The following is a 56768-nucleotide window of genomic DNA, read 5'->3' on the forward strand; positions in this document are numbered from 1 at the left end:
TCTTCACCGTCGTGCCCCAGCTCACCGACGAGGTCAACGCCCGCAAGGCCTGACCACCCCCCGCACAACACCCCCACTCCGGGCCGCACGGTGAACCCACCACGCGGCCCGGAGCCGTATCACCGCCGCTCTTCCGCTATCCGCCCCGGCATCATCTCGATCCGGTCCTCCACCGCGCCAAGTCCGAACGTGGTGAAGGCGGTCCGGTCGGGGAGCGGGTAAGTCTCCTTGCCCGTCAGCGCGTTGATGATGACGGCGGAACGCCAGGCCGCCAGTCCCAGGTCCGGCGCGCCGACCCCGTGCGTGTGCCGCTCCGCGTTCTGCACGAAGACCGAGCCGTCGATCTCCGGTGCGAGGACGAGCCGTTGGGCCTCGTCGACCTGCGGCCGTCCGGCACCGTCGCGGACGATGTACGGATCCAGAGCGGCGAGCAGCGTGTCGACCGGGCGCTCCCGGTAGCCGGTGGCGAGGACCACCGCGTCCGTGGTGAGCCGGCCCCGGCTCTCCTGCTGGCCGTGTTCCACGGCCAGTTCGATGCGGCCGCCGCCCGTGACGCAGGCGCCGGTGACCTCGATGCCGGGGGTGAGGGTCACATCGGGCCAGTCGCCGCCGAGGCTGCGCCGGTACAGCTCGTCGTGGATGTCCCCGAGCGTGTCTCCGCTGACGCCCTTGTACAGCTGCCACTGGCTGGGCAGCAGCCGGTCCCGGGCGGCCTGCGGGAGCCCGTGGAAGTAGCGGGTGTAGTCCGGGGTGAACTGCTCCAGCCCGATCTTGCTGTACTCCATGGGTGCGAAGGCCGGGGTGCGGGCGAGCCAGGTCAGCCCTTCCGTCCCTTCCGGCCTCAACCTCAGCAGATCCAGCAGGACTTCGGCGCCCGACTGCCCAGAGCCGACGACCGTGACATGCCGGGCCGCGAGCAGCCGGTCCCGCTGGGCGAGGTAGTCGGCGGAGTGCAGGACGAGAGGTACGGGGTCGGCGGCCAGGGCCCTCAGCGGCTCGGGGACGTACGGCGCGGTGCCGACACCGAGCGCGAGGTTGCGGGCGTGGCTGAGCCCGCTCCCGAGGCTCTCGCCGTCCGGGCCGAGCCGGGTGAAGTCGACGGCGTACGCGCTCTCGCCCGCGTCCCAGGCGATGGCGTCGACGCGGTGGCCGAAGTGGGTGGAAGGCAGTTCGGTGCTCACCCAGCGCAGGTAGTTGTCGAACTCGGAGCGGTGGATGTGGAAGCGCTCGGCGAAGTAGAACGGGAAGAGCCTGCGCCGCGTCTTGAGGTAATTGAGGTAGCACCAAGGGCTGGTCGGCTCCACCAGGCTCACCAGGTCTGCCAGGAAAGGGACTTGGAGCGTCGCTCCCTCGATGAGCAGTCCCGGGTGCCAGTGGAAGGCGGTGCGCTGCTCGTGGAAGGCGGTGCGCAGGCCGGGTACGCCGTCGGCGAGGGCGGCGAGCGAGAGGTTGAAGGGCCCTGCGCCCACCCCCAGCAGATCGAGGGGCGGGGTTCGCGGTCCGGGCGTCATCGGGTTCCTCCCACGTGGTTCGTGCGCGTCGGCAACGTCATGGCGACAGCCTTTCCGCCGCCGGGGCCTCGGTACCGCCGCAGCCGCTCTCTCCGGCCGCCGCCCGCCGAGCCGCCACCTCCACCAGGTCGAGCAGCGGCAGCAGGTCGGCCGTCGCGGCGGCCGGGTGCAGCAGCGTGGCCTTCAGCCAGAGTCGGCGCCGCCCGTCGCCGTCCTCGGCCACCGCTCGTCCGAGGACGGCCCGGCCGTCCATGAGCAGCGTGCGGCGGACCTCGGCGACGACGGCGTCCCCGGCCTCCGCTCCCCTCTCGTCGGCGACCACCGGCCGGAACAGCACGGTGCTGATCCCGATCGCGCCGGGCCGGCGGCGCAGTGCGGGCCGGGCGTCGACGGCCCGGCCGAACTCCTCCGCCGTGGTGACGCAGTGCTCGACCAGTTCGCTCAGTCCACGGCGGCCGAGCGCCCGGAAGGTGACCGCGATCTTCAGTGCGTCGGGGCGCCGGGTCGTACGGATCGAGCGGCCGAGCAGGTCGGGGAGGCCGGCCTCGGTGTCGTCGTCGGCGTTGAGGTAGTCGGTGCGCAGGGAGAGCGGCGCGAGCAGGGCGGTGTCCGAGACGGCCAGAACTCCGGCGGCGACCGGCTGCCAGCCGAGTTTGTGCAGGTCGAACGTTACGGAGACCGCCCGATCGAGCCCCGCCAGCCGGGGCGCCAGGTGCTCGCTGAAGAGCAGGGGCCCGCCGTATGCCGCGTCCACGTGGAGTTCGGCTCCGTACCGGTCCACGGTGTCGGCGATCTCGGGAAGCGGGTCGATGCGCCCTTCGTCCGTGGTACCGGCGGTGGCGACGACCAGGACCGGGCCGCCGCCGAGCCCGGCCAGGGTGCGGTCGAGGGCGGCGGGGTCGATCCGGCCGTCGTGGCAGGTGACCTGGGTCGGGGCGGGCAGGCCGAGCATCCAGGCGGCCCGGTGGACGCTGTGGTGGGCGTTGGCGCCGGTCACCACTCGCAGAAGGCCTGGCGCCGCGCGTTCGCGCGCGAGGAGCAGCGCGACCAGGTTGGACTCGGTGCCGCCGCTGGTGATGAGCGCGTCGGGTGCGGGAGCGTCCGGGTGGACGAGCCGGGCCAGGGCGGCCGTGGTCAGCTCCTCGATCACTCCGGCGGCGGGCGCCTGGTCCCAGGAGTCCATCGACGGGTTGAGCGCCGCCCCGGCCAGCTCCGCCGCGACCGCCACGGCCAGCGGCGGGCAGTGCAGATGGGCGGCGCACGCGGGATCGGCCGGGTCGGCGGCACCCTCGGCCACCGCTCGTACGAGGTCCGTGAGCGCGGCCTCTTCGCCGACGCCTTCCTCGGGCAGTACCGGGGCGGCCAGAGCGGTGGTCCGCCGGGCCACGGCGTCCGGGCCTCCGGCGGGCAGCGGCCCGCCTCGGGCACGGGCGGCGGACTCCAGCGTGTCCAGCACGACCGAGGTGAGGGCACGCAGGTGGCCCGGTCCGTCGGCACCGCCCGCGAGGAGGCCTCCCGTACCGGCACTCATACCGCACGCTCCAGGCGGAGTTCGGCGGACAGCAGGCCCTGAGCACGCTCCATGGCGAAGCCCTTCGATCGGAGTGCAAGATCCACCACCGGGATTCGCTGGTTAGGCTAACCTAACTCTTCCGCCGAGGAAGTACGCACTCCGGCCGTCCGGGCCTGGCGAACCGGCCTGCTCCAGAACCGAGTCGAGGCAGCGCGCCCCGGTACGGGAGCGGCGGTGGCCGCTCCCGTACCGGGCCGGATCACGCCGCTTCGGCTGGCAGCTCCGCGCGGATCTCCCGCGCGGCGGCGACCAGGTTCTCCAGGGAGGCCCGGGTCTCGGGCCAGCCGCGGGTCTTCAGGCCGCAGTCGGGGTTCACCCACAGCCGCTCGGCCGGGATGGCCTCAAGTCCCTTGCGCAGCAAGGCCGCTGCCTCCTCGGTGCTGGGGATGCGCGGGGAGTGGATGTCGTAGACGCCGGGGCCGGCCTCGCGCGGGTAGCCGTGGGTGGCCAGTTCGCGGGCGACCTGCATGTGCGAGCGGGCGGCCTCCAGGCTGATGACGTCGGCGTCGAGGTCGTCGATGGCCTGGACGATGTCGCCGAACTCCGCGTAGCACATGTGCGTGTGGATCTGGGTGTCCGGCCGCACGCCGGAGGTGGCGAGCCGGAAGGACTCCGTAGCCCATTGCAGGTACGCGGCGTGCTCGGCGGCCCGCAGCGGCAGCGTCTCACGCAGCGCCGGCTCGTCGACCTGGATCACCGAAGTGCCGTTCGCCTCCAGGTCGTCGACCTCGTCGCGCAGAGCGAGCGCCACCTGGCGGGCGGTCTCGCCGAGCGGCTGGTCGTCGCGGACGAAGGACCAGGCGAGCATGGTGACCGGGCCGGTGAGCATGCCCTTGACCGGGCGCTGGGTGAGCGACTGGGCGTACGCCGTCCAGCGCACCGTCATCGGCTCGGGGCGCGAGATGTCTCCGGCGAGGACCGGCGGCCGGACGTAGCGGGTGCCGTACGACTGGACCCAGCCGTGCTGGGTGGCGAGGTAGCCGGTGAGCTGCTCGGCGAAGTACTGCACCATGTCGTTGCGTTCGGGCTCGCCGTGGACCAGGACGTCGATCCCGGCCTTCTCCTGGAAGGAGAGGACCTCGCGGATCTCGTCCTTGATGCGCTCCTCGTACCCGGCCTCGTCGATCCGGCCGGCCCGCAGGTCGGCGCGGGCGGTGCGCAGTTCGGTGGTCTGCGGGAACGAGCCGATAGTGGTGGTCGGCAGCAGCGGCAGACCGAGGTGGGCGCGCTGGGCCACGGTCCGCTCGGCGTACGGCTGGGAGCGGCGGCCGTCGGCGTCGGTGATGGCCGCCGTACGGGCCCGGACGGCCGGGTCGCGGGTGATGACGGCGTCGGTACGGGAGGCCAGGTCGGCCCGGTTCGCGGCGAGTTCGGCGGTGATGGCCTCGGTGCCGGCGGTCAGACCGCGCGCCAGGACGACGATCTCCTCGGTCTTCTGCTGGGCGAAGGCGAGCCAGCGGGCGACCTCCGGGTCGATGTCCTGCTCGGCCCGGGCGTCCAGCGGGACGTGCAGGAGGGAGGAGGAGGCGGAGACGTCGACGTGGTCCGCGAGGCCGAGGAGCGTGCCGAGGGTGGCGAGCGACTTCTCGTAGTCGTTGATCCAGATGTTGCGGCCGTTGACGACGCCCGCGACCAGCCGCTTGCCGGGCAGTCCGCCGGCCGCCGCGAGGTCGGCGAGGTTGCCTGCGCCCGACTCGGTGAAGTCCAGCGCGAGCCCCTCCACCGGCGACTTGGCGAGCACCGGCAGGGCCTCGCCGAGCCGCCCGAAGTAGGAGGCGACCAGCAGCTTGGAGCGGTCGGTGAGACCGCCGAGCTCGCGGTAGGCGCGGGCGGCGGCGTTCAGCTCGGCCGGGGTGCGGTCCTGGACGAGGGCGGGCTCGTCGAGCTGCACCCACTCGGCGCCCGCGGCCCGGAGGTCGGCGAGGACTTCGGCGTACACGGGCAGGAGCCGGTCGAGGAGGGTCAGCGGCTCGAAGCCGGCGGCGACGCCGGGGGCCGCCTTGGCGAGCAGGAGGTAGGTGACGGGACCGACGAGGACCGGGCGCGGGGTGTGGCCGAGCGCGAGGGCTTCCCTGAACTCGGCGACCTGCTTGGCGGAGTCGGCGGTGAACACCGCGTCCGGGCCCAACTCGGGCACCAGGTAGTGGTAGTTGGTGTCGAACCACTTGGTCATCTCCAGCGGCGCCACGTCCTGCGTGCCACGGGCCATGGCGAAGTAGCCGTCGAGGGCGTCCGCCTGGACCGCCTCGCGGTGCCGCTCGGGGACGGCGCCGACCATGACACTGGTGTCCAGGACGTGGTCGTAGTACGAGAAATCACCGGTCGGCACCTCGTGGACTCCGGCCTCGGCGAGCTGCTGCCAGGTTCCCCCGCGCAGTTCGGCGGCGGTCCTGCGGAGGGTGTCCGCGTCGACGCGGCCCTTCCAGTAGCCCTCGATGGCCTTCTTCAGTTCACGGTTCCGACCCTGACGGGGGTAGCCGTACACGGTGGCCCGTGCTGCCGCGGCTGCGGGCTTCGCTGTCACGTGACTCTCCTTCGCGAGCATGTCTCCAGCTGTTCCCGGGACGGGACGCGGACGCGAAGGGGTGACGAAGTCGGGCGGGAGCACGACACGTTGACCGTGTCCGTCCGCCTGACGGTTACGCCGACCCGCCCACGAGGTCACCGGGAACTCCGCACACGAACGGTCGCGTGCGGGCAACGGGCAGGTCTTCGGACTCGCGGGCACGTCTGCCGGGGGCAGACACCTACTGGCCGTCGCTTCCCAGACCCGGCCGGGTCCAGTGCGTATGACGGCGGTCGTTCCCGCTCACCGCTGCGGGGCAGTCCCGGATTCCCACCGGGTTCCCTCTTACGACACCCTGCCTGGCGGACAGGGCGAACCAGCTGCACCGGCCACCCTAAGCGGACGGCCGTCGGGCGCACACCGTTGTTCACTCTTCGGACGGTGATGTGAGACACGGGTTCCGGATGGGCACCGAGTGCACGCCGGATGGGCTCCGGATGAGCTCCGAACGGGTGACGTCGGGCAGAGTGAGGACCCCCGCACCAATCCGCCCCGGCAGGCGGCACCGAATGGTCGGTACAGGGGCGCGGAGCGGGCGCTCCTGCATCACTGCCCGGGACCGGATCCGGCATCCTGGCACGATCCGGCCCCGGGCAGCCCCGCTCCCCTCTGCGCACCCCGTTCCACCGTTCGTCGCCGGTTCGCTGACTTCCGGTCAGGTCGTGGGGGCATGGTGACCCAGATGTAACCGAATGGCGTAGGCGAGCCGGAACCACAGAGCGTCACAGGCCGTTCTTCTTGCCAATACACAGCCGCCGACCCGCGGCGGCGACGAGCGAGGGAAGCGCTATATGAAGAAGACAGTCGGGTGGGCCCAGGACGGCGACGACTGGACGATCACGGTGAACGGCACCCTGTACCGGGCCGTCGAGCGGCCCACCGACGGGCGCGTGCACAACTATCTGGTGCGGGGCAACGACCTCACCGCCGAGTGCCCGAGCCTGGGTCACGGGCTGGGAGTGATCCGGGCGCACGAGTCCCGGAGCTGACCTCGGGCCGGGTACGACGGCGGGGTGCGGCGGCCGGCCGCGCCTCCACGCGACCCGCCGCCCTGTGTCACGTCACCCGGCCATCTGTCCGGGCCCCCGCTCGCGGGCCGGGGCCCGTCAGCTGTCCGTGCCGCCCGGGCTCTCCGCACCCTGGGCGCCCGCAGGCCGGCGGCGCAGCAGGTAGGTGTCCATGATCCAGCCGTGCCGTTCGCGGGCCTCGGCGCGCACGCGGCTGATCCGCTCGGCGACCTCGTCGAGCGGTCCGGAGACCAGGAGCTCGTCCGGGGTGCCGATGTAGGCGCCCCAGTAGATCCACAGGCCCCGGCCCGTCAGATGGGTGAAGCTCTCGTGGCCGTCGAGCATGACCACGATGTCGCCGTCGTCGTCCGGGAACCCCTCGGCGAGCCGTCGGCCCGGGGTGATGTGGACGGGGCGGCCGACCTGGTTCAGCGAGGTGCGGTGGCGGGCGGCGAGCGCCGAGACGCTGCTGATCCCGGGGACCACCTCATGGCCGAATTCCACCGTGCCACGGGCCTGGATGTCCTCCAGGATCGCGAGCGTGCTGTCGTACAGGGACGGGTCGCCCCACACCAGGAACGCCCCGCACTCCCCCGGAGCCAGCTCCTCGATGATCAGGCGTTCGCAGATGTCGGCCCGGCGGTGGCGCCAGTCGTGGACCGCCGTGGTGTAGCGGCCCCGGTCGCCCTGGGTGCGGTCCCGCCAGGGATCCTCGGCCTCGACGACCCGGTAGGGGCCGTCCAGGTGCTCGGCCAGGATGTCCCGCCGCAGCCGGGTCAGGGACTCCTTCTCCCGGCCCTTGCCGAGCACGAAGAAGACCTGGGCCCTGCGCATGGCCTTGATCGCGGCGAGGGTCAGGTGGTCGGGGTCGCCGGCTCCCATGCCGATGACGAGGATGTGGCGTGGTGCGTCGCTCATGTCGGCCGATCATGCCAGGAGCGGGGCGCGCGATCGTGCCGGGCCCGAGGGCGGGCCGGCGCGAGGCGGGGTGGACTTACTAGGACGTCCAACTATATGTTCGTGAGCAGAGGGGCGACCGGCCTGGTGCCGGGCGCCTCGAAGGCCCGTGGTGTCAGGGAAGCCGGTGCGATTCCGGCGCGGTCCCGCCACTGTGACCGGGGAGTTCGTCCTCGCACAACACGCCACTGACGGTGAAGGCGCCGTCGGGAAGGCACGAGGACGCGCGCTGATCCGGGAGTCAGGATACCGGCCACGGGATTGTTCCGTGTTTCCACGAGGATGGAGCAGACACGCATGGCACCGGTCCGCACCCACGGCCCCGCAGGCCCGTCCCGGCGAGCGGTTCTCCCCGCCCCCTGACGGCCTCCGCCCTCCGCGTCCCCCCGACGGCGAGCCCTTCCACGCCCCCGCGCGCACCCGACCGGTGCGCCGCGCGGTGGCGGGGGCCCGTGCGCCATCCCCGGATCTCACCTGACGATCTCACCGACGAGAGCAGGCTTTCCATGGTCCGCGAACTCACCCATTTCATCGGCGGCAAGCGCACGCCCGGCACCTCGGGCACGTACGGCGATGTGTACGACCCCAACACCGGCCGGGTCCAAGCCCGGGTGCCGCTGGCCGGCCGGTCCGAGACCGAGGCGGCCATCACCGACGCGGCGCAGGCGCAGCTGGAGTGGGGCGAGTGGAACCCGCAGCGCCGGGCCCGCGTCCTGCTGCGCTTCCTCCAGCTGGTCGAGCAGGAGAAGGACTCCCTGGCCCGGCTGCTCTCCTCCGAGCACGGCAAGACCGTGGCCGACGCGCACGGTGACCTCGCACGCGGCCTGGACGTGGTGGAGTTCGCCGCCGGTGTGCCGCACCTGGTGAAGGGCGAGTTCAGCGACAACGCGGGCGCCGGGATCGATGTCCACTCGCTGCGCAGGCCGCTCGGTGTGGTCGCCGGCATCACCCCGTTCAACTTCCCGGCGATGATCCCGCTGTGGAAGGCCGCACCCGCTCTGGCCTGTGGTAACGCCTTCATCCTCAAGCCGTCCGAGCGGGACCCGTCGGTGCCGCTGCGGCTGGCCGAACTCTTCCTGGAGGCCGGGCTTCCGCCGGGCGTGCTGAACGTCGTCAACGGCGGCAAGGAGGCCGTGGACACACTGCTGGAGGACCCGCGCGTCAAGGCGCTCGGCTTCGTCGGCTCGACGCCGATCGCCGCGCACATCTACGCGACGGCCGCCGCTCACGGCAAGCGGGCGCAGTGTTTCGGCGGGGCGAAGAACCACATGATCGTGATGCCGGACGCCGATCTGGACCAGGCGGTGGACGCGCTGATCGGCGCCGGGTACGGCTCGGCGGGCGAGCGGTGCATGGCGATCTCGGTGGCCGTACCGGTGGGTGCGGAGACCGCCGACGCGCTGGTGGCCAAGCTCACCGAGCGGATCGCCGGCCTGCGGATCGGCCGCTCGGACGACCCGGACGCCGACTTCGGGCCGCTGGTGGGCCGGGACGCGGTGGACCGGGTGCGCGGCTATGTCGACCTCGGCGTGGAGGAGGGGGCCGAACTGGTCGTGGACGGAAGGGACTTCACCCTCGAAGGCCACGAGGACGGCTTTTTCGCGGGCGCCTCGCTCTTCGACCGGGTCACCCCGGACATGCGGATCTACCAGGAGGAGATCTTCGGCCCGGTGGTCTCCGTGGTGCGTGCGGCGGACTACGAGGAGGCGCTGCGGCTGCCTTCGGAGCACGCGTACGGCAACGGCGTGGCGCTCTTCACCCGGGACGGCGACATCGCCCGCGACTTCACCCGCCGGGTCGACACCGGCATGGTCGGTGTCAACGTGCCGATCCCGGTGCCGGTGGCGTACCACACGTTCGGCGGCTGGAAGCGGTCCGGTTTCGGCGACCTCAACCAGCACGGTCCTGACGCCATCCGCTTCTACACCCGTACGAAGACCGTCACGTCGCGCTGGCCCGCCTCCGGGATCCGGGACGGCGCGAGCTTCACGATTCCGACCATGGGATGACCGCCGTGACCACCCTGCTCACCGACGACCAGCTCGCGGTCGTCGAGACGACGCTCGACTTCGCCCAGGAACACCTGGCTCCGCACGCCGTGGCCTGGGACCAGGACAAGCACTTCCCCGTCGATGTGCTGCGGAAGGCCGCGAGGCTCGGCCTCGGAGGCGTGTACGTACGGGAGGACAGGGGCGGCTCCGAGCTGTCCCGCTCCGACGGGGTCCTCGTCTTCGAGGCCCTGGCCACCGGCTGCCCGTCGGTGGCGGGCTACCTCTCGATCCACAACATGGTCGCCTGGATGGTCGACCGGTACGGCTCAGAGACCCAGCGCGCCCGGTATCTGCCGGAGCTCTGCACCATGGAGCAGCTGGGCAGTTACTGCCTGACCGAACCGGGCGCGGGCTCCGACGCGGCCGCGCTGCGCACCCGTGCGGCCCGCGACGGCGACCACTACGTCCTCACCGGGACCAAGCAGTTCATCTCCGGCGCGGGCGCCACACACCTCTACATCGTGCTGGCCCGCACCGGCGACAACGGCCCGGGCGGGATCTCGGCCTTCCTCGTCGAACGGGACGACGAGGGGCTCTCGTTCGGCGCCAACGAGAAGAAGATGGGCTGGAACGCGCAGCCCACCCGCCAGGTCATGCTGGACGGCGTGCGCATCCCGGCCGACCGGCTGCTCGGAGCGGAGGGCGAAGGCTTCCGCATCGCGATGAACGGCCTCAACGGCGGCCGACTCGGCATCGCCGCCTGCTCGTTGGGCGGTGCGCAGAGCGCGCTGGACCGCAGTCTGGCTCACCTGGCGGACCGGGAGGCGTTCGGGGCGCGGCTGCTGGAGGCGCAGGCGCTGCAGTTCCGGCTGGCCGACATGGCCACCGAGCTGGCCGCCGCGCGGGCACTGGTGCGGCAGGCCGCCGAGGCGCTGGACCGGAAGGCGGGCGGAGCACCGGAGTTGTGCGCGATGGCCAAGCGCTTCGCCACCGACACCGGCTACTCCGTCGCGGACCGGGCGCTCCAACTCCACGGCGGTTACGGCTATCTGGCCGAGTACGGCATCGAGAAGATCGTGCGGGACCTGCGGGTCCACCAGATCCTGGAAGGGACCAACGAGATCATGCGCGTCATTGTGGCCCGGAGCCTGACGGGAGCCCTGCGATGACCGAGGAGCTCGTACGGGTGCGCACCGAAGGTCGTGCGGGAGTGCTGACCCTGAACCGTCCCAAGGCGCTCAACGCGCTCACCCACGCGATGGTGGAGACGATCACGGCGGCGCTGGACCGGTGGGAGTACGACCCGGAGGTGGCCACGGTCGTGATCACCGGGGCCGGGGAGCGCGGGCTGTGCGCGGGCGGCGACATCCGGTCCATCTACGAGGACGCCCGCGTCGGCGGCAGGGCCTCGGCCGCGTTCTGGCGCGACGAGTACCGGCTGAACGCGCGGATCGCCCGCTATCCGAAGCCGTACGTGGCGGTCATGGACGGCATCGTGATGGGCGGCGGGGTCGGGATCTCGGCGCACGGCAGCGTCCGGATCGTCACCGAGCGGTCCAAGGTGGCCATGCCGGAGACCGGGATCGGCTTCGTGCCGGACGTCGGCGGTACGTATCTGCTGGCGCTGGCCCCCGGCGAGCTGGGCACCCATCTCGCCCTGACGGGGACCGTGGTGGGGGCCCGGGACGCGCTGCTGTGCGGGCTGGCCGACCACTTCGTACCGCAGGAGAGCCTGCCGGCGCTCCTCGCCGAGCTGCGGACCGAGCCGCCCGCCGAGGTGCTGCACCGCCATGTCCGGGACGCACCTGGCGGCACTCTGGAGGCCGACCGGGCCTGGATCGACCGCTGTTACGCCGCCGACTCCGTCGAGGAGATCGTGGAGCGGCTGCTCGCCTTCGAGGCCCCGGCGGCGGGTGAGGCGGCGGCCACGATCCTCGGCCGCTCGCCCATCGCGCTGAAGGTGACCCTGGCCGCACTGCGCCGGGCGCGCGACCTCGGGCCGCTGGAAAGGGTGCTGGAGCAGGAGTACCGCGTCTCGTACGCCGCTCTCTCCTCCGCCGACCTGGTGGAGGGCATCCGGGCCCAGGTGATCGACAAGGACCGGACGCCTCACTGGTCACCCGGCACGCTCGTGGAGGTCACGGACGCCGACGTGGCCCGGTACTTCGCTCCGACCGGCGACGGGGAACTGGTCCTCGCCGCAGACGACTCACCGCAGGAGGTGCCCTGGTGACCACGACCGTCGCCTTCGTCGGACTGGGCCACATGGGCGGCCCGATGGCCGCCAACCTCGTCCGCGCCGGGCACCGGGTGCTCGGCCACGATCTCGTCGAGTCCTGTCTGGCGACCGCTGTGGAGAGCGGGGTCGAGCGGGCGAAGTCCGCCGCCGAGGCCGCCTCGGTGGCCGATGTGGTGATCACCATGCTGCCTGCCGGACGCCATGTCCTCTCGCTGTACGGGCAGGAGGGGCTGCTCGGAGCCGCCCGCCCCGGCACCCTGTTCATCGACTGCTCGACCATCGACGTGGCCGACTCCCGCGCCGCTCACGCGGCAGTGGCGGCGGCCGGTCACCGCTCGCTGGACGCACCGGTCTCCGGCGGAGTGGTCGGGGCCGAGGCGGGGACGCTGACCTTCATGGCCGGTGGCGAGGAGGCCGCGTTCGCGGAGGCCGAGCCGCTGCTGGCGGTGATGGGCGGGAAGGCGGTGCACTGTGGTGGGGCCGGTGCCGGACAGGCGGCGAAGATCTGCAACAACATGATCCTCGGCGTCTCGATGATCGCCGTCAGCGAGGCGTTCGTCCTCGCCGAGAGTCTCGGCCTCTCCGACCAGGCGCTGTACGACGTGGCCTCGGCGGCCTCCGGCCAGTGCTGGGCGCTCACCGTCAACTGCCCGGTCCCCGGACCCGTTCCGACCAGTCCGGCCAACCGCGACTACCGCCCCGGCTTCGCCGCGCCCCTGATGGCCAAGGACCTCGGGCTGGCCGCCAACGCCCTGCGCGCGGGCGGAATCGACGCCGAACTGGGTCTCCGAGCGGCCGAGTTGTACGCACGGTTCGCCGAAGGAACCGGAGCCGGGCAGGACTTCTCCGGAATCGTCCAGGCCATCCGGGCCGCTTCGACGGCCACCACCGACGCAGAGAAGGGCACCACCACGTGACCGAGCACAGCGAGAGTCCGTCCGCCCCGGGCCCGTACGGGACGATCCTGGTCGAGCGCCGGGGCCGTACCGCCCTGCTCACCCTGAACCGGCCCAAGGCGCTCAACGCGCTGAGCCTGGACGTCATGCGGGAGACGGTCGAGGCGACCGAGGCGCTGGACCGCGACCCGGAGGTCGGCTGCATCGTCCTCACCGGCAGCGGTGAGAAGGCGTTCGCGGCGGGCGCGGACATCAAGGAGATGCAGCCGCAGAGCTACATGGACATGTACCTCAGCGACTGGTTCACCGCCTGGGACCGGCTCGGTCAGCTGCGGACACCGACGATCGCCGCCGTACGGGGCTACGCCCTGGGCGGCGGCTGCGAGTTGGCGATGCTCTGCGACCTGGTGATCGCCTCGGAGTCGGCGGTCTTCGGGCAGCCGGAGATCCGGCTCGGGGTGATCCCCGGCATCGGCGGCTCCCAGCGGCTGACCCGGGCGGTCGGCAAGGCCAAGGCGATGGATCTCTGTCTCACCGGCCGGAACATGGACGCCGAGGAGGCGGAGCGGGCGGGTCTGGTGTCCAGGGTCGTGCCGGACGCGGATCTGCTGACCGAGGCGCTCGCCGTCGCGGACACCGTCTGCGGCATGTCGGCGCCGGTCGCGATGATGGCGAAGGAGGCGGTGAACCGGGCTTTCGAGACCACGCTCGCCGAGGGCGTGCGCTTCGAACGCCGCCTGTTCCACGCGGTGTTCGCGACGGACGATCAGAAGGAGGGCATGAGGGCGTTCACCGAGAAACGGCCCGCCCAGTTCACGCACCGCTGATCGGGCCGGGTGGGACGGGCCGGCCGTCGGCGACCACCGGGTACGGCACATGGGTGCGCCGGTCGGGGTCGACGGCCAGCCGGCCCCCGGCCGGAGGGCGGGCCCGCTGGGCGCAGTCCTGCCGCTCGCAGATCCGGCAGCCGAGACCGATGGGTGTCGCCGAACGCGGGTCGTCCAACGCCAGGCCTTCGGCGTAGACCAGGCGGTGGGCGTGGCGCAGCTCGCAGCCGAGAGCCACGGCGAAGTCGGCCCGGGGCGCGCGGTGGCCGAACCCGCCGCGCGCCACGGTCCGGGCCACCCAGAAGTACCTTTTTCCGTCCGGCATCTCGGCGACCTGGGTGAGGATGCGGCCGGGCGCGGAGAACGCCTCGTACACGGTCCAGAGCGGGCAGGTGCCGCCGAGCCGGGAGAAGTGGAAGTCGCTGGCGGACTGCCGCTTGGAGATGTTGCCCGCCCGGTCGACCCGCAGGAACGAGAACGGCACGCCCCGGTCGCCGGTGCGCTGAAGCGTGGAGAGCCGGTGGCAGACGGTCTCGAAGCCGACGCCGAAACGGGCCTGGAGAAGCTCGATGTCGTACCGCAGCTCCTCGGCGGCCCGGTGGAAGGCGGTGTACGGCATGAGCAGCGCGCCGGCGAAGTAGTTGGCGAGTCCGATCCTGGCGAGTCCGGCGGCCTGGTCCGAGGCGATCTCTCCGTCGGCGACGAGGGTGTCGAGCAGCGATCCCTGTTCCAGCAGCGCGAGTTGAGTAGCGAGCTGGAAGGCGCGCTGGGCCTCGCTGAGCCACGGTGAGAGCAGGAGGAGGCCGCTGTCCGGGTCGAACCGGCGGGCGTCCGTAGCCCGCTGCGGGTCCGTGGTGACGACGGTGATGCCGTGCCGGGTGGCGAGGCGCGCCTTCAGCGCGTCGGCGGTGCGGCCCGCCGAGCCGGTGCCGAGACCGGCCGCCGTGTCTTCGGCGACGGCGTCGAGTGCGCCGAAGTGGTTGTGGTGGGCGTAGAAGAAGTCCCTTACCTCGTCGTGGGGTTCGGCGGTGAGGAGCGCTTCGCCGTCCTGCGGCGGGGCGAGGGCGACGACCCGTTCGGCGGCGTCCCGGTAGCGGTGGTGCAGGGCGACCAGCGCGCGGGCCACCTCCGGGTGGTCACGGGCCACGTCGGCGGCCTCCTCCAGCGGGACCTGCGTCCCGCACGCCTCGTCGCCCAGAGCCGCGCGGAGGTCGGTGGCGAGGCGCTCCTCCTCGGCCTCGGAGAAGAACTCGGGGTCGACGCCGAAGACCTCGGCGATCCGCAGCAGGACCGGCGCGGTCAGCGGACGGTGGCTGTGCTCGATCTGGTTGAGGTAACTGGTGGAGAGGCCGAGCGCGCGGGCCAGCTCGACCTGGTTCATCCCGCGCTCGCGGCGGAGCCGCCGCAGCTTGGCATGGGCGTAGATCTTGCGCCCGGCAGGCCGTCCCATGCGGTCGGCACTCCTCTCCCCCGCCCGGCCTCCACGCTGAGGCCCGCTGCGAAAGTACCATCCGCACCTTTCGCAGCTTTCGCAGATTCGCAGCTCAGGGCTGTACGGATTGTGCACAGTGGACCGGTCGCATCGGCGGGCGCGGCGGGGAAAGCTCCTCTGGTAACGCACCACCGACGTCGCGAGGAGCCCCGTGATCGACCACCACGTCCGCGTCCACCCCAGCGCCGACCGGCTGCCCCGTGAGGAGCAGCTCGCCTGGAAGCTGGCGGCCGTCGCCACCGGCACCCAGGACCCTTCCGCGCTCGACCCGCAGGCGGCCGCGATGGCCGTCAACCGGGTCGTCGACAACGCCTCCGTCGCCGTGGCGTCTTTGCTGCGCCGGCCGGTCGCGGTCGCCCGCAGCCAGGCGCTGGCACACGCCGGCACGCCCGGCGCAACCGTCTTCGGCGCGGCCCCCGGCGTGCGGGTCTCCCCTGAGTGGGCGGCCTGGGCCAACGGCACGGCCGTACGGGAGCTGGACTTCCACGACACGTTTCTGGCGGCGGACTATTCGCACCCGGGCGACAACATCCCGCCGCTGCTCGCCGTGGCCCAGCACACCGGGCGGACCGGCGCCGAGCTGCTGCGCGGGATCGTCGCCGCGTACGAGATCCATGTGGCGCTCGTCCGTGCCATCTGCCTGCACGAGCACCGCATCGACCATGTGGCCCACCTGAGCGCCGCCACCGCGTGCGGGCTCGGCGCCCTGCTGGGGCTGGACACGGCGACGACGTACCAGGCGGTCCAGCAGGCGGTGCACACGACGACGGCGACCCGGCAGTCGCGAAAGGGCGAGATCTCCAGCTGGAAGGCGTTCGCCCCGGCGTTCGCGGGCAAGGCGGCGATCGAGGCGGTGGACCGGGCGATGCGCGGCGAGCGGTCGCCGTCGCCGGTGTACGAGGGTGAGGACGGGTTCCTCGCACGGATGCTGGACGGCCCGGACGCGGCGTACACGGTGGGGCTGCCGGGGCCGGGCGAGGCGCGGCGGGCGATCCTGGACACGTACACGAAGGAGCACTCCGCCGAGTACCAGGCGCAGGCGGTCATCGATCTGGCGCGGCGGCTGCGGGAACGGACGGGCCCGACGGAGAAGATCCGCTCGATCGTCCTGCACACCAGCCACCACACGCACCAGGTGATCGGTTCCGGTTCCGGTGACCCGCAGAAGTACGACCCGGAGGCGAGCCGCGAGACGCTGGACCACTCGGTGCCGTACATCTTCGCGGTGGCGCTGGAGGACGGGGCCTGGCACCACGAGCGGTCCTACGCGCCCGAGCGGGCGCAGCGGCCGGGGACGGTCGAGCTGTGGCAGCGGATCTCGACGGTGGAGGACCCGGAATGGACCCGGCGCTACCACGACCCGGACCCGGAGCGGCGGGCGTTCGGCGGCCGGGCGGTGGTGACGCTGGTGGACGGCACGGTGATCGAGGACGAGCTGGCGGTGGCCGACGCGCACCCGGCGGGGGCCCGGCCGTTCGACCGTACGGGGTACGTGGCGAAGTTCCGCAACTTGGCGGAGGGCGTCGTCGCCGCCGGCGACCAGGACCGCTTCCTGGCGGCGGCCCAGCGGCTCGCGGAGCTGCCGGCGGACGGGCTCGACGCGCTGTTCCCGGTCGTGGACACCGAGGCGGTTGCCGCCTTCGACGCGGGGCTGCCGAAGGGGCTGTTCTGATGCTGCACACCCGGACCACACCCACCGAGCGCCGCCGCGCCTTCCGTGAACAGTTGTCCTCGGGGCGGCTGGTGCGGATGCCGGGCGCGGTCAACCCGTACTCGGCGCGGCTGATCCAGGAGGCCGGATTCGAGGCGGTGTATCTGTCAGGTGCCGTACTCGCCGCCGAACTGGCATTGCCCGACATCGGTTTGACGTCCTCCACGGAGATCGCCGCGCGGGCCCAGCAGATCGCACGCGTCACCGACCTGCCCGCTCTGATCGACGCGGACACCGGGTTCGGTGAGCCCATGAACGCGGCGCGCACGGTGCAGTTGATGGAGGACGCGGGGCTGGCGGGCCTGCATCTGGAGGACCAGGTCAACCCCAAGCGGTGTGGCCACCTGGACGGCAAGACGCTCGTGGCGCGTGCGGAGATGGTCCGCAAGGTGCGGGCCGCCGTCGACGCGCGGCGCGATCCGGACTTCCTGCTGATGGCCCGTACGGACGCGCGCGGCCCCGAGGGGCTCGCGGCGGCCATCGACCGCGCGAAGGCGTACGTGGACGCGGGCGCCGACGCCGTGTTCCCGGAAGCGCTCGCGGACGAGGCCGAGTTCGAGGCGTTCCGGGCGGCGGTCGACGTACCGCTGCTGGCGAACATGACCGAGTTCGGCAGAGGCCCGCTGCTCGACGCGGCCACGCTGGAGAACCTCGGCTACAACATCGCCCTCTACCCCGTCACCCTCTTCCGCCTCGCGATGGGCGCGGTGGAGGACGGGCTGGCGGCCCTGGCCGCCGACGGCACCCAACAGGCCCTGCTCCCCCGGATGCAGACGCGTTCACGGCTGTACGAGGTGCTCGGTTACGAGGAGTACGGCGCGTTCGACTCGGCGGTCTTCGACTTCACCCTGCCGCCGGGCGCCTGACCACCAAGCCCCTCATCCACGTACGCCCGGAGGTTCACCATGCCCGCACCCGCACCCGTCACCCCCGAGATCCACCGCGGTCTCGCCGGGGTCGCCGTCGACACCACCGCCATCTCCACCGTCATCCAGGAGACCAACTCCCTCACCTACCGCGGCTATCCGGTCCAGGACCTGGCCGCCCGCCGCTCCTTCGAGGAGGTCGCGTACCTGCTGTGGTACGGCGAGCTGCCCGGCGTCACCGAGCTGACGGCCTTTGCCGCCCGCGAGCGCGCACTGCGGCCGCTGGACCGCACCACCGCCGAGCTGCTGGCCCGGCTGCCGGAGACCTGTCACCCGATGGACGTGTTGCGGACGGCCGTGAGCTTCTTCGGCTCGGAGGATCCGACCGAGGAGGACGGCAGCACCGCCGCCCACCACGCCAAGTCCCTCGCCCTGCTGGCCAAGTTGCCGGTCGTGGTCGCGGCCGACCACCGCCGGCGCCAAGGGCTCGCCCCCGTACCGCCGGATCCGTCGCTCGGGTACGCGGCGAACTTCTTCCACATGTGCTTCGGGAGCGTGCCGGACCCGGAGGTGGTGCGCTGCTTCGAGATCTCGTTGATCCTCTACGCCGAACACAGCTTCAACGCCTCGACGTTCACCGCCCGGGTCGTCACCTCCACCCTCTCCGACCTGTACAGCGCGGTGACGGCGGCGATCGGCGCGCTGAAGGGGCCGCTGCACGGCGGGGCCAACGAGGCCGTGATGCACATGCTCAACGAGATCGGCGGCCCGGAGCGGGCCGAGGAATGGCTGGCCGAGGCCCTCGCCGCCCGGCGGAAGATCATGGGATTCGGCCACCGCGTCTACCGGCACGGCGACTCCCGCGTACCGGTCATGCAGGAGGCCACCGACCGGCTGGTGGCGCGCGCGGGCGACCCGGACGTGACCCGGCTGGCGACCCTGCACGCCGCGCTCCGCCACGCCATGATCAGCCGCAAGGGCATCCATCCCAACCTGGACTACCCGGCCGGGCTCGCCTACCACCTGATGGGGTTCGACACCGCGGCCTTCACCCCGATCTTCGTGATGAGCCGGATCACCGGCTGGACCGCGCACATCAGCGAGCAGCTGGCACACAACGCGCTGATCCGCCCGCTCGGCGTCTACAACGGGCCCGGCCGGCGAGCGGTGCCTCCACAGAGCGAGGGATGATCGAAGCCCCCGCGCGCGTTATAGCCGGATGTGTCCGGCTCATCACCGAGCCGGGCGGAGAATTCCGAGCTGGAGGCGGCGCTGTGCACGGTGAGTACAAGGTTCCGGGCGGCAAGCTGGTCGTGGTGGACCTGGACGTGGCGGGCGGGGCGCTGCGGAACGTCCGGGTGGCCGGGGACTTCTTCCTCGAACCCGACGAGGCGATCCTCGCCATCGACGCGGCGCTGGAGGGCGCCCCGGCCACCACGGACACGGCGGGTCTCGCGGCCCGGATCGAGGCGGCGCTGCCCGACTCCACGGTGATGCTCGGGCTGAGCGCGGAGGGTGTCGCCATCGCCGTACGCCGGGCGCTGGCGCAGGCCACGGAGTGGAGCGACTACGACTGGCAGCTGATCCACGACGCGCCCCAGTCGCCGGCGCTGCACATGGCGCTGGACGAGGTGATCACCGCCGAGGTCGCGGCGGGGGTGCGGCCGCCGACGCTGCGGGTCTGGGAGTGGGACTCCCCCGCCGTGATCATCGGCAGCTTCCAGTCGCTGCGCAACGAGGTCGATCCGGCGGGCGTGGAGCGGCACGGTGTGAACGTCGTGCGGCGGATCTCCGGCGGCGGGGCGATGTTCGCCGAGCCGAGCTCCACGATCACCTACTCGCTGGCCGTCCCGCAGGCGCTGGTCTCCGGGCTCTCCTTCGCCGACAGCTACGCCTATCTGGACGACTGGGTCCTCGAAGCGCTCGCGGACATGGGCATCAAGGCCTGGTACCAGCCGCTCAACGACATCGCCACCGAGGTCGGCAAGATCGCCGGGGCGGCGCAGAAGCGGGTGGTGGGGCCGGACGGCGGGCCGGGGGCCGTGCTGCACCACGTGACCATGGCGTACGACATCGACGCCGACAAGATGCTGGAGGTGCTCCGCATCGGCAAGGAGAAGATGTCGGACAAGGGCACCCGGTCGGCGAAGAAGCGCGTCGACCCGCTGCGGCGCCAGACCGGCCTGCCGCGCCAGGTGGTGATCGAGCGGATGATCGAGTCGTTCCGCCGGCGCCACGGCCTCACGGACGGCAGCGTGACGGACGCGGAGCTGGCGCGCGCCGAGGAGCTCGTACGGACGAAGTTCGCGACGGAGGAGTGGACGGCCCGGGTGCCGTAGCGGGTGTCCCGCGGGCCCGCATACTGGGAGGCATGGACAGAGCGCAGCCGGACTCCGGTGTACGGCAACGGCTCGGCCAGGCCTTGTTCTCCCGGGTGGCGGGTCCCTCCGGGCCGGAGAACCGGGCCCGGATCCACGGGACGCCCGGCCCGCGCTGGTTCGGCCCGGACCGGCCGGTGCGCCGGGTGCACGGGGACGCGTCCATGTTCATCGGCGGGCTGCGCGCGCTGCTCCTCCAGTCGCTGCACCCGCTCGCCATGGCCGCCGTCGCGGGCCACTCGGGGTTCAAGGGCGATCCGTGGGGGCGGCTCCAGCGGACCAGCACGTTTCTCGCGGTGACCACGTTCGGCACGGCCGACCACGCGCAGGAGGCGGTGGACCGCGTACGGGCCGTGCACGAGCGAGTACGCGGGACCGCGTCCTCCGGGGAGCCCTACCACGCGGCCGACCCGCACCTCCTGTGCTGGGTGCACATCGCCGAGGTGGACAGCTTTCTCCGCGCCCACCAGCGGTACGGGGCACGGCCGTTGGACGGCGCCGGGTGCGACGGCTACATCCACGACATGGCGACCGTGGCCCACGCCCTCGGCATCCCCGACCCGCCGCACGACCGGGCGGAGCTGGCGGCCCGGATCGCCGCCTACCGCCCCGAGCTGCGCGCCACCCAGGAGGCCCTGGACGCGGCCCGCTTCATCCTTCTGCACCCGCCGCTGCCCTGGCCGGCCCGTCCCCCGTACGCCGTGCTCGCCGCCAACGCCGTGGCCGGTCTCCCGCCGTGGGCCCGCGAGCCGCTGCGGCTGCCCAGGGTGCCGGGGGTCGAGGAGATCTGCGTACGGCCCGCCGGGAAGGCGCTGACCCGGACCATCCGGTGGGCGATGACCCCGCCGCCCGCGCCCACCTGACCCCTGAACGCGGCGGTCCCGGTGCGCGGACAGCTGAGTTACGTGAACGGGGCCGTTCCTCGGGCGGTTCGGCGTTCCCCGAGGAGGCGGCTCCCGCTCTCGCCGACATCCAGAAGGTGGTGGGCCGGAGCGTGCGCCATGCCGACGAGGGTGTGCAGGCCGATCCGACGGACCTGGAGACGTTGCTGCTGCGCGAGGCCCAACCGCTCGTCAACTACTGGGAGATTCCGCTCGTGACGCCACTGCCGCCGGCCGCCCACGGTCGGAGGGTTGAAGGAGGCGGCGCTGGGGAGGGTCTTCGGCCGGTGAGGGCGAAAGCCCCGCTGCGGGAGGCCTGTGGAGGTTGACGGCCGTTCTCCCGCAGCGGGGCTGCAGACTACTGGCGAGGCTGCCGATTACTTCGGCATCAGCACCGTGTCGATGATGTAGACGGTGGCGTTGGCGGTCGGCACGTTGCCGCAGACCACGTTGGCGCTGTCGTTGACCTTGTACGACTCACCGGAGCCGGCCGTGGTCAGCGTGCTCTTCTGCAGCGTGTCGAACGTGCCGCTCTCCAGCTGCTGCGGGGTGAGCTTCTGGCCCACGACGTGGTAGGTGAGGATCTCGGTGAGCTTGGCCTTGTCGTTGAGGACCGCGTCCAGGTCGGCCTTCGGGATCTTGGCGAAGGCGTCGTTGGTGGGCGCGAACACCGTGATGTTCTCGGCGTTGTTGAGGGTGTCGACGAGGCCGGCCTTCTGCACGGCGGCGACGAGCGTGGAGAGCGCCGGGTTGTTGGACGCGGCGGTGGCGACCGGGTCCTTGGCCATGCCGTCGAAGCTGCCCGCGCCGTCCTTCGGGACACCGGCACAGGCCGGGCCGAACGGCTTGTCCGTCATGGCGTCGTCACCGGCGGCCGGCTTCGACTCCTCGGGGGTGGAGCCCGCGGCGGAGGAGCTGTCGGAGGCCTTGTCCGAGCCGGAGTCGGAGCAGGCGGCCAGCGTGAGGGGGAGCATCACGGCGGCGGCGACGGCGACGGCTGCACGGCGGTGGCGAAGGGCGTTCATGGAGTTCTCCTGGATCGTTCGTTCGTACGGGGAAAGGGATGAAGTGCTGAGGGGAAAGAGGTCTGTTGACGGGATGTCAGTCCACGGTGACCACCACCGAGTGCCAGCCGCTGGCGCCGTCCGGGACGGTCTTGGTGCGCTTCTCGGTCTGCACCTCGCCCGTGCCGTCCGTGGCGCGGACGGTGAGGGTGTGGCCGCCGGGCTCCGCCTTCCAGGGGTAGGACCACTGGCGCCAGGTGTCGACGGTGTCCTGTTCGGCCAGTTGGGCCGGGCGCCACGGGCCGTCGTCGACGCGGATCTCGACCTTCTCGATCCCGCGGTGCTGGGCCCAGGCCACTCCGGCCACCATGACCGTGCCGGCCTCGGGGCGCCCGAAGGGCTTGGGGGTGTCGATCCGGGACTGGGTCTTGATCGGGGCCTTGCGGGCCCACTTGCGCTTCACCCAGTACGGGTCGTAGTCGGCGAAGGTGGTGAGCTCGATGTCCTCGATCCACTTGCAGGCCGAGACGTATCCGTACAGGCCGGGGACGAGCATGCGGACGGGGAAGCCGTGGACGAAGGGGAGCGGTTCGCCGTTCATGCCGACGGCGAGCATGGCGTCCCGGCCGTCCATGACGTCCTCGACGGGGGTGCCGAGCGTCATGCCGTCGACCGAGCGGGCGATGATCTGGTCGGCCTTTCCGCCTCGGGACGGCGGCTTGACGCCCGCCTCCTTGAGCAGGTCGGCCAGGCGTACGCCGATCCACCGGGCGTGGCCGATGTAGGGGCCGCCGACCTCGTTGGAGACGCAGCAGAGGGTGATCTCGCGCTCGATCAGGGGCCGGTTGAGCAGGTCCTGGTAGGTGAACTCCAGGTCCCGGCGTACGCCTTGGCCGTGGATGCGCAGCCGCCAGGTGTTGGCGTCGACCTTGGGGACCACCAGGGCGGTGTCGACCCGGTAGAACTTGTCGTTGGGGGTGGTGAACGGAGGGAGGCCGGGGACCCGCAGCTGCGCTCCGGCCGGGATCGGCTTGGCGGGTGAGGCCGGGGCGGGCAGTTTGACGGCCTCGCGGGAGGCGACGGCGTCCTGGGCGCTGCGGCCGTTGAGCGTCCGGCCGACCGCACCCGCCGCGGTGGAGGCGGCGGCCGCGGCGGTGGCCGCGATCAGGAAGCCGCGCCGGTCCCAGCCGCTCTCGTTCTCCTCCGGCTCCTCCCCAGCGATCCTGCGCGGCCGGGTGAGCCTGCCGACGAGGACGTAGAGCAGGGCGGCTCCGGCCACGGCTCCGACCAGCGACGGCAGTGCGTCGACGACGCCGGTGGAGTCCGGGCGGCTGACGGCCGAGGCGGCGCCCACCACACCGAAGGCCAGGACGGCGGCGGAGCCCGTACGGCGGTGGCGCAGCGCCAGCAAGCCGACGACGACGGCGAAGAGGGCGAGCGTGACGACGATACCGAGTTGCAGGACGAGCTTGTCGTTCTCGCCGAAGTTCCGGATCGCGAAATCCTTCACCGCGGCGGGCGTCCGGTCGATGGCCGCCCCGCCGACCGCTGTCACGGGGCTCGCCTCCGGCCTGACGGCTGCCGAGACGAGTTCTGCGACGGTCAGGGCGGCGAAGCCCGCCAGCAGCCCGCTCAGGGCTGCGAGCGTTCCGCGGGTCAGGGCTGTCCGGGTGATCCTCACGGTCGTCATTCGGAGCCGTGGGACAGCCGGATTGGTCGATCACCCGATCACGTGAAACTCAGGCGATCACCTGCGGCGGGTGCGCGTACCGGCGTAGTGGGGCGGAACGCGAACCGCCCCGGCAGGCGCGGGGCCTGCCGGGGCGGAGCGGAGTGAAGGCGGACGGGGCCGCCCTCACCTCATGTCAGGCGAGGCTCGCGATCGCCTGGTTGAACGTGGCGGACGGGCGCATGATCGCCTCGGCCTTGGCCGGGTCGGGCTGGTAGTAGCCGCCGATCTCGGCCGGGGAGCCCTGCACCGCGGCCAGTTCGGCGACGATGGTCTCCTCCTGCTCGGCCAGCGTCTTGGCGAGCGCCGCGAACGCCTCGGCGAGCTTGGCGTCGTCGGTCTGCTGTGCCAGCTCCTGGGCCCAGTAGAGGGCCAGGTAGAAGTGGCTGCCACGGTTGTCGATACCGCCGAGGCGACGGCTCGGGGACTTGTCCTCGTTGAGGAACGTGCCCGTTGCCCGGTCCAGGGTGTCGGCGAGGACCTGGGCCCGCGCGTTGTCCGTGGTGGTGGCCAGGTGCTCGAAGCTGACCGCGAGGGCCAGGAACTCGCCCAGGCTGTCCCAGCGGAGGTAGTTCTCCTTGACGAGCTGCTGGACGTGCTTGGGGGCCGAGCCGCCGGCGCCGGTCTCGAAGAGGCCGCCGCCGTTCATCAGCGGGACGACCGAGAGCATCTTGGCGCTGGTGCCGAGCTCCAGGATCGGGAAGAGGTCGGTCAGGTAGTCACGGAGCACGTTGCCGGTGACGGAGATGGTGTCCTCGCCGCGGCGGATGCGCTCCAGGGAGAAGGCGGTGGCCTCGACCGGGGACTTGACGGTGATGTCCAGGCCGTCCGTGTCGTGGTCGGCGAGGTACGTCGTCACCTTGGCGATCAGGTTGGCGTCGTGCGCGCGGGTCCCGTCCAGCCAGAACACCGCCGGGTTGCCGGTGGCGCGGGCGCGCGTGACGGCGAGCTTGACCCAGTCCTGGATCGGGGCGTCCTTGGTCTGGCACATCCGGAAGATGTCACCGGCGCCGACGGCCTGCTCCAGCACGACGGTGCCGTCCGTGCCGACGACGCGCACGGTGCCGGTGGCGGGGATCTCGAAGGTCTTGTCGTGGCTGCCGTACTCCTCGGCCTTCTGCGCCATCAGACCGACGTTGGGCACCGAGCCCATGGTGGCGGGGTCGAAGGCGCCGTTGGCGCGGCAGTCGTCGATGACGACCTGGTAGACACCGGCGTAGCTGCTGTCCGGGAGGACGGCGATGGTGTCGGCCTCGTTGCCGTCCGGGCCCCACATGTGGCCGGAGGTGCGGATCATGGCCGGCATGGAGGCGTCGACGATGACGTCGCTGGGGACGTGCAGGTTGGTGATGCCCTTGTCGGAGTCGACCATCGCGAGGGCCGGGCCCTCGGCCAGCTCGGCCTCGAAGGACGCCTGGATCTCGGCGCCGACGCCCGGCAGCGAGCCGAGGCCCTTGAGGATGCCGCCCAGGCCGTCGTTCGGGGTGAGGCCGGCGGCGGTGAGCTGCTCGCCGTACTTGGCGAAGGTGTTCGGGAAGAAGGCGCGGACCGCGTGGCCGAAGATGATCGGGTCGGAGACCTTCATCATGGTGGCCTTGAGGTGCACGGAGAACAGCACGCCCTCGGCCTTGGCGCGGGCGACCTGCGCGGTGAAGAACTCGCGCAGCGCGGCGACGCGCATGACGGCCGCGTCCACGACCTCGCCCTTGAGGACGGGTACGGACTCGCGCAGCACGGTGGTGGTGCCGTCGTCGCCGTGCAGCTCGATCCGGAGCGAGCCGTCCTCGGCGATGACCGCGGACTTCTCGGTGGAGCGGAAGTCGTCGACGCCCATGGTGGCGACGTTCGTCTTCGAGTCGGCGCTCCAGGCGCCCATGCGGTGCGGGTGGGCCTTGGCGTAGTTCTTGACGGAGGCGGGGGCGCGGCGGTCGGAGTTGCCCTCGCGCAGCACCGGGTTCACGGCGCTGCCCTTGACCTTGTCGTACCGGGCGCGGACGTCCTTGTCCTCATCGCTCTTCGGGTCGTCCGGGTAGTCAGGAAGCGCGTAGCCCTGCTCCTGGAGCTCGGCGATGGCCGCCTTGAGCTGCGGGATCGACGCCGAGATGTTCGGCAGCTTGATGATGTTCGCGCCGGGCGTCCTGGCCAGCTCGCCGAGCTCGGCGAGTGCGTCATCGATACGCTGCTCGGCCTTCAGCCGCTCCGGGAAACTGGCGATGATCCGGCCCGCGAGGGAGATGTCACGGCGCTCGACCGTGACGCCTGCGGTCGAGGCGTAGGCCTCGATCACGGGCAGGAACGAGTAGGTCGCCAGGGCAGGGGCCTCGTCGGTGTGCGTATAGATGATGGTCGAGTCAGTCACCGGGTGCTCCGCTCCACGTCTGCAACATTGCTTGACATCAAGATATCTCGTCACCGCCCGTGGCTCCACAAGGCCCCCGCACGGCTTCACAGTCCGTACGGGGTCCGGTGAGCGTTACCTCACTCCGCGTTACGAGATCGGCGGCCGGTGCTCATACCAGCGCAGGTCGTCCTCCAGCTGGGCGGCCAGGGCGATCAGCCGCTCCTCGCTGCGGGAGGGGCCGAGGAGCTGGGCGCCGACGGGGAGGCCGGAGCGGGTGAAGCCGGCCGGGACGCTGATGCCGGGCCAGCCGAGCACGTTCCACGGCCAGGCGTAGGGGCAGGCGGCGGCCATGGTGACGTCGGTGCGCCAGGCGCTGAGCCGGTCGAAGGTGCCGATACGGGGCGGGGGCGCGGCGGTCGTCGGGGTGAGGAGGACGTCGTACGTGTCGAAGAGGGCGCCGATCCGGCGGTGCTGGCGCACCTCGCGGGCGCGGGCGGCCCGGACCACCCGGCCGCCGAGGCGCGTCCCGGTCCGCAGGGCGCTGCGGGTGCGGGGGTCCAGGAGGGCCGGTTCGGGGTGGCGGGCGGCGAATTCGGCGATGCCTGCGGTGGCGCGGGGCACGAAGGTGAGGCCGATCAGGCCGTACCGGGGGCGGTCCTCCTCGACGTGGTGGCCGAGCCGGGCCAGGGTCTCGGCGAGCGCGGTGACGGCCCGGCGTACCTCGGGATCGGGTCCGGCGCCGGTGAGGGTGAGCGGGGGCCGCCAGGCGAGGGCGATCCGGAGGCGGCCCGGATCGCGGCGGGCGGCGTCGAAGGCGCGGACGGCGGGCGGGCGGTGGAGGTCGTCGGGGTGTGCACCGGCGGCCGCGTCCAGCAGGAGCGCGGCGTCGGCCACCGTACGGGCGAGCGGGCCGTTGACCGTGAGGCCCTGGAAGGCGTCGTGGTGCGGGTGGACCGAGACGCGGCCGCGCTGGGGCTTGATACCGACGAGGTGCGTCCAGGCGGCGGGGATGCGGACGGACCCGGCGCCGTCCGATCCCAGGGCGGCGGGGACGAGGCCCGCGGCCACTGCGGCGGCCGATCCGCCGGAGGAGCCTCCCGGGGTGTGGGCGGTGTTCCAGGGATTGCGGGTGGCGCCGAAAGCCGGGCCCTCGGTGAACGGCCACTGGCCCAGCTCGCAGGAGTTGGCCTTGCCGACGATGACGGCTCCGGCGGCGCGCAGCCTCCGGACCGCCTCGCTGTCCGTGGTGGCCGGGGGCCGGTCGCCGTCGCAGCCGAAGTGGGTGGGCAGGCCCGCCACATCGGTGTCGTCCTTGACGGCGACCGGCACGCCGAGCAACGGCAGCCGCTCCCCCGCCGCCAGCCTGCGGTCGGCCTCGGCGGCTTCCGCGCGGGCGGCTTCGGCCCGCAGGTGACGGAAGGCGTTGAGCGTGGGCTGCGCGGCCTCGATCCGGGCGAGGGCGTCGGCGACGAGCGCGGTGGAGGTGGTGGCGGAGTCGGCGAGCAGGCGTGCGCTCTCGGCGAGGCCGGGTGCCGGGGCGGGACGCGGGGTGTGCCGGAGGTGTGCTCGTACGGCCGGGTCGGTCCGCTCGGTGGACTCCGCTGAGGACATGGGCGTGCCGCCTCCCTCGTGGCCGCGGGGTCGACCGGTCGTCCCGGCCGCTGCCCACACGTACTTACTGGAGGGTAACGAGAGGAGGCGGCACGCTCAACCGTTACGGCCGCCGCATCCGTCCGGCGTTACGGCCGGACATGGATCTCGCCGATGCCGGTGCCGATCTTCCCGCAGTGCGCGGTGGACTGGCCCGACTCACCGGGCCGCAGCGTGACCCGGTTGCCGTCGACGTCCGGGGCCCAGCCGCAGACCAGGTGGACCCAGAACGTCTGCGTCTGGCTCCCGTTGTTGCGGCAGAGCGCGTAGCCCGTGTACTCGTCGACCGCGTGCTTGCCGGTGTGGCAGGAGAGACCGGGCGGGATCGCGGCCGGAGCGGCGGTCGCCGAGGTGGCCGGGCTCGCCAGCGCCGTGGCCGCCGCCGCGACGACCAGCGACCGCAGGACGGACCGGGTCCGCTTCCCCGTGAACAGGTTCATCGGTTCTCCTCCGTGGTGCGCGTGCGTACGTGGACCCACGCGTGCGTAGGTGATCCCACGCGGGATCACGTATGCGGCTCTGCCCACGCTCCGTGTCCGAAAACACCGCCGCACTTCACTCTCCGTACGCACGCCGGGCGGCGCCCTCGCTCCCGGCGTACGCTCGAATGTGCCGGTCACCCTGGTTCGCACGCCCTCACCGGGGCCTTTTCGAGGAGGCGACGTGAGCGGACACCGTTGGGCCGCACAGGCGGCGACGGGCGCGGCGGTCGTCGCTCTCACCGTGACGGGTGGTGCGGTCGCGCAGGCCGACGATGACATCGCCTCGCTCAGCGCCGAGCAGATCGCGGACCGTTCCCGGGACGCGCTGCTCCGGGCCTCCTCCCTCCATCTGAGCGCGCGCGGCAGTCTCGACGGGAGCGGCGACCGGATGAGCGTCGATCTGACGCTGGACCGGGCGGGCAACTGCGCGGGCGGCGTCGACATGGGCGAGGACGGGTCCGTGGAGATCGTGAAGCGCGCCGACGATGTCTGGCTGAAGCCGGACAAGGCGTTCTGGGAGACCCATGTCCCGATCGGCGGCGCCACCTTCGACGCGATCCTCGACGGCCGCTACATGAAGGCGAAGGCCGACGACCCCCGGCTGCTGACGGTGACCGAGGTGTGCGATCTCGACACCTTCCGCGAGCTGGTCACGGACAACCCCGACGCCACCGAGCGCGGCACGCTGACGAAGGGCCGGGAGACCGAGGTCAACGGCACGCCCGTCATCCCGGTGACCCGCACGCAGGGGACCGAGCGGCTGACGGTGGACGTCGCCACCGAGGGCGAGCCGTACCCGGTGCGGATCACCGTGCGGGGGGCGGAGGAGGGGACCGTGAACTTCTCCGGCTTCGACCGGCCGGTGCCCGCCGGGACTCCGGCGGCGTCGGAGACGGTGGATGTGACGGCTCTGCTGGGCCGCAGCGTCAAACCGGTGTGAGCCCGCGTCCCGGTTACGGGCCGGCCGGTTACCCGGCACCGGGCCGGCCCCGCGCACACCGCACCGGGCCGGCCCCGCCGCCATCAGGCCCGCTCCCGGCGCTCCCGCCCGGTCAGCACCACGTACAGCACCAGCGAAGAGGCAAGCCCGACCGCCCAGCCGTAGTCGGCGAGCGGCTTGAGGAACGGGATCAGTCCGTCGGCCGGGAACGGCCCCTTGCCGGGAGCCGAGTGCGAGCCGCCGACCGCCAGGACGCCGCCGACGGTGAAGGCCGCCACCGCCCGCCAGTTCCAGCCGGCCCGGTACCAGTAGCGGCCGCCGGGCCGGTAGAGGTCGGCGAGGTCGAGGACCGTACGGCGGACGATCCAGTAGTCCGCGATCAGGATGCCCGCCACCGTACCGAGCAGCCCGCCGACCAGTCCCAGCCAGGTGAAGATGTACAGCTCGGGCGTCTCCGTCAGCTTCCACGGCATGATGACGACCCCGACCACGCCCGTGATGAGCGCCCCGCCCTGGAAGCTGATGAACTTCGGCGCGAGGTTGGCCAGGTCGTACGCCGGTGAGACCACGTTGGCCGCGATGTTCACGGAGATCGTCGCGATCAACACGGTGACCAGGCCGAAGAGGAGCCCGAAGACGTTGTCGGTACGGGCCACGAGCTCGACCGGGTCCCAGATGGCGACCCCGTACACCGCCTGCGAGCCGGAGGTGACGAAGACCGAGAGCAGGGCGAAGAACGTCATCGTGGTCGGCAGGCCCAGCGACTGACCCCAGATCTGCGCGCGTTGGCCCGCGCCGAAGCGGGTGAAGTCGGGGATGTTGAGGGAGAGCGTGGCCCAGAAGGCGATCATGCCCATCAGGGACGGGAAGAAGACCGGCCAGAAGTCGGCGCCCCAGCCGAGCGCGGACGGCTGGTCGAGCAGCGGACCGAAGCCGCCCGCCTTGACCGCGACCCAGACGAGCAGGGCGACGGCCCCGACCAGGACGAAGGGCGCCGCCCAGTTCTCGAACCGGCGCAGGGCGTCCATCCCCCGGTAGATGATGGCCAGTTCGAGCGCCCAGAAGAGCGTGAAGCAGAGCCAGAGCGTCCACGGCTGCCCGCCGATCTCCCCGGCGCCGGCCCAGCCGCCGAAGACCTTGCCGAGCAGCGTGAAGATCCCGACGCCGCCGATCCAGGTCTGGATGCCGAACCAGGCACAGGCGACGGCGGCCCGGATCAGAGCGGGCAGGTTGGCGCCGCGCAGCCCGAAGGAGGCGCGGGCCAGGACCGGGAAGGGGATGCCGTACTTGGGTCCGGCGTGCCCGGTGAGCAGCATCGGCGCGAGCACGATCACGTTGGCGAGCGCGATGGTGAACACGGCCTGTTTCCAGTCCATGCCGAGCGCGACCAGGCCGGAGGCGAGCAGCCAGGACGGGATGTTGTGGGCCATCCCGATCCACAGGGCCGCGAAGTTGTACGTCGTCCAGGTGCGCCGCTCCACGGGGACGGGGAGCAGGTCGTCGTTGGTGAAGCGGGTGTCGTCGGGGACGTATCCGTGGGCGAGTTCGACGCGGCCGGACGCGGCGGCGGTAGCCGTTGCGGGTATCGCGCCCTGCGGGGAGGAGGATGGCGGGGTGGGTGGGACGGTGGCGGTCATGGTGGTCGAGCCCTTCGCTCGGGAGCGGTGCCGTGCGGGGCGGTGGATGGTGCCGTGGGGCGGTGGAATGGGGACGTGGGGGGCGCAGGCGGGTCAGGCGTTCAGCGCGGGGATGATCGTGGAGCCGTACGCGTCGATGGTCGCCTCGCGCGCGTCGTGCATGTTGTAGACGGCGAACTGGTCGACGCCCATGTCCCGCAGCGCCTGGAGCTTCTCGATATGGGCCTCGGCAGGTCCCAACAGGCAGAAGCGGTCGACGATCTCGTCGGGGACGAAGGCGGTGTCCGGGTTGCCGGTGCGGCCGTGGTGGCTGTAGTCGTAGCCGGAGCGGCCCGCGATGTACGCGGTCAGTTCGTCCGGCACCATCCCCGAGTGCTCGCCGTAGCGGGCGACCAGGTCGGCGACGTGGTTGCCGACCATGCCGCCGAACCAGCGGCACTGCTCACGGGCGTGGTCGAGGTCGTCGCCGACGTAGGCGGGGGCGGCGACGCAGATGGTGACGGAGTCCGGGTCCCGGCCCGCGTCGGACGCCGCGTCCCTGACCGCCTTGATCATCCACTCGGTGAGGAAGGGGTCCGCGAGCTGGAGGATGAACCCGTCCGCCTTCTGGCCGGCCAGCGCGAGGGCCTTGGGCCCGTACGCCGCCATCCACACCGGCAGCCGCCCGTCCTTCACCCACGGGATCTGCACCGGCTGCCCGTCGACCGTCGCCTCCCGGCCCTCCGCGAGGTCCCGGATGACGTCGATGGCCTCGCCGAGCCGGGCCAGCGTGTTGGGCCGGCGGCCCGCGACGCGCATGGCGGAGTCGCCGCGCCCGATCCCGCAGACCGTGCGGTTGCCGTACATGTCGTTGAGGGTGGCGAAGGTGGAGGCGGTGACCTCCCAGGTACGGGTGCCCGGGTTGGTGACCATCGGGCCGACGGTCATCCGGTCGGTGTGCTCCAGGATGCGGCTGTAGATGACGAACGGCTCCTGCCAGAGCACCGCCGAGTCGAAGGTCCAGCCGTAGCGGAAGCCGTTGCGTTCGGCGCGGCGCATCAGGCCGACGACGGCGGAGGCGGGCGGGTCGGTCTGGAGGACGAGTCCGAAGTCCATGCGGGATCTCCTAGTCGAGGTACTGACTGGTGGCACGGGGGGTGTACATGCCGTGTCCGGCGCGTCCGGTGAACTTCAGTCTGTCCACGACGAGTTCGCCGCGTGAGAGCACGGTCTCGACCTGGCCGGTGATCCGCTTGCCCTCGTACGCCGAGTAGTCGACGTCCATGTGGTGCGTCTCGGCGGAGAGGGTCTGCTCGGCGTGCGGGTCGTAGATGACGATGTCCGCGTCGGCGCCCGGGGCGATGGTGCCCTTCTTCGGGTAGAGGCCGAACATCCGGGCCGGGGAGGCGCAGGCGATCTCGATCCAGCGGCGGCGGGTGATGTGCCCGTCCACGACGGCCTGGTGCAGCAGGTCCATCCGGTGCTCGACGCCGGGCATGCCGTTGGGGATCTTGGAGAAGTCGCCGCGGCCCATCTCCTTCTGGCCGGAGAAGCAGAAGGGGCAGTGGTCCGTGGAGACGACCTGGAGTTCGTTGTTCCGCAGGCCTCGCCACAGGGTTTCCTGGTGCTCCTTGGGGCGCAGCGGCGTGGAGCAGACGTACTTGGCGCCTTCGAAGTCCGGCTCGGCGAGGTTGTCCGTGGAGAGGAACAGGTACTGCGGACAGGTCTCGCCGAAGACCGGCAGCCCCTTGTGGCGGGCGGCGGCGATCTCCTCCACGGCCTCGTCGGCGGAGACGTGGACGACGTAGAGCGGCGATCCCGCGACCCGGGCGAGCTGGATCGCGCGGTGGGTGGCCTCGGCCTCCAGGGCGACCTTGCGGACGTCTCCGTGGTAGCGCGGGTCGGTGCGGCCGGCGGCGAGGGCCTGCTCGACGAGGACGTCGATGGCGATGCCGTTCTCGGCGTGCATCATGATCAACCCACCGTTGCCGGAGGCCTGTTGCATCGCCCGAAGGATCTGGCCGTCGTCGGAGTAGAAGACGCCCGGATACGCCATGAACAGCTTGAAGGAGGTGACGCCTTCGGCGACGAGCCGGTCCATCTCCTTGAGCGAGGACGGGTTCACGTCGGCGAGGATCATGTGGAAGGCGTAGTCGATGGCGCAGTTGCCGTCGGCCTTGGCGTACCAGGCGTCCAGCCCTTCGCGCAGGGACTTCCCCACGCTCTGGATCGCGAAGTCCACGATGGTGGTGGTCCCGCCCCAGGCTGCGGCGCGGGTCCCGGTCTCGAAGGTGTCGGCGGCGTACGTGCCGCCGAACGGCATCTCCATGTGGGTGTGCGCGTCGACACCGCCCGGGATGACGTACTTCCCGGTGGCGTCGATCCTGCGGTCGGCGCTCCAGGACTCGGCGGCGTCGGTGCCGTGGGCGGCGAGTGCGGCGATGCGCCCGCCCTCGACGAGGACGTCGGCGTGGATCTCGTCGGACGCGGTGATGACCAGACCACCGTGGATGACGGTGCGGCTCATGGGTACCTCCTCGCTGGGGCGGTACGGGGGTCCACGCACATGGACCCCCGTACGCAGGTCGGTTGGCGCTCGTACGGTGGTCAGCCGGCGGCGCGCAGGGCTTCGGCCAGGACCGACGCGCCCTCCTCCGCCTCGGCGACCGTGAGTGTCAGCGGTGGGGCGATCCGCAGCACGCTGGTGTTGTGCCCCCCGCCCTTGCCGATGAGCAGCCCGCCCGCGCGTGCCGCCTCCAGGACGGCCGCGGCCGCCTCCGGATCCGCCTCGTCCGTACCGGGCTTGACCAGCTCGATGCCGATCATCAGGCCCCGGCCGCGCACTTCGCGTACGGCGTCGGAGCCGGCCGCGATCCCTCGCAGTCGCTCGATGAGGAGCCCGCCGACGCGCCGCGCGTTGCCTTGGAGGTCGTGCTCCAGGTGGTACGAGAGGTTGGCGAGGCCGGCCGCCATGGTGACGGGGGAACCGCCGAACGTGGAGATGGAGTTGGCGTCCAGGCAGTTCATCACGTCGGCGCGGGCGACGACTCCGCCGATGGACATGCCGTTGCCGATGCCCTTGGCGAAGGTGAGGATGTCCGGCGGGCCGTGCTCGGCGTGGGCCTGCCAGCCCCAGAAGTGCTCACCGGTCCGTCCCCAGCCGGTCTGCACCTCGTCGGAGATCCACAGGATGCCGTGGCGGTCGAGGACTTGGCGGAACGCGGCGAACAGTCCGTCGGGCGGCGAGGTGAAGCCGCCGACGCCCTGGATGGGTTCCGCGATCAGCGCCGCGGCCTCCCGGGTGTGGCCGAGGAGGTCCTCCAGATCGGCGACGCACGCCCGGATGAACCGCTCGTCGCTCAACTCCGCGTACGGGCCACGGGATCGGACGCCTCCGTGGACGTACAGCGTCTGGAGCGGGGAGAGCGTCGTGGGCGACCAGGCGTGGTTGCCGGTGATGGAGACGGCGGAGAAGGAGCGGCCGTGGTAGCTGTTGCGCATCGCGAGGATCTGGTTGGACCTGCGGTACGCGGTGGCGAGCAGCAGCGCGGTGTCGTTCGCCTCGGTGCCCGAGGTGGTGAAGAAGACCCGGGCGTCGGGGATGCCGGAGAGGTTGGCGATCCGCTCGGCCAGCTCCACCATCGGGCGGTTGAGGTAGAGCGTGGAGGAGTGGATGATCCGCCCGGCCTGTTCGGCGACCGCCTTGGTGACCTCGGGCAGGGCGTGGGCGGTCATGGTGGTGAGGATGCCGCCGAAGAAGTCGAGGTAGCGGTTGCCGTCGGCGTCCCAGACGTACCGGCCCTCGCCGTGGGTGAGTTCGATGGGGTGGCGGTAGTAGAGGGCCAGCCACTCGGGGCTGACGGCCAGGTGGCGTTCGTACAGTCCGCTCACGGCTCCACCAGCCCGTCGTAGGCGTCGGGCCGTCGGTCCCGGTAGAAGGCCCACTGCTGGCGGACCTCCTCGATAAGGCCGAAGTCCAGGTCGCGGACGACGAGTTCCTCCTCCTTGTCGCTGGCGACGTCTCCGACGAACTGGCCGCGCGGGTCGACGAAGTAACTGGTGCCGTAGAAGTCGTTGTCGCCGTACTCCTCCTGGCCGACGCGGTTGATCGCGGCGACGAAGTACTCGTTGGCGACGGCGGAGGCGGGCTGTTCCAGCTGCCAGAGGTGGGCGGAGAGGCCGCGCGAGGTGGCGGACGGGTTGTAGACCAACTGGGCCCCGTTGAGTCCGAGTTGGCGCCATCCTTCGGGGAAGTGCCGGTCGTAGCAGATGTAGACACCGACCTTGCCGACGGCGGTGCCGAAAACCGGCCAGCCGATGTTGCCGGGCTTGAAGTAGTACTTCTCCCAGAACCCCTTGACCTGCGGGATGTGGTGCTTGCGGTACTTGCCGAGGTAGGAGCCGTCGGCGTCGATCACCGCGGCGGTGTTGTAGTAGAAGCCGGACTGCTCGACCTCGAAGACCGGGACGACGATGACCATGCCGGTCTCGCGGGCCAGGTCCTGCATCCGGCGGACGGTCGGCCCGTCCGGGACCGGCTCGGCCCAGCGGTAGTGCTCGGGCTCCTGGACCTGGCAGAAGTAGGGGGCGTTGAACACCTCCTGGAACCCGATGATCTTCGCCCCCTGCCGGGCGGCCTCGCGCGCATGGTCCTCATGCTTGGCGATCATGGATTCGGTGTCGCCGGTCCAGGTCGCCTGGACGAGTGCGGCGCGTACGACGTGGGACATGAGCTGCTCCTTCGACGCGGCGTCAGAGAGCCTCTACGCGTTTTCTACGCACGTAGATCGGTGCATGGATGGAGAACGTAAGCCCCTCCGTCCGGCGGGGCAAGACCATCGCCGTGAACCGGCTGAGTCGATCATGTTTCGCACCCGAGCGGTCCACACCGGCCACGGTACGCATCCTTGCGCGCATATGCGGCGCGTCACGCGGAACCGGGAGGGAGTTGCCCTGGAGCGCGCTCCAGCTCATAGCCTGCTGGCGTCTCGGGGATCACCCGGCGCCACCCGGTGTCACCCGGCATCGGCCGTCGAGCGGAAAAGGATCTTCATGCGCTGCACACTCTTCGGCAGGACCGGTCTGCGCGTCAGCGAGCTCGCGCTGGGCGCCATGACCCTGGGGCGCCACGAATCCGGCCACGCCGCCGTACGGGAGACCTCCGGCCGGATCCTGGACACCTACCTGGAGGCCGGCGGCAATTTCCTGGACACGGCGGACATCTACGCGGGCGGCACCTCCGAGACGGTCCTGGGCGAGCTGCTGGGCGCCCGCCGCGACGCGCTCGTCCTCGCCAGCAAGTACACCTGTGCGACCAGGCCCGGCGACGTCAACTCCGGCGGCAACCACCGCAAGAACCTGGTGCAGTCCGTGGAGGCGAGCCTCCGGCGGCTGCGCACCGACCGGCTCGACGTCCTCTGGGTGCACGCCCGGGACAACTTCACGCCGGTCGAGGAGGTCATGCGCGCGCTCGACGACCTGGTCCGGAGCGGCAAGGTGCTGTACGTCGGCGTCTCCGACTGGCCCGCCTGGGAGATCGCCCAGGCCAGTACGGTCGCCGAGCTCCGCGGCTGGACGCCCTTCACGGGGTCGCAGCTGCGGTACAGCCTGCTGGAGCGGACCCCGGAGCGTGAACTGCTCCCGCAGGCACGCGCGTTCGACCAGGCCGTCTTCGCCTGGAGCCCGCTCGCGCGGGGCCGCCTGACCGGTGGCCGGGAGGAGGAGGCGGTGGGCCGGCCGGACGAGGCGGAGCTGCGTGCCCGGGAGACCGTGCGGGCCGTCGTCGAGATCGCCCGGGACGGTGGCTGGAGCCCGGCCGCCGTGGCGCTGGCCTGGCTGCGGGGCCGTCCGGGCAACATCGTCCCGATCCTCGGCCCGTCCACCCCGGACCAGCTCACCGACGCCCTCGGCTGCCTGGAGGTGCGGCTGGACGCGGACGCCGTGGACCGGCTGGACACGGCGAGCAGGGTGCCGCTGGGCTTCCCGCACGACTTCCTGCGGGACGAGGCGGTACGCGAGACGGTGTACGGGGACCGCTGGGCGGTCATCGAGGACCGGCGCTCGACATACCGGCGGACGACGACGGGGGTGCTCTGAGCGGGTGGCCGGGGGCGGGCCAGGCCTCCGCTCGGCGTGCGGCCGGGGCTCCTCGTGCCCCGCGTGGCATGCGGCCGGGGCGTGCCGGGCCCCCACGTGGCGTGCGGCCGGAGGGTGCGGCCGTCATCCGCCGGCACCCGGCCGCCGTACGCCCGCCGCATCACACCCCCGGCACACCCGCCACCCGTAGCGCGTGGACCAGGTCCCACTCCCGCTCCACGGACGCCTCGCGAGCCGCCGCCAGCAGGTGGGGCAGCACGCGGTCGCCGCCACCGCCCGCGAGTTCGGCCGCCTCCTGCGGCGTGCGTACGCGGACGAAGGCGCCGAGCAGCGCCCGCGCCTCGCTCTCGCGGCCCGCGCCGTCCAGCGCGAGAACGGCTTCCGCGACCTCGGCGGCGGGCCGGGCCACCCCCTGCCGGAGCAGCAGCCCGCAGTCCTCCTCCCGGCCCGCCGCGGCCAGCGCTCCCGCCGCCGAGGCGAAGGCGGCGGGCGGCAGCGAGGACGCCTCCCAGAGCAGGGTCGTCCAGTCGGCGGCGAGGCCGGCCCGGTACAGGGCGACCGCCAGCACCGGCAGCCGGGGCGCGGGCCAGGCCGCCACCTCGCAGAGCACCACATGGGCCTCGCCGCCACGCCCCTCCGCACGGAGCCGGACCAGCCGCGCGACGGCGGCGGCCACGGCCTCGCCCGTCCCCTGATCCGGCAGCTCGGCCGAAGCGGGTGACTGCGGCTCCGCCTCCTCCGCCACCCCGCCGAAGCGAGCGCCGCGTGGAGCGGAGCCGCCCTCCGGCGCGGGCACGGGCAGGACGGGGACGGCCGAGGGCGCGTACCCGGTCTCCTCCTCGTCGTCCACGTCGAGACCGGCGAACCGGGCACCACGCGGCTTCTTCCGCCGGGGCGCGGGAGCCGGGGCGGAACCGGCGGCGGGCCCGCGGGGCCGGGACCGTCCGAGCGCTTCCGCACCTCCTGCCGCCGGAGCGGGCTGCGGCGCGAAGTCCTGCACCGGCTCCCGTACGAGGCCCGGCAAGGGCTCCCGTACAGGCTCCGGCGCCGCCCCCCGCACAGCCCCTCGCTCCGCCGACGCCCCGACGCGCGGATGCGGAACCGTCACCGCCGCCAGCCGCCCCCGCAGCTCCGCGCATCGGGCCGCGGCGCGACGATGGTCGTCCTGGGCCCAGGCCAGCACCTCCGAGTCGGCAGGACCCGCCCCCGCCACCTCGGCCGCACGCAGCCGCTCCGCCGTTCGGCTCTGCTCGCGGATCATCAACTCCAGCCGGTGCACCAGCTCCTGGCGTCCTCCCGGCCGGCGGTCGTGCGCGGCCGCGGCGGCGGAGTACAGCGCGGCGGCCCGTACCGACGCCTGCTCGGCGAAGTACGCGCCATGGAGCGCGGCCAGGTCGGCGAGCAGCGACTCCACCACGTCCCAGGGCGGTATCTCCACGCCGTCGAGGCAGGACCGCATCCCCTGCGGATCGCGCCGGGTGAAGACCCCGTACCACCCGCGTCCGGGGTCGAGCCGTGCGGTCAGTTCCCGCAGGTAGTGCGCGAACGTGCCTACGTCCAGCGCTTGCTGATGCACCGTCACCACCATCGCCGCCCTCGCCGACCGCCGACTGGAGCCTTCCAGTCCGCAGGCATTCGACCGCAGGTGTGTTACGGGGCGGCTACGCGCAGCTTTCGTCCGCGCTGCGGCGGGCGCACGGCACCGGCCGGCGTGCGCCCCTCGCGCAACGGCCCGGAAGGCGCCGGTCCGGAAAGTGACGGCTCAGAAGGTGACGGCGATCCCGGTGTGCGGGCGCTTGCCGAGGCGGGCGACGGTGGCGGGCCAGTCGACGAGCCAGAACTTCCAGGTGTATTTGCGGGCCAGCAGCTTGCGCACCGCGCGGGTCCCGTCCGCGTCGAGGAGGCGCCCGGTGCCCTCGGCGCTCGGGGCCCCTTCGGCGATCCGGCCGCGTACGTCGCAGACGGTGACGGCGACCCGGGTGTCGTTGCGGAGCCGCTTGACCTTCCATGAGTCGGAGCGGGTCCACACGTACAGCACCTCACCCTCGACGGCCGCCCATACGGGCGTGGCGACGGGCGTGCCGTTCTTGCGGTAGGTGGTCAGGCTGACGTATTCGCTGCGCGCGAAGTCCTGGAGAGTCACGGACGCGACCCTACGCACCGCACACCCGTCACGCGATCAGGGGTACGACGGCGGGCTCGGCGGCGCAGCGGCCGAGCAGCTCGTCCATGGAGAGGCCAAGCGCTCCGGCGAGCGCGGCGACCGTGAAGAAGGCGGGGGTCGGCGCGCGGCCGGTCTCGATCTTGCGGAGGGTCTCGGCGGAGATTCCGGCGCTCGCCGCGACGGCGACCATGCTGCGCTCCCCGCGCGCCTCGCGGAGCAGGCGGCCGAGCCGTTCGCCGCGGAGGCGCTCTTCGGGGGTGAGAGGAGTGCGGACCATGAGGCCACTCTACTACGGCTCACCATTCTTATACCGTCATTACTATACCGCTTCGACCGGTATAGTAATGGGCATGGTGCACATCAAGACAGACACATCCATCGAGGCCATGCGGGAGTCCGGACGCGTCGTCGCACGGATCCTGGCCCGCGCCCAGGAGGTCGCGGCGATCGGCGTGACGCCGCGCGAGCTGGACGAGGCGGCGCGCGAGGTGCTGCGTGAGGCGGGAGCCTCGTCGCCGTTCCTGAACTACCGGCCGCACTTCGCGCCGACCCCGTTCCCGGCCGTCATCTGCGTCTCCGTCAACGACGCGGTCGTCCACGGCATCCCGTCCGCCGAACCCCTGCGCGACGGCGACCTGGTCAGCGTGGACGCGGGCGCGCTCCTCGGCGGCTGGGCGGGCGACGCGGCGGTCAGCTTCACCGTCGGCACGGCCCGGCCCGCCGACACCGAGCTGATCGGCGCGGCCACCACCGCACTGGAGGCCGGCATCGCGGCGGCGGTCGTCGGCAACCGGATCGGCGACATCGCCCACGCCATCGGCACGGTCTGCCGCAAGGCGGGCTACGGCATCCTCGACGGGTACGGCGGCCACGGCATCGGCCGTTCGATGCACGAGGACCCCTCCGTGCCGAACGAGGGACGGCCGGGACGCGGCATGCCGCTGCGCCACGGGATGGTCCTCGCGATCGAGCCCATGCTGCTCGCCGGCGGCCTCGACGAGTTCCGCCACGACCCGGACGGCTGGACGCTCCGGACGACCGACGGCAGCCGGGCCGCGCACGCCGAGCACACGGTGGCCATCACGGACGCCGGCCCGCGCGTCCTCACCACGCTCTGACCCTTCGGTCGAAGGCCTCAGCGGCCGACGAACGCCCTCGCCAGCTCCTCGCCCCGGCTCTCCGCCGTGGCGCGGCTCTCGATCGGTGAGATGCGGGAGTTCGTGAACGCGATGTACGTGACACCGGACGCGGCGCCTCCGGTCGTCGGGTGCGGGTCGATGGACAGCTCCTTCGCCAGCGCGTACGAGCCTTCGCCGATGATCCCGGCGGGCCCGGTGTCTCCGATGACGGCGTACCGCACCTGGCCCTGGTGGATCACGGCGACGACGCTGCCGCCGGTCAGCCCGGACTTCCGGTAGTCCCAGATCCGGCCCGGCGCCGGCACCACCACGAACGGCAGCCGGGCCGAGTCCAGCGGCTTGCCGCGCGAGGTCGTGAACGCGGTCTGCGGTTGGAAGTACGGGTCGGTCCGCGTGTTGCAGGCCTTGGTCCTCCGGCCGTCGCAGTCGATGTCCATGTCCGCCTTCCAGAAGACGGCGTCCGTGGTGGCGCAGACCGGGACGGTGGCCTTGGTGCGGTGGGCGTCCGTACGGTACTTGCCTCGCGAGATCTGCCGGCAGGAGCGGACCTCGGCGAGCAGCTCCTGCGCACTCACCGGAAGATCCGCGCCCACCACCGCGTTCTCGGTGCCGCCGGACGCGGGACCCACCCGCGTGTCCGGCGGTGTGTCAGGTACGGACACGTCGGCGGTGGCGGGCAGGGCCGCCGGGCCGAGCAGGGCGGCGCCGCAGACGGCGGAGGTGGCGGCGGACAGAGCGAACGTTCGGGTGCGCATCGTGGGGGACGGCCCTTCCAGTCGACCGGAGGGACCCGTCCGGGCCCCTCCCCGTACCGGCGAACGGGGTCACCGGCACTCCCCTCCCCCGGCGGCGGGGCCGGCCGTACGCGCACACACCGCGTACGGCCGGCCCCGCCGCCCCTGCTGCATGAGGCCGGGTCAGCTCCTGCCGCCCGGCTGCACCACCATGGCCGAGCCGCCGCCGCGCCGCACCTTTTCCGCCGCCGCGAGCCAGCGGCCGTCGGGGAGCCGCTGCACGCCGGTGGCGGCGCCGATCTCCGGGTTCTGCCGGAAGGCGTGGCCGAGCGCTTCGAGCTCACCGCGGACCGGGCTGTTCCACAGGTCGGGCTCGATCTCCGTGGTCGCGGCGTTCCGCTGGCTGGCGCGGGGCGCGGCGATCGCGTCGACGAGCGGGAGCCCCCGGTCCAGGTGGCCGGTCAGGGACTGGAGGACGGTGGTGATGATCGTGGCGCCGCCCGGAGAGCCGAGGGCGAGGAGCGGCTTGCCGTCCTGGAGCACGATGGTCGGGGACATGGACGAGCGGGGCCGCTTGGCCGGGCCCGGCAGGTTCGGGTCGTGGACGGCCGGATTGGCCGGGGCGAAGGAGAAGTCGGTCAGCTCGTTGTTGAGGAGGAAGCCGCGGCCGGGGACCGTGATGCCGCTGCCGCCGGTGGACTCGATCGTCAGGGTGCAGGAGACGACGTTGCCCCATTTGTCGGCCGTCGTGAGGTGTGTGGTGTTCTCGCCCTCGAACGTCGTCGGCGCCGCCGTACCACCGCTCCCGCACCGCGCCGGGTTCCGTGGGTCACCGGGCGCCACCGGGCTGGTCAGCACCGCGTCGTCCCTGATCAGGCACCCGCGCGCGTCGGCGAACCGCTGGCTGAGCAGCTCCTTCGTGGGCACGTCCTCGAAGGCGGGGTCGCCGACCCAGCGGCCCCGGTCGGCGAAGGCGATGCGGCTCGCCTCGATGAGCCGGTGGAGGTAGCGGGTCTGGCTCACCCGCGAGAGGTCGGTGCGCTCCAGCATGTTGAGCGCCTGGCCCACAGTCGTACCGCCGGACGAGGAAGGCGCCATGCCGTACACGTCCAGGCCGCGGTAGCCGACCTTCGTGGGGTTCTGCTGGAGCGTGCGGTAGGAGGCGAGGTCCTTGCGGGTGAGGTCGCCGGGCCGGACGGTGCGGGTGGCCTCCGGATCGACCGGCGGCTTGCGGACCGTGCGGACGATGTCGTCCGCCAACTCGCCCCGGTACAGCTCCCCGACACCCTTGCGGCCGAGCTTCTCGTACGTGCGGGCCAGGTCGGGGTTCTTGAACACCGAGCCGACCACGGGTAGTTCACCGCCGGGCAGGAACAGCTTCGCGGAGGCGGGGAAGTCGGCGAACCGGGCCTGGTTGGAGGCCGTCTGCGAGCGGAAGGTTCCGTCCACCACGAAGCCGTCCCGGGCCAGGCGTTCGGCCGGTTTCAGCAGCGTACGAAGGGACTTGGAGCCCCACGCGTCGAGTGCGCGCTCCCAGGTGGCGGGGGTGCCGGGGGTGCCGACGCCGAGGCCGCTGGTGACGCCTTCCTCGAACGGGATGGGCTTGCCGTTCTCCAGGAAGAGCGAGGCGTCCGCGCTGCGGGGCGCGGTCTCGCGGCCGTCGATCGTGCGGATGGTCCGCTTCTTGGCGTCGTAGTGGACGAAGTAGCCTCCGCCGCCGATGCCCGCCGAGTACGGCTCGGTCACACCGAGCGCGGCGGCGGTCGCCACGGCCGCGTCCACCGCGTTGCCGCCCTGGCGCAGCACCTCGATCCCGGCCGCCGACGCGTCCCGGTCGACACTGGCCACCGCTCCCCCGTACCCCACCGCCACCGGGGACTTGGGCGGGGCCGGTGGTTTGTGGGCGGGCTGCGCGGAGCCCGCGGGGGCGGCGGCCCCGAGCGAGGCGACCACGGCGAGGGCGGCCACTATCGACATGTTCCGGCCGACGGAACGGCGCATACGAACCTCCAGTCAACGGATCTCCGCGCAGGCTAGCCCGCGGGCACCCGGATCGTCAGGACCGCCTCGAACGGTTACCCGAATGACCGATAACATGCCCGGCCATGACGGACGACGTGCGCAACATCGTGCTGGGCGTGATAGCCGCCGGGATCAGCGGATCGCTGGGCTGGCTGGCCCGTACCTACCTCCTGCGGCGCAAGCTCCGCCGCAAGCAGGCGTTCTTCGGACTCCCGGCCCACTCCGAGTGCCTGCTGGTCGTCAACCGGTACGCGGGCGCCGAAGGCTCCGTGCACCGGTACGACGTGTTCGCGCTGCTGGAGCTCTCCGCGCTGATCAAGGACTGCGCCGCCAACGCGCAGATCGTCACGCACGACGTGGCGCAGCAGGGGTTCGGGGAGCGTACGGAGTTCTGCGTCGGCGGCCCGACCTCCAACCAGCGGATGGCGGCCCATCTGCGGACCCTGCTCCCCGGCGTACGGATCAACACCGAGCCGGAGCCCGGACCGGACCGGGTCGCCTTCCAGGTCGGTTCGGAGCGCTACCGGCTGGAGCCGGGGATCTCGGAGTACGTGCTGCTCGCGCGGCTGACGGGCGGTCAGGAGGCGCGCCCGGTCTTCCTGTTCTGCGGTCAGCGGGCCATCACCAACCAGGCGGCGACCCGTTATGTCTCGCGGAACTACGAGAAGCTGCTGCGCAAGCACGGCAACAAGTCGTTCGCGCTGCTGCTGAAGGTGGTCAACTCCCAGGCGTACGGACCCGATGTGGTGGAGGTCGTCGGCGATGTGACCCGCGCGGCGCAGGCACCCGTACCGACGGCTCCCCCCTCCCACCGGGCGGACAGCTGACCGACTCCCGCCTCAGCGCCGCAGCCGCGCCCGGCCGCTGTCCACCATCGCGGTGATCTCGCCGATCCTCAGCGGCCGGGCCAGCAGCACCACCGTGAGCAGCAGCGCCAGCGTCCCGGCCCCGGCGGCCGCCACATCGCCCGCACCCTCGGCAGCGCGCGCGGCCCCGTAGGCGAGCGCACCGGCGGGCAGGCAGGCGACGATCAGCCTGAGGTGGGCGCCGAGGGTGGGCGAGCGCAGCAAGGACCCGGTCCCGGTGGCCGAGACCCGGCGGGAGAGGACGTACCCGGTGACGGCGAAGCCGATGACGAAGGCCACCGTGCTGGCTCCGGCCATCCCGGTCACGGCCCAGCGCACGGGCAGCAGCCAGTAAGCGGCCGCCGAGAGCCCGGCGTTGACGGCGGCGACCACGAGGTTGAGCAGGAAGGGTGTGCGGGTGTCGCTCATCGCATAGAAGCCGCGCGAGAGGACGTACTGCCCGGAGAAGGCGATGAGCCCGGGGGCGAAGGCCATCATGATTCCGGCCATCACCGTGATGTCGGCGTCGGTGGTGCGCCCGTACCCGAGGACCAAGCCGATCACCCAGGGCGCGAGGACCAGGAACGCGGTCGCGGCGGGCACGATGACGGCGGCGCTGGTCCGCAGCGCGTACGCGACGTCGCGCCGCACCCCGGCGAGGTCCCCGTCGGCCGCCGCGCGGCTCATGCGGGGCATCAGGGCGGTGACGAGGGAGACGGTGATGATGCCCTGCGGGACGACCCAGAGCTGGTAGGCGTAGCTGTACGCGGTGTAGCCCGCGCCGCCCGCCACGTCCTGCTCGAAGGCCTGCTGGCCGGCGGTGGTGGAGAGCCGGGTGACGACCCAGTACGCGAGCTGGTTGGTGAGCACCAGCAGCACGAGCCAGCCGGCCGAGCGCATCGGCCGGGTCAGTCCGCTGCCGCGCCAGTCGAACCGGGGCCGCCAGCGGAATTTCGCGGCCCGCAGGGCGGGGATCAGCGCGAGCGTCTGCACGGCTATCCCGGCGGTGGTGCCCCAGCCGAGGAGGTGGGCGTGCGCGTCGGAGAGGGTGCCGTCGGAGGTCGCGGCGACGCCGATGTAGAGCCCGAACACCCCGACGATCACGATGTTGTTGAGGACCGGCGTCCACATCATCGCGCCGAACCGGCCGCGCGCGTTGAGGACTTGGCCGAGCAGGGTGAAAAGCCCGTAGAAGAGGATCTGCGGCAGGCAGTAGCGGGCCAGCGCGATCGTCAACTCGGCCTGGCGGCCGTCGTAGTCGGTGTAGAGGCCGACGATCAGCGGAGCCGCGGCCACGGCGAGCGCGGTGAGGGCGAGGAGGCCGACGGTGCACACGGTGAGCAGCCGGTCGGTGTACGCGGCTCCGCCGTCGGCGTGCTCCTTGGCGGCGCGGACCAGCTCGGGGACGAAGACGGCGTTGAGCGCGCCGCCGATCAGGAGGATGTAGAGGATGTTGGGGACGGTGTTGGCGACCGTGTAGCCGTCGGCGCTCAGCCCGGTGCCGAGTGCGGCGACGACGACGGCCGAGCGGACGAACCCGGTGGCGCGGGAGACGACGGAGCCCGCCGCCATCACGGCCCCGCTGCGCAGGACGGAGGCGGACCGGGCCGGGGGTATCGCGGGCTCGGTGGCGGCTTCTTCGGGCACGACGGAACCGTCGGGCGTCACTGCTGACTCCCCCGGCCTACCGGACCCACCGGCCCCTTCCGCCTCCTCGGGCTCGACGATTCTGCCCACTGGTCTCTCCCGCGCTCCGAGGTACTGGCCGACGGTGGAGGGTACTCCGCAGGGTCCCCCGCCGGTCCGGCGGGGGCACGGCCGAACCCGACATGGGGGAAACGGAACCTGGCAGGGGGAAAAACGCCTCTCCTCTGTCGAGCCCTGCAGCCCTGGAGGTTTTTCCGTTGAGTTCCGCACGCCCGCGCAGCCACCGTCGTACCGCCCTGACCGCCGTCCCCGCGGCGCTGCTCGCCGCAGCGCTCACGGCCTGTTCGGGCGGTGGAGCGGCCGGTTCCGCCGCCCAGGAGGACGGGGACGGCAAGGCGCCCGCGACCAGCATCTCCGTGAACCTCCAGGGCGAGGCGGCGGCCCCGGGTGAACCGGTGAAGGTCACGCTGGCGCACGGGAAGCTGAAGACGGTGTCGGTGACGGCGGACAAGGGCGGCGCGCTGGCCGGGAAGATATCCGCCGACGGCCGGAGCTGGACATCGGAGCGGGTGGCCGCGCCGGGCACCGCGTACACGGTCGCGGCGCAGGACGCGGACGGCGGCAGCGACCGGGCGACGTTCACGACCACCGAGGCGGAGAAGGTCAACAAGCTGTCGCTGGCGCCGGGCAAGGACACCACGGTCGGCATCGCCCAGCCGCTCTCGATCGTCTTCGACCACCCGGTGAAGAACAAGGCGGCGGTGGAGAAGGGGCTGAAGGTGTCCACCTCGAACGGTACCGAGGGCTCCTGGGGCTGGCTGCAGGACCACTCGGGCAAGGACCGCGTCGACTGGCGGCCCGAGGAGTACTGGAAGCCCGGCACGAAGGTCACTCTGGCCGCCGAGCTGAACGGCATCGACACGGGCGAGGACGGCGGCTGGTTCGTCCGTGACTACGCCACCACCTTCACCATCGGAGCGGCCCAGGTCGTCAAGGTCGACCTCGACGGACACCGCCTCACTCTGCACCGCGACGGCGAGCAGGTGTTCCAGGCCCCGATGTCGGCCGGCACGCCGGGCGGCAAGAAGGCGTCCTGGCGCGGCACGGCCGTCCTGATGTCGAAGGAGGGCACGATCAACATGAACTCCGAGACGGTGGGCCTCGGCGACGCCTACGACAAGATGGTCGACTACTCGATGCGGCTGACCTGGTCCGGGATGTACGCGCACGCCGCGCCGTGGAACGCGCGGTACTTCGGCAACGCCAACCGCAGCTCGGGCTGTCTCGGGATGAGCGACGCGAACGCCGCCGCGCTGTACGACCAGGTACGCGTCGGCGACCCGTTCGAGATCACCGGCGCCGACGCCAAGGGGACGGTCGCCGAGGGCAACGGGTACGGCGCGTGGAACGTGTCCTGGACCGACTGGCAGGCGAAGAGCGCGCTGACGTGACGCCCCGGCACCCGGGCCTCTACTGACAGGGCGTCCAACAATCGTTACCTTCACGCAACACACCCGGTAGTTACCAGCGGTAAACAACCGGGGTTACCGTCGGGTCACTTTGCACTGACACGCGTGAGGAGTGACCCGTGGTACGTCCGAAACCGGCACTGCGCACCACCGCTTCGATCACCACCGCCGCCGTCCTGCTGACCGGAGCCGCCCTCGGCGCGGCTCCGGCGGCAGGCGCGGCGCCCGCACCCGCCCCCGCGAGCGCGGCCTCCGCGCCGAGCCTGACGTTCCACGACATCCCCGGCTCCGGCGGCATGACGCTCAAGGGCAACGTGTTCAGACCGGCCGGGGCGTCGGCCGGGGCGACCCACCCCCTCATCGTCTTCCCGACCAGCTGGGCGATGCCGCAGATCGAGTATCTGGCGCAGGCGCAGAAGCTCGCCGACTCCGGTTACGTGGTGGTGAGTTACACCTCGCGCGGCTTCTGGCTCTCCGGCGGGAGGATCGAGGTGGCCGGTCCGCCGGACATCGCGGACGCCTCCGCCGTCATCGACTGGGCGCTGGCGAACACCTCGGCCGACCCGGACCGGATCGGCATGGGCGGGGTCAGCTACGGCGCGGGCATCAGCCTGCTGGCCGCCGGGCACGACCCGCGGATCAAGGCGGTGGCCGCGCTCAGCGGCTGGGCCGACCTGATCGACTCGATCTACAGCGGCCGGACCCAGCACCTCCAGGCCGCCGCCCTGCTCGGCGGTGCCGGGCTGATCACCGGCCGGCCCAGCGACGAACTCTCGCAGACGCTGAAGGACTTCCTCGGCTCGAAGCTGGACAAGGAACCGGAGATGATCGCCTGGGGTGCCAAGCGCTCCCCCGCGACCTACCTCGACCGGATCAACACCAACGGCGCCGCCATCATGATGGGCAACGCCTGGGGCGACACGATCTTCCCGCCCAACCAGTACGCCTCGTTCTACGAGAAGCTCACCGGCCCCAAGCGCCTGGAATTCCGCCCCGGCGACCACGCCACCGCCGAACTCACCGGCCTGTTCGGACTGCCCAACGACACCTGGACGAGCACCCGCCGCTGGTTCGACCGCTACCTCAAGGGCGAGCGCAACGGCATCGACACCGAGCAGCCGGTCCAGCTCAAGTCCCGTACCGACAAGGGGTACGAGGGCTACGCGGACTGGAAGTCGGTGGGCGCGGCGAAGAACAGCATCGCGCTCGACGGGACGAAGAAGGTGTGGGCCGGCGTCGACTCCGGCGCCAACGGCGGCGTCACGCTGCTCTCCAACGCGCTGGACCAGTTCCTGAAGCTGCCGCCGACCGTCTCCGTACCGCTGCTGCCGCGCGCCTTCGCGAGCGTCTGGCAGTCGGAGAGGTACGGCTCCGAGCAGCGGATCCGGGGCACGGCGAAGCTGCACACCACGGTCACCAGCACGAAGTCGAGCGGCACCTTCGTCGCGTACCTCTACGACGTCGGCCCGCTCGGCGTGGGCAAGCTGGTCAGCAACGCCCCGTACACCTTCCACGACCGGACGGCGGGCCGGCCGTTCGCCGTCGACCTGGAGCTGTTCTCCACGGCCTACGACGTACCGGCCGGTCACCGGCTCGCCCTGGTGATCGACACCGTCGATCCGCTGTACATCGAGCACAACCCGACCGGCGCGCAGCTGACCTTCTCCTCGCCCGCCTCGGACCCGAGTCATCTCTCGGTCCCGCTGCGCGAGAAGTGATCACCGACTGCTGCCGGGCGGGACAAGCCCCGGCCACCGACCTCCCGGCAGCAGCTGCCACCCCCACCGCCTCCGTCCTCGGATTGGCTCACCCCGACAAGCGGGGCACTCGCCCTGCGAATCCCGGACGGATGGCACACGTGGTGAAGCGGTGCCGTTCTTGGCCGCGTTGCGGGGACGAGGCTTCAGGACCGAGGCGCCGTCCACGCTCGCGGCGCGAGGTCGCTCGCGAGGGCCACCACGGCTGCCCGGCGGTGGTCCGTCCAACCGGTCAGCCGGGCGTCGTCCCGCCCGGCCTTGAACAGCGCCTCCCGCCGCACCCACAGCCGTAGCAACGCCGGGCCGGGTTCCGGCTCGGCGCCGGCGGCGTCCACCTCGGCCTCGGGCAGCAGCCGGCGCAGCACGGCCAGGGGGCCCGGCCGACGCCCGAGGGGCTCCACGTCGATGCCGACCGGGCCCGGCCCGACCGCCGCGGCGGCAAGGCCGTCGGCGTGACTGAAGCTGACACCCAGCCCGGGGTGGCCGGGCAGATACGGGCGGCCGTGCCCGGTCCGCCCGCATCCGGGGCAGCGCTGGGCCGGCTCCACCTCCCGCGGCGACCGGCCGATGACCCGGGCGGCGCACAGCCGCAGCAGCAGCCGGGCCGCCACCACGTCGTCACGCCGGCCCGGAACCCGGATGCGCGCGAGCCGCCGCTGTTCCCACGCCGCCAGCATGCCCTCGTCCAGGTCGGGGTGCGCCAGCACCTCGGAGGTAGTGGCGACCAGCACGGAGGCGGCCACGCCTCTCTCGTACGCCGGTGGGAGAACGGGCCGCGGAGGACACGGCCGCAAGTGGCGGGTCACCGACCCGTGCTCAGCTGGCCGGCGTGTCCGCCAGCGCGGCGGAGCCGAGGAAGCGCTCCTTGACGCGGGCGAGAGTGCGGAAGTCGTCGATGGTGACTTCCTGCAGATCGATGCTGTCGCCCGAGATCTCCTCCAGGAGATCGATGAACTCCAGGAAGTCCATCGAGTCGATGAGGCGGGCCTCGATGAGGTCCTCCTCGAAGCCGATCGGGCCGTCGAGCCCGGGATTCTTCTCGTTGAGCCACGCTACGACACGCTGCATGGGAAAACGCTCCTCCAACTATTTCGGTGACGGCACGGGGCCGAGGTCAGGAACCGGCGGTGCGGAGCCGCTCCAGGGCCCGCTCTGCGGAGCCGTGGGCCAGGATCATCGCGTGCACCCAGCGCTCCATCCCGAAAGCGACGCAGGAGCTGTACGCGGGCCCGTGGGAGCCCGCCCGGATGCCGAGCCGCTCGCCGAAGAAGTTGCGGTGCCGGTTGACGGAGGCGATGGCCGTGCCGTCGGGGGCGCTGTACTCGAACTTCACCGGGTCCAGCGCCATCAGACGGGCCCGCGATCCACCGTTGTCGTAGAACGGGTCGTCGGCCGCCGCACGGGTCAGGGTGAGGCCGAGCCGCCCGGCCACCTCTTGAACGAACTCCCCGCCGCGTTCCTGGTGTTCGCTCGCCCCGTCCTTGGTACCGAGGTAGATCACCTCCCGCATGTGGAACCCCCACAGGCGGCGCAGACCGTCGTAGTGGGTCTCGTTGCGGAAGCAGCGGCCGACCGCCGAGAGCCTCAGCCCGTCTTCGCCCACGTCCTCGCCCTCCAGGGAGAGCAGCAGCCCGTAACAGGTCGCGGACGGCAGCACATGGCCGGTCGGCTGCAGCGGGAGCTCGTGCGGCGAGCCGCCGGAGGCCAGGCCGTCGAGCGCCTCGGAGGCGAACCGCCCGGCGGATACGCCGAGATGAGGAAAGTTGCGGAAGAAGTCGAGCCGCGCGAGTCCCTCGACGGACAGCAGGGGCGGCCCCACGACCTCGGGGGCGGCGAGCCGTGCGGCCAGGCCGGTCAGCAGCTCGTCCAGGCCTCGGAGCAGGGCAGTGCGGACCGGGTCCAGCGTGATCAGCCCGGCACCGGGACTCTTCAGCTCGACACCCGGCAGGGCCGTGATGCTGGATGTGTTCATGAAACCGCGTCTTTCTCGGTGTGGGCCGGCAGTCGGGACGCCCACCGGATGTACGGACCACACCGCCGTGGCGGCGGTCCTCAACAGGGTCGCCGGCGGCCGGAGCGCAGGCAGGAGACCGGGTTGACAGGCCGTCACGAATTCCGGCCACGCCCTCGGACACTAGGCCCGTTGCTCCGGTGTTGTCTAGACCAGAGAAACCAAACGGCAGGTATAGGTTTCGTGGCCACCCGACACAGGATGGCATGCCATATCCCCATATGCGCAGCGCACTTGACAGCCCAAGCGGTCTGGACCAATCCTGCTCACCGACGTGGTCACGGCACTCCCCACCACGGCACCGCCATCCGCTCCGCCGTCCGCGGCGACCCCGCTCCCCCGGAGTCGCCGCATGGCCGACCGAGGACAAGGACCTGCCATGAGCCTCATGACGACACCCACCCCTCGCCGTCGGCCCCGCCTCCACCGCGCGGCGTCGGACCTCCCGTACTTCAGCGCGGACGGCGAGGCCTATCTCGCACAGACCGCCCTGCGGGAGCTCGACAAGTCGCGCCCGTTGCGGGTGCTGTCCGAGGAGGACTTCGCCCACTGGCAGACGTACGGCTACGTGATCGTCCGGGAAGCGGTCCCTGCGTCGGTGGCCCGTCAACTGCTGGACTTCACCTGGGACTTCCAGGGTCTGGATCCCGAGCGGCCGGAGAGCTGGTACGAGGACCGGCCGCTGCGCTCCGAGCTGGACCAGCAGCTGCACATCTACGGCTTCGTCGAGGCGTACCACCACCAGCTCCTTTGGGACAACAGGCAGTCGCAGCGCGTGTACGACGCCTTCGTCGACGTATGGGACTGCGAGGAGCTGTGGGTCACCCTGGACCGGCTCAACCTCAACCCGCCCAACCGGGGCAACCGCGACCGCGCGCTGATCGAGCCGACGGACCGGGGCTTCGACATCGAGCTGCACTGGGACATCGACACCACGCTCGCCGTGCCGCCGCAACGGGTGCAGGGCATCATCGCGCTGAACGACACCCGGCCGGAAACGGGCGGTTTCCAGTGCTGCCCGGAGCTGTTCCGGCAGTTCGACACCTGGAAGGTCGGCCAGCCCGGGGACCGGGATCCCCTGCGCCCTGCCATCGACCGGGACGAGCTCCCGGTCGTGCGACCGGATCTGCACCCCGGCGACCTGCTCATCTGGAACGGTCTGCTGGCCCATGGCGTGGCACGCAACCTTTCCCGGAGCGGAGTGCGGGCCGTGCAGTACCTGTCGATGATGCCCGCGCTGGAGGAGCACGAGCGGCTGCGCAAGTCCCGGGTGGAGTCCTGGCGTCATCTGCGCACCCCGCGCTGGAACCGCACCCTGGTAGGCGACCCGGTGCTGCCCGAGTCCAAGCGCTACCCCACGGCCGAACTGAACCCGCTGGGCAGCCGGCTGCTGGGGCTCGCCTCGTGGCAGGACCCGGTCGAGGACACCGCACCCACCTCACAGGGCACCGGGGACGCCGGGGCCACGGCACCCGCCGCGCAGAGCGGGGAGCCTTCGTGCGCCGCGTCTGTCTGACTCTGCCCACCCATCGGGCCTGCGCCGGCACCATCGCGGCGGTCGGCGAGGAAGCGGCCTACGGGGCACGGCAGTTCGGCGTCGAGGTGCATCTGCTGGTGCTGGACTCCTCCCCCGCGCCGGCCCTCGCCGAGCACCGGGAGGCGGTGGCCGCGCTGCCCCCCTCCCCCGGTGTGACCGTCCACCATCTCGACGAGGACACGCAGCGTGCCTTCCTGCGCGAGGTGATCGGCCGGTCCGGGGCGGCCCGGCCCGACCGGCTGCTGGATCTCATGCTGCCGAGCCGCGTCTCCTACGGGGCGTGCACCAACCGGGCCTTTCTCATCGCCCAGGCCCTCGGCTGCACGTCCGTCCACCGCCGGGACTCCGACAGCCGCTACCAGCAACTCGACGGCGAAACGGTCTTCCCCCTCCATCAGGAGCTCACCTACCTGGGTCAACAGGCCCACGAGGTACGGGAATCGGCGAACCGGAGCAAGCTTCCGCCGGGGTCCGAGGGCCGCCGGGTGGCATTGGCGGGCGGCTCCTTCGTGGGCGAGATGTCGGTGGACGTCGCCGAGATCAGCGAGCTCGACCCCGACACGTACCGCGAACTGGTCGGCCTGTCGATACCGGAGGGAGTGCCGGAGATCTGGCGGGGACATCTGATCAGCGCGTCCTTCCGGGGCGCCGGGAAGGCCACGTTCGACGGCGACCGGACCATGCTGGCCCCCATCAGCCCGATGCGCGTGGACATGTGCAACATCGGACTCGACCACGAGGTCTACCGCAGGGTTCCGCTGCCCCCCGCCACGGAGACCATCGGCAGCGACTACTTCCTGCTCCACCTCGCCCACAACGCGCAACTGCCCGGCCTCCAGCACAACCGGCACATCGTCAACTTTCATACGGCGGAGCGGCGTACGCATGCCGGTTTCCTCGCGTACCAGCTGCGGTTCGCGAAGTTCCTGCTGGCGACGGCGTATCTCAACGCCGTGCACGCGAGGACGTCGGCGGCCGCCGACGCGCTGCTCGACGCGGAGGGCCACGTCCGGGCATCCGTCGTCGCCGGCTTCGTCCGGGACAGCGTCGGCCTCGACCGTGCGGAGGTCGCCCGTCGCCTCGACACCGTCGAACGTGCCTACCGTCGGCTCGGCGGACGCTACACCACGGTCGCGGACGCACTCGCGGAGAGCCGCTCCCGACTCCTGGACGAGGCCCGGGACGACATGGGCGACTTCGCTCTCCTGATGGACCACTGGGAGGCGCTGGCCCGTGCGAGCGCCGAAGCGGGCCTGGCCGTGAACCGATGAACACCGCTGTCGGCAAGGACACCATGCACCTGAATCCCCCGCCTGCCCCGAACACCCCGCGTACCGTCTCCGTCACCTACGCGGGCGGGGAAGAGCGCCACGGCCCTCTCACCATGGGCCAGGCCAATATGATCCGCTGCATTCTGCGGGACGACCCCGAGCACATCAACAACCACGATGTGTGGGCGATCCCCGCGGGCACCTCCGTGGACGCCGCGATCGACGCTCTGCGCACCCTGGCCCTGCGCCACGAAGGGCTGCGCACCACGTTCCCGCACGCCCCGGGATTCGCGCCCGTGGAGCAGGTGGTGGCGGCCGAGGGCACGTTCACGGTGACCGTCGTCGACCATACGGATTTCCCCGAGGAGCCCGCCCGGTACGCCGAGTCGGTGGCGCGGGCGGCCCGCGCCGGCCGCTTCGCGCTGGACCGGGAGTTCCCCCTGCGGATCTCGCTGCTCACCCTCGAAGGCGTACCCGTGCACGCCGCCCTGGCATCCAGTCACGCGGTGACGGACGGCAGCGCGCTGGCCGTCCTGCGGGAGGAGTTCCTCGCCCTACTGGCAGGGGAGGAACTCCCGCCGCCTGCCTCCTTCGCCCCGCTCGACCTGGCCGCCCAGGAAGCCTCCCCCGCCGGGAAGCGGAAGTCGGAGGCGTCGCTGCGGTACTGGGAGCGGATCATCCGCACCGAGCCGCAGGAGATGTTCGCCGAGCCCCGGGCCGCGGGCGCGGACGGCCGGGCGCGGCAGCTCACGCTCCGGTCCGGGCGCGGCGCGCGGGCGCTCGCCGCGGCGGCGGGGCGCATCGGGAACCCCGAGGCCACGGTGTTGCTGGCTGCCTGGTGCGCGCTGGTGGCCCACCGGTCGGGCCAGGACTCCTGCGTCACCGCCGTCCCGACCTCCAACCGGTTCCACCCCACGATCGCCCGCTCGGTGAACACCCTGTCCCAGGACGCGCTGCTCTGCCTGGACGTCCGCGTCCCGTCCTTCGACACCCTGGTCCGCAAGACCTGGGGCGCGGCGCTCAACGCGTACCGGCACAGCCAGTTCGACTCCGTACGACTGTGGGAGATGATCGACCGGGTCACCGGGGAACGGGGCAGCCACTTCGCGCGGGACGTGGTGTTCAACGACGTCAGCGTGCTTCCCGCCACGCTCCTGTCGACCTCGCCGCAGGAGAGCCGTGCGGCCGAACTCGACCTGACCTGGGGCCCGTTCCAAGCGCTGCCGACACGCATGCTGGCTTTCACGTACGAGACGGCGCCTCAGCTCCACCTCTCCCTGTGGGCCGATCCCGCGCTGTTCACCCCCAGCGAGGCTGAGGGCTTCCTGACCGGCCTGGTGCGGCTGCTGGAGGCTGCCGCCACCCGGGACGTACCACTGGACTCGCTCACCGGGGTGACGGGCGTCGGGCAGGCTGTGCGAGGTCCCGACTGGACGCGGGTGAACGGCTGCTGGGTCTCGCCGTCCGCCGTACGGGACGCGCTGGCAGCGGCTGTGGGAGGGCTGCCGGTGCACATCGCGAAGGACGCGGAGGGCTCCGGCCTGACCGCGTACATCGCGCGCGGCGGTGACACGGCTTTGACCCCGACCGGGGTCCACGAGGCGCTGATGGCCGAGCTCTCCGCCCATGGCGGTTCGGGGGTCATCGCCCCGGCCCGCTACGTGCTCGTCGAAAGCCCGCCCGCCGAGCGGGACCGGAGTGACGCATGGCGTCGGCTGCAGATCATCGAGGAAGGGACCGGCAGGAGCCGGCAGGTACGACATGAGCGTTGACAACACGAACCTCCCGCAGGAGCAGCACCGGGCGCCGCTGCCCAGTCCCTGGCGGTCGAACCGGTTCCGGCTCTTCTTCACGGCCCGCAGCGCCTCGCTGCTGGCCGACGGCATGCTGATGGTCTCCCTCACCACGGCGGTGCTGGGCGCCGGCCACGGGGCGAGCGGCGTCGGGTACGCGCTGGCCGCGTGGATGACCCCGATCGTCCTCCTGGTGCTCTTCGGCGGAGTGCTGGCCGACCGGTTCACCCCCCAGCTGATGATGATCTGCGCCGACCTGGTGCGGATGCTGGCCATGATCACGCTCGGCGCGCTGCTCTTCTTCTCGGACAGCGTCCCGCTGTGGCAGATCATGGGGCTGATGGCACTCAGCGGTGCCGCGACGGCGATGTTCCAGCCCGGCATGGCGAGCATGGTCCCCCGGGTCGCCGAGGACATCCAGAAGGCCAACGCGCTGCTGCGGATCTCCGAGGCCCTGAGCACCCTGCTGGGCCCCGGCCTGGCGGGCATCCTGGTCGCCTACTGGCAGGTGTCGGGCTCGTACCTGGTCATCGCGGCGGCGTACGCGCTGAGCGCCCTGGTGCTGCTGCCGCTGCGGAAGCTGCACACGGAACGCGACGAGGGCGATGACCCGATGTGGCGGAGGCTGGCGACCGGTTGGCAGGAGTTCCGGTCCCGCCAATGGCTGTGGGGCGTCATCGCGGTCTGGTCGGTCTACGGCCTGTTCGTGTTCGGTCCCGCGCTGCCGCTGGGCGCGGCGCTCATGATCGAGCAGCACGGGGCGAGCGGCTACGGCTGGATCGCCTCGGCGGACGGCGCCGGCACGATCATCGGCGGCCTGATCGGGATGCGGGTCCGTCCGCGCCGCCCCCTGGTGGCCGGCGCCCTGGCGATGCTCTGCTTCGCGCTCAACCCCCTGGCCCCCGCTCTGGAATGGTCGTTCACGGCGACGGCCGTGGCCCACGTCGTCGCAGGCTACGGCTTCGCGTTCTGGGGCGTGATGTGGGCGACGAGCGTCCAGTCGCACATCCCGCTGACGGTCCTGAGCCGCGTCTCCGCGTACGACGTCGCGGGCTCCATCATGGTCATCCCACTGGGCCGCGCGCTGGCGGGCCCGGCGGCGGACGCCTTCGGCGCGAACGAGGTACTGATCTTCTCGTCCGTCATCTCGCTGGTGCTGCTGGCCGCGATGCTCAGCATCCCGGCGATCCGCGCGCTGCGGCGGGCGCCGGAGGGCATCGCCCTGAAGCCCGGGGGCGAACAGCCCGCCGTGTGAGCCCTCCGGTGCTCAGCACGTTCAGGGCGGAGGAAGAAGGGCGGGAGCGGAGGCGGCGGTGACGCCGGTGGCGCGCACCAGGGAGCCGGTGAGCGCCCCGGTGGCGAAGCTTCCGGCCCGGGTCTCGCGCAGCCGCGCATCGAAGGCGTTGCAAGGCTGATCGGAGCTGAGTCAGGCCGACTCAGGCCAACCCGACCGGCGCGCAGCTGACCTTCTCCTCGCCCGCCTCGGATCCGAGTCATTTCTCGGTCCCGCTGCGCGAGGAGTGATCACCGACTGCTGCCGGGCGGGCAGGGCCCGGCTACTGGCCTCCCGGCAGCAGCTTCCCCGGCTCGGCCGGAGCCGCCCCCACCGCCTCCGTCCTCGGATTG

47 protein-coding genes and 2 riboswitches (1 of these 49 running past the window's edge) are annotated in these 56768 nt (G+C 72.0%); of the genes, 22 read left to right on the forward strand and 25 right to left on the reverse strand.

Translation table 11 applies throughout. The features are described 5' to 3' along the window. Positions 1 to 119: 119 nt before the first annotated feature. The 3 genes from ACIRR8_RS20465 to metE form a co-directional block, all read right to left on the reverse strand. Positions 120 to 1511 carry a lysine N(6)-hydroxylase/L-ornithine N(5)-oxygenase family protein gene (locus tag ACIRR8_RS20465; protein WP_404066600.1) on the reverse strand — a complete coding sequence of 464 codons (1392 nt, stop codon included), beginning with the start codon at positions 1509 to 1511 and terminating at the stop codon, positions 120 to 122. Positions 1512 to 1548: 37 nt separating this feature from the next. Beyond that, the gene (locus tag ACIRR8_RS20470) at positions 1549 to 3042 is read right to left on the reverse strand and encodes a pyridoxal phosphate-dependent decarboxylase family protein (RefSeq protein ID WP_404066603.1); all 1494 of its coding nucleotides are present in this window, start codon (positions 3040 to 3042) and stop codon (positions 1549 to 1551) included. A gap of 241 nt (positions 3043 to 3283) precedes the next feature. After that, positions 3284 to 5608 carry a 5-methyltetrahydropteroyltriglutamate--homocysteine S-methyltransferase gene (gene metE / locus ACIRR8_RS20475; RefSeq protein WP_404066606.1) on the reverse strand — a complete coding sequence of 775 codons (2325 nt, stop codon included), beginning with the start codon at positions 5606 to 5608 and terminating at the stop codon, positions 3284 to 3286. Positions 5609 to 5790: 182 nt separating this feature from the next. After that, a riboswitch (cobalamin riboswitch) is annotated at positions 5791 to 5938 on the reverse strand. Positions 5939 to 6441: 503 nt separating this feature from the next. On the opposite strand from metE, the gene ACIRR8_RS20480 reads away from it, so the two are divergent. Further along, positions 6442 to 6639 carry a hypothetical protein gene (locus tag ACIRR8_RS20480; RefSeq protein WP_018514785.1) on the forward strand — a complete coding sequence of 66 codons (198 nt, stop codon included), beginning with the start codon at positions 6442 to 6444 and terminating at the stop codon, positions 6637 to 6639. 117 nt (positions 6640 to 6756) lie between these two features. On the opposite strand, the gene cobF is transcribed toward ACIRR8_RS20480, so the two are convergent. Next, on the reverse strand, positions 6757 to 7575 hold the full coding sequence (gene cobF / locus ACIRR8_RS20485) for a precorrin-6A synthase (deacetylating) (protein WP_404066608.1): 819 nt from the start codon (positions 7573 to 7575) through the stop codon (positions 6757 to 6759). Between the two features lie 132 nt (positions 7576 to 7707). Beyond that, positions 7708 to 7887, forward strand: a riboswitch (cobalamin riboswitch). Between the two features lie 233 nt (positions 7888 to 8120). On the opposite strand from cobF, the gene ACIRR8_RS20490 reads away from it, so the two are divergent. Genes ACIRR8_RS20490 through ACIRR8_RS20510 form a run of 5 tightly spaced genes read left to right on the forward strand, consistent with a single transcriptional unit; the run spans position 8121 to position 13567 of the window. Continuing rightward, positions 8121 to 9623 carry a CoA-acylating methylmalonate-semialdehyde dehydrogenase gene (locus ACIRR8_RS20490; RefSeq protein WP_404066610.1) on the forward strand — a complete coding sequence of 501 codons (1503 nt, stop codon included), beginning with the start codon at positions 8121 to 8123 and terminating at the stop codon, positions 9621 to 9623. Beyond that, entirely contained in the window at positions 9620 to 10774 is a 1155-nt protein-coding gene (locus ACIRR8_RS20495) for an acyl-CoA dehydrogenase family protein (RefSeq protein WP_404066613.1), read from the forward strand. The genes ACIRR8_RS20490 and ACIRR8_RS20495 overlap by 4 nt, the downstream gene beginning before the upstream one ends. Next, on the forward strand, positions 10771 to 11838 hold the full coding sequence (locus ACIRR8_RS20500) for an enoyl-CoA hydratase/isomerase family protein (protein ID WP_404066615.1): 1068 nt from the start codon (positions 10771 to 10773) through the stop codon (positions 11836 to 11838). The genes ACIRR8_RS20495 and ACIRR8_RS20500 overlap by 4 nt, the downstream gene beginning before the upstream one ends. After that, positions 11835 to 12761, forward strand: coding sequence for a 3-hydroxyisobutyrate dehydrogenase (mmsB, locus tag ACIRR8_RS20505; protein WP_404066617.1), 927 nt, complete (start codon positions 11835 to 11837; stop codon positions 12759 to 12761). Before ACIRR8_RS20500 ends, mmsB begins: the two co-directional genes overlap by 4 nt. Beyond that, complete coding sequence (locus ACIRR8_RS20510; RefSeq protein ID WP_404066620.1) at positions 12758 to 13567, forward strand: enoyl-CoA hydratase; 810 nt, start codon at positions 12758 to 12760, stop codon at positions 13565 to 13567. Before mmsB ends, ACIRR8_RS20510 begins: the two co-directional genes overlap by 4 nt. On the opposite strand, the gene ACIRR8_RS20515 is transcribed toward ACIRR8_RS20510, so the two are convergent. Beyond that, positions 13554 to 15017: a short-chain fatty acyl-CoA regulator family protein gene (locus ACIRR8_RS20515; protein WP_404066622.1), complete on the reverse strand. Its 1464-nt coding sequence runs from the start codon at positions 15015 to 15017 to the stop codon at positions 13554 to 13556. The two genes, ACIRR8_RS20510 and ACIRR8_RS20515, sit on opposite strands and share 14 nt — an antisense overlap. A gap of 193 nt (positions 15018 to 15210) precedes the next feature. Between ACIRR8_RS20515 and ACIRR8_RS20520 the strand changes: the two genes are divergently transcribed. From ACIRR8_RS20520 to ACIRR8_RS20545, 6 genes are all read left to right on the forward strand, one after another. Continuing rightward, positions 15211 to 16731, forward strand: a complete 1521-nt coding sequence (locus ACIRR8_RS20520; protein ID WP_404066624.1) for an MmgE/PrpD family protein — start codon at positions 15211 to 15213, stop codon at positions 16729 to 16731. Beyond that, a complete protein-coding gene (gene prpB, locus ACIRR8_RS20525) occupies positions 16731 to 17636 on the forward strand; it encodes a methylisocitrate lyase (protein ID WP_404066627.1) in 906 nt (301 codons plus the stop codon). The genes ACIRR8_RS20520 and prpB overlap by 1 nt, the downstream gene beginning before the upstream one ends. 39 nt (positions 17637 to 17675) lie before the next feature. Beyond that, entirely contained in the window at positions 17676 to 18827 is a 1152-nt protein-coding gene (locus ACIRR8_RS20530; protein ID WP_404066629.1) for a bifunctional 2-methylcitrate synthase/citrate synthase, read from the forward strand. 83 nt (positions 18828 to 18910) lie between these two features. Further along, complete coding sequence (locus tag ACIRR8_RS20535; protein WP_404066632.1) at positions 18911 to 19975, forward strand: biotin/lipoate A/B protein ligase family protein; 1065 nt, start codon at positions 18911 to 18913, stop codon at positions 19973 to 19975. A 32-nt stretch (positions 19976 to 20007) separates the two neighbouring features. Next, a complete protein-coding gene (locus ACIRR8_RS20540; RefSeq protein WP_404066635.1) occupies positions 20008 to 20877 on the forward strand; it encodes an oxygenase MpaB family protein in 870 nt (289 codons plus the stop codon). After that, on the forward strand, positions 20844 to 21224 hold the full coding sequence (locus ACIRR8_RS20545; RefSeq protein ID WP_404066638.1) for a hypothetical protein: 381 nt from the start codon (positions 20844 to 20846) through the stop codon (positions 21222 to 21224). The genes ACIRR8_RS20540 and ACIRR8_RS20545 overlap by 34 nt, the downstream gene beginning before the upstream one ends. Before the next feature lie 48 nt (positions 21225 to 21272). Here ACIRR8_RS20545 and ACIRR8_RS20550 read toward each other — a convergent pair whose 3' ends face one another. The 5 genes from ACIRR8_RS20550 to ACIRR8_RS20570 form a co-directional block, all read right to left on the reverse strand. Continuing rightward, a complete protein-coding gene (locus ACIRR8_RS20550; RefSeq protein WP_404066641.1) occupies positions 21273 to 21920 on the reverse strand; it encodes a fasciclin domain-containing protein in 648 nt (215 codons plus the stop codon). A gap of 76 nt (positions 21921 to 21996) precedes the next feature. Further along, positions 21997 to 23589: a molybdopterin-dependent oxidoreductase gene (locus ACIRR8_RS20555; RefSeq protein ID WP_404066644.1), complete on the reverse strand. Its 1593-nt coding sequence runs from the start codon at positions 23587 to 23589 to the stop codon at positions 21997 to 21999. Positions 23590 to 23764: 175 nt separating this feature from the next. Beyond that, complete coding sequence (locus tag ACIRR8_RS20560; protein WP_404066647.1) at positions 23765 to 25987, reverse strand: NADP-dependent isocitrate dehydrogenase; 2223 nt, start codon at positions 25985 to 25987, stop codon at positions 23765 to 23767. Positions 25988 to 26116: 129 nt separating this feature from the next. Then, entirely contained in the window at positions 26117 to 27580 is a 1464-nt protein-coding gene (locus ACIRR8_RS20565; protein ID WP_404066650.1) for an amidase, read from the reverse strand. A 128-nt stretch (positions 27581 to 27708) separates the two neighbouring features. After that, positions 27709 to 28059 (reverse strand): hypothetical protein, encoded by a 351-nt coding sequence (locus tag ACIRR8_RS20570; protein WP_404066653.1) that lies wholly within the window; start codon positions 28057 to 28059, stop codon positions 27709 to 27711. A 223-nt stretch (positions 28060 to 28282) separates the two neighbouring features. Here ACIRR8_RS20570 and ACIRR8_RS20575 point away from each other — a divergent pair, with 223 nt between their 5' ends. Beyond that, on the forward strand, positions 28283 to 29041 hold the full coding sequence (locus tag ACIRR8_RS20575; protein WP_404066656.1) for a hypothetical protein: 759 nt from the start codon (positions 28283 to 28285) through the stop codon (positions 29039 to 29041). Between the two features lie 83 nt (positions 29042 to 29124). Here ACIRR8_RS20575 and ACIRR8_RS20580 read toward each other — a convergent pair whose 3' ends face one another. From ACIRR8_RS20580 to ACIRR8_RS20600, 5 genes are all read right to left on the reverse strand, one after another. Then, positions 29125 to 30678 (reverse strand): NCS1 family nucleobase:cation symporter-1, encoded by a 1554-nt coding sequence (locus ACIRR8_RS20580; RefSeq protein WP_404066659.1) that lies wholly within the window; start codon positions 30676 to 30678, stop codon positions 29125 to 29127. A gap of 93 nt (positions 30679 to 30771) precedes the next feature. Next, entirely contained in the window at positions 30772 to 31773 is a 1002-nt protein-coding gene (locus ACIRR8_RS20585; RefSeq protein WP_404066661.1) for a TIGR03842 family LLM class F420-dependent oxidoreductase, read from the reverse strand. A 10-nt stretch (positions 31774 to 31783) separates the two neighbouring features. Continuing rightward, positions 31784 to 33184, reverse strand: a complete 1401-nt coding sequence (hydA, locus tag ACIRR8_RS20590) for a dihydropyrimidinase (RefSeq protein ID WP_404066664.1) — start codon at positions 33182 to 33184, stop codon at positions 31784 to 31786. A gap of 80 nt (positions 33185 to 33264) precedes the next feature. After that, positions 33265 to 34548, reverse strand: a complete 1284-nt coding sequence (locus tag ACIRR8_RS20595; protein ID WP_404066666.1) for an aspartate aminotransferase family protein — start codon at positions 34546 to 34548, stop codon at positions 33265 to 33267. Continuing rightward, positions 34545 to 35387: a nitrilase-related carbon-nitrogen hydrolase gene (locus ACIRR8_RS20600; protein ID WP_404066670.1), complete on the reverse strand. Its 843-nt coding sequence runs from the start codon at positions 35385 to 35387 to the stop codon at positions 34545 to 34547. The genes ACIRR8_RS20595 and ACIRR8_RS20600 overlap by 4 nt, the downstream gene beginning before the upstream one ends. Positions 35388 to 35709: 322 nt before the next feature. Here ACIRR8_RS20600 and ACIRR8_RS20605 point away from each other — a divergent pair, with 322 nt between their 5' ends. After that, positions 35710 to 36753, forward strand: a complete 1044-nt coding sequence (locus ACIRR8_RS20605; protein WP_404066673.1) for an aldo/keto reductase — start codon at positions 35710 to 35712, stop codon at positions 36751 to 36753. Positions 36754 to 36913: 160 nt separating this feature from the next. Here ACIRR8_RS20605 and ACIRR8_RS20610 read toward each other — a convergent pair whose 3' ends face one another. From ACIRR8_RS20610 to ACIRR8_RS20620, 3 genes are all read right to left on the reverse strand, one after another. Next, a complete protein-coding gene (locus tag ACIRR8_RS20610) occupies positions 36914 to 38335 on the reverse strand; it encodes a hypothetical protein (protein WP_404066676.1) in 1422 nt (473 codons plus the stop codon). Positions 38336 to 38515: 180 nt separating this feature from the next. Then, entirely contained in the window at positions 38516 to 38896 is a 381-nt protein-coding gene (locus ACIRR8_RS20615; protein ID WP_404066679.1) for a PPOX class F420-dependent oxidoreductase, read from the reverse strand. A gap of 28 nt (positions 38897 to 38924) precedes the next feature. Next, on the reverse strand, positions 38925 to 39194 hold the full coding sequence (locus ACIRR8_RS20620) for a helix-turn-helix transcriptional regulator (RefSeq protein WP_356749306.1): 270 nt from the start codon (positions 39192 to 39194) through the stop codon (positions 38925 to 38927). Between the two features lie 73 nt (positions 39195 to 39267). Between ACIRR8_RS20620 and map the strand changes: the two genes are divergently transcribed. Next, on the forward strand, positions 39268 to 40035 hold the full coding sequence (gene map, locus ACIRR8_RS20625; RefSeq protein WP_404066682.1) for a type I methionyl aminopeptidase: 768 nt from the start codon (positions 39268 to 39270) through the stop codon (positions 40033 to 40035). Between the two features lie 17 nt (positions 40036 to 40052). Here the strand turns inward: map and ACIRR8_RS20630 are convergent, their stop codons facing one another. Beyond that, a complete protein-coding gene (locus ACIRR8_RS20630) occupies positions 40053 to 40811 on the reverse strand; it encodes a glycoside hydrolase family 75 protein (protein ID WP_404066684.1) in 759 nt (252 codons plus the stop codon). Between the two features lie 162 nt (positions 40812 to 40973). Next, complete coding sequence (gene ggt / locus ACIRR8_RS20635; protein ID WP_404066686.1) at positions 40974 to 42791, reverse strand: gamma-glutamyltransferase; 1818 nt, start codon at positions 42789 to 42791, stop codon at positions 40974 to 40976. Between the two features lie 104 nt (positions 42792 to 42895). Between ggt and ACIRR8_RS20640 the strand changes: the two genes are divergently transcribed. Beyond that, positions 42896 to 43639 (forward strand): hypothetical protein, encoded by a 744-nt coding sequence (locus ACIRR8_RS20640; RefSeq protein ID WP_404066688.1) that lies wholly within the window; start codon positions 42896 to 42898, stop codon positions 43637 to 43639. A gap of 12 nt (positions 43640 to 43651) precedes the next feature. Here the strand turns inward: ACIRR8_RS20640 and murJ are convergent, their stop codons facing one another. Next, positions 43652 to 45325 (reverse strand): murein biosynthesis integral membrane protein MurJ, encoded by a 1674-nt coding sequence (gene murJ, locus ACIRR8_RS20645; protein WP_404066690.1) that lies wholly within the window; start codon positions 45323 to 45325, stop codon positions 43652 to 43654. A 236-nt stretch (positions 45326 to 45561) separates the two neighbouring features. Between murJ and ACIRR8_RS20650 the strand changes: the two genes are divergently transcribed. Further along, positions 45562 to 46755 carry an Ig-like domain-containing protein gene (locus ACIRR8_RS20650; RefSeq protein ID WP_404066692.1) on the forward strand — a complete coding sequence of 398 codons (1194 nt, stop codon included), beginning with the start codon at positions 45562 to 45564 and terminating at the stop codon, positions 46753 to 46755. A gap of 137 nt (positions 46756 to 46892) precedes the next feature. After that, positions 46893 to 48491 (forward strand): CocE/NonD family hydrolase, encoded by a 1599-nt coding sequence (locus ACIRR8_RS20655; protein WP_404066695.1) that lies wholly within the window; start codon positions 46893 to 46895, stop codon positions 48489 to 48491. A 185-nt stretch (positions 48492 to 48676) separates the two neighbouring features. Here the strand turns inward: ACIRR8_RS20655 and ACIRR8_RS20660 are convergent, their stop codons facing one another. Genes ACIRR8_RS20660 through ACIRR8_RS20670 form a run of 3 tightly spaced genes read right to left on the reverse strand, consistent with a single transcriptional unit; the run spans position 48677 to position 50502 of the window. After that, positions 48677 to 49324, reverse strand: coding sequence for a 4'-phosphopantetheinyl transferase family protein (locus ACIRR8_RS20660; protein WP_404067555.1), 648 nt, complete (start codon positions 49322 to 49324; stop codon positions 48677 to 48679). A gap of 22 nt (positions 49325 to 49346) precedes the next feature. Further along, on the reverse strand, positions 49347 to 49598 hold the full coding sequence (locus tag ACIRR8_RS20665; RefSeq protein ID WP_404066697.1) for an acyl carrier protein: 252 nt from the start codon (positions 49596 to 49598) through the stop codon (positions 49347 to 49349). Positions 49599 to 49644: 46 nt separating this feature from the next. Continuing rightward, complete coding sequence (locus tag ACIRR8_RS20670; protein ID WP_404066699.1) at positions 49645 to 50502, reverse strand: hypothetical protein; 858 nt, start codon at positions 50500 to 50502, stop codon at positions 49645 to 49647. A 427-nt stretch (positions 50503 to 50929) separates the two neighbouring features. Between ACIRR8_RS20670 and ACIRR8_RS20675 the strand changes: the two genes are divergently transcribed. Genes ACIRR8_RS20675 through ACIRR8_RS20690 form a run of 4 tightly spaced genes read left to right on the forward strand, consistent with a single transcriptional unit; the run spans position 50930 to position 56397 of the window. After that, positions 50930 to 52057, forward strand: coding sequence for a phytanoyl-CoA dioxygenase family protein (locus ACIRR8_RS20675; RefSeq protein WP_404067557.1), 1128 nt, complete (start codon positions 50930 to 50932; stop codon positions 52055 to 52057). Beyond that, positions 52039 to 53349, forward strand: a complete 1311-nt coding sequence (locus ACIRR8_RS20680) for a DUF6271 family protein (RefSeq protein ID WP_404066702.1) — start codon at positions 52039 to 52041, stop codon at positions 53347 to 53349. Before ACIRR8_RS20675 ends, ACIRR8_RS20680 begins: the two co-directional genes overlap by 19 nt. After that, positions 53346 to 55121: a condensation domain-containing protein gene (locus ACIRR8_RS20685; protein WP_404066705.1), complete on the forward strand. Its 1776-nt coding sequence runs from the start codon at positions 53346 to 53348 to the stop codon at positions 55119 to 55121. Before ACIRR8_RS20680 ends, ACIRR8_RS20685 begins: the two co-directional genes overlap by 4 nt. Then, positions 55111 to 56397: an MFS transporter gene (locus tag ACIRR8_RS20690; RefSeq protein ID WP_404066708.1), complete on the forward strand. Its 1287-nt coding sequence runs from the start codon at positions 55111 to 55113 to the stop codon at positions 56395 to 56397. The genes ACIRR8_RS20685 and ACIRR8_RS20690 overlap by 11 nt, the downstream gene beginning before the upstream one ends. A 301-nt stretch (positions 56398 to 56698) precedes the next feature. On the opposite strand, the gene ACIRR8_RS20695 is transcribed toward ACIRR8_RS20690, so the two are convergent. Beyond that, positions 56699 to 56768: the 3' end of an amino acid ABC transporter permease gene (locus ACIRR8_RS20695; RefSeq protein ID WP_404066712.1), read on the reverse strand. The gene runs 800 nt beyond the window's last position; only the last 70 of its 870 coding nucleotides appear in the window; the start codon falls outside the window, past its right edge; the stop codon is at positions 56699 to 56701.

The sequence above is a fragment of the Streptomyces sp. NPDC101178 genome (genome assembly GCF_044767965.1).
Taxonomy (GTDB): Bacteria; Actinomycetota; Actinomycetes; order Streptomycetales; family Streptomycetaceae; genus Streptomyces.

Bases quoted from the DNA above. Each gene is read 5' to 3' on its own strand.
- ACIRR8_RS20630 (WP_404066684.1), bottom strand. From the start codon at position 40,811: ATGCGCACCCGAACGTTCGCTCTGTCCGCCGCCACCTCCGCCGTCTGC.
- ACIRR8_RS20605 (WP_404066673.1), top strand. From the start codon at position 35,710: ATGCGCTGCACACTCTTCGGCAGGACCGGTCTGCGCGTCAGCGAGCTC.
- ACIRR8_RS20665 (WP_404066697.1), bottom strand. From the start codon at position 49,598: ATGCAGCGTGTCGTAGCGTGGCTCAACGAGAAGAATCCCGGGCTCGAC.
- ACIRR8_RS20640 (WP_404066688.1), top strand. From the start codon at position 42,896: ATGACGGACGACGTGCGCAACATCGTGCTGGGCGTGATAGCCGCCGGG.
- ACIRR8_RS20515 (WP_404066622.1), bottom strand. From the start codon at position 15,017: ATGGGACGGCCTGCCGGGCGCAAGATCTACGCCCATGCCAAGCTGCGG.
- map (WP_404066682.1), top strand. From the start codon at position 39,268: ATGGTGCACATCAAGACAGACACATCCATCGAGGCCATGCGGGAGTCC.
- ACIRR8_RS20620 (WP_356749306.1), bottom strand. From the start codon at position 39,194: ATGGTCCGCACTCCTCTCACCCCCGAAGAGCGCCTCCGCGGCGAACGG.
- ACIRR8_RS20500 (WP_404066615.1), top strand. From the start codon at position 10,771: ATGACCGAGGAGCTCGTACGGGTGCGCACCGAAGGTCGTGCGGGAGTG.
- cobF (WP_404066608.1), bottom strand. From the start codon at position 7,575: ATGAGCGACGCACCACGCCACATCCTCGTCATCGGCATGGGAGCCGGC.
- ACIRR8_RS20585 (WP_404066661.1), bottom strand. From the start codon at position 31,773: ATGGACTTCGGACTCGTCCTCCAGACCGACCCGCCCGCCTCCGCCGTC.
- ACIRR8_RS20570 (WP_404066653.1), bottom strand. From the start codon at position 28,059: ATGAACCTGTTCACGGGGAAGCGGACCCGGTCCGTCCTGCGGTCGCTG.
- ACIRR8_RS20580 (WP_404066659.1), bottom strand. From the start codon at position 30,678: ATGACCGCCACCGTCCCACCCACCCCGCCATCCTCCTCCCCGCAGGGC.
- ACIRR8_RS20480 (WP_018514785.1), top strand. From the start codon at position 6,442: ATGAAGAAGACAGTCGGGTGGGCCCAGGACGGCGACGACTGGACGATC.
- ACIRR8_RS20465 (WP_404066600.1), bottom strand. From the start codon at position 1,511: ATGACGCCCGGACCGCGAACCCCGCCCCTCGATCTGCTGGGGGTGGGC.
- ACIRR8_RS20530 (WP_404066629.1), top strand. From the start codon at position 17,676: ATGCCCGCACCCGCACCCGTCACCCCCGAGATCCACCGCGGTCTCGCC.
- ACIRR8_RS20670 (WP_404066699.1), bottom strand. From the start codon at position 50,502: ATGAACACATCCAGCATCACGGCCCTGCCGGGTGTCGAGCTGAAGAGT.
- ACIRR8_RS20550 (WP_404066641.1), bottom strand. From the start codon at position 21,920: ATGAACGCCCTTCGCCACCGCCGTGCAGCCGTCGCCGTCGCCGCCGCC.
- ACIRR8_RS20690 (WP_404066708.1), top strand. From the start codon at position 55,111: ATGAGCGTTGACAACACGAACCTCCCGCAGGAGCAGCACCGGGCGCCG.
- ACIRR8_RS20470 (WP_404066603.1), bottom strand. From the start codon at position 3,042: ATGAGTGCCGGTACGGGAGGCCTCCTCGCGGGCGGTGCCGACGGACCG.
- ACIRR8_RS20565 (WP_404066650.1), bottom strand. From the start codon at position 27,580: ATGTCCTCAGCGGAGTCCACCGAGCGGACCGACCCGGCCGTACGAGCA.
- hydA (WP_404066664.1), bottom strand. From the start codon at position 33,184: ATGAGCCGCACCGTCATCCACGGTGGTCTGGTCATCACCGCGTCCGAC.
- ACIRR8_RS20600 (WP_404066670.1), bottom strand. From the start codon at position 35,387: ATGTCCCACGTCGTACGCGCCGCACTCGTCCAGGCGACCTGGACCGGC.
- prpB (WP_404066627.1), top strand. From the start codon at position 16,731: ATGCTGCACACCCGGACCACACCCACCGAGCGCCGCCGCGCCTTCCGT.
- ACIRR8_RS20495 (WP_404066613.1), top strand. From the start codon at position 9,620: ATGACCGCCGTGACCACCCTGCTCACCGACGACCAGCTCGCGGTCGTC.
- ACIRR8_RS20540 (WP_404066635.1), top strand. From the start codon at position 20,008: ATGGACAGAGCGCAGCCGGACTCCGGTGTACGGCAACGGCTCGGCCAG.
- ggt (WP_404066686.1), bottom strand. From the start codon at position 42,791: ATGCGCCGTTCCGTCGGCCGGAACATGTCGATAGTGGCCGCCCTCGCC.
- ACIRR8_RS20675 (WP_404067557.1), top strand. From the start codon at position 50,930: ATGACGACACCCACCCCTCGCCGTCGGCCCCGCCTCCACCGCGCGGCG.
- ACIRR8_RS20555 (WP_404066644.1), bottom strand. From the start codon at position 23,589: ATGACGACCGTGAGGATCACCCGGACAGCCCTGACCCGCGGAACGCTC.
- ACIRR8_RS20685 (WP_404066705.1), top strand. From the start codon at position 53,346: ATGAACACCGCTGTCGGCAAGGACACCATGCACCTGAATCCCCCGCCT.
- ACIRR8_RS20490 (WP_404066610.1), top strand. From the start codon at position 8,121: ATGGTCCGCGAACTCACCCATTTCATCGGCGGCAAGCGCACGCCCGGC.